The following is a 57671-nucleotide window of genomic DNA, read 5'->3' as shown; positions in this document are numbered from 1 at the left end:
AGACTCCTTGTAGAGAAGAAGGCAATAAACACAAATGCAATCAAGCCTAGCGGCAGGTTGATATAGAATACCCATTCCCATGTCGCATACTGAGTAATATAAGCACCAAGCAGTGGTCCAAAGACGCTGGACAGACCGAAGACCGCTCCAAACAATCCACCCAATTTACCACGAGATTCTGGTGCCACGACATCAAACATGATCGTAAAGGCAATCGGCACCAAGGCACCCGCACCAATACCCTGAATCGCTCTGTACATCGTCAATTCCACAATAGACGTTGCCGTTCCGCACAGCGCTGAGCCGAGCATAAACACAATAATACCAAATACAAAAAACTTCTTCCGTCCATACATATCGGATAACTTACCAAAGATCGGCATCCCTGCCATCTCAGCCACCATGTACGCGGAGGTAACCCAGACGAACTTGTCGAGCCCACCCAGCTTCCCGACAATGTCCCCCATAGCTGTTGCCACGATGGTGTTATCCATCGAAGCCATTAGTATGCTGAGCAGTAACCCTGCCAGCACTAATCCAATACTGTTTTTACGTGCAACCATTGTACTCAATCTCTCCATTCACGCTCTATTCATATGACTGCATTAGTATATCCGAAAAGAAGTTTTCGTTAATCAGTCCAAGGACCGATTGCTTTGCAGCAAAACTTCCGATTGCGGATGAATTTGCAGAGATGAACGGTATTCCACTGTACCGACCCGGCAGCCAGGACCGATTTTTATTTTATCGCCACGTACAATCTCGGCCTCGGTATTTTCTAATTCAATATTGTCACCTTCGATAATCTGTGCCTTGAGAATTGATTTATTCCCCGTAAACAAGTCATTTAACCTGCCACTCTTCACCGAGATGATGGAACCGCCCATTTCCTTGACCTCGGATGGACCCATGATTTTGAGTGTCATTTGTTCAGCGCTGAGCATCCCGGCTATTGTCAACCGTCCGTTCAGCTTGATATTTTCCGCCTGACAATCCCCTGACAGATGAAGCTCACCGACCACTTTGATATGCTCAGCTTTGGCATGCATGCCAGGTGCCTGGATTCCATCCTCAACATCGTTGCTGGCCTCTCGCTCTGTCAGAGTAAGGGTTCCGGTAATTTTAATATCTGTGGATTCAAGCGATCCGTATATGACCGATGTACCCGTACATTTGAATCGATCACAAGATAAATTGTCGTTGAAGGATGCGTCCCCTACGACCTTGACCTTGCCGTACACGCCCCCAGCAGAACTGCCATCACCAACGATGCTGATATCCACTTTTTTGTCCAAAGAACGCCCAGGATTGTTATTCATGTCGATCCCATCCCTTTCTCTCCATATCCAAAATTTAAATTCGCTGACTGCTGCCCACCTTGGCATCCTGATCTACCTCAAGTTCACCTGAATACTCGACCAGCCTGATGTTACAGCCGCGACCGATAAAAATGTTACTCCCCCGAACAATATCAGCTTCGGTATCTTCCAGCACAATCTCATCGCCCTCAATTAAGGATGTCTTAAATGATGGAGTCCCGCCCAGGCCAATACTTTTCCAGAACCCGTTTTGTTGCTCCTTGCGACGAATATCAATACGCTCTCCGCCAATCTCTTTAGCCGAAGAAGAGGTATGCAGCCTGATCTCCACTGTTCCCGCATTCAGGAAGCCGCTGATCTTGATATTTCCCTGTACGTTCAGGGACTCACATTGCACATCACCTTCAATATCGATCACACCGCCAATATCAATTCGTTCCCCATCCACTCTTCCACGTACGGTACACTTTCCGTTCACTTCAAGCTCAGGGCTATGGAGATCTCCGTTAATCGTCGTCATGCCATCCACCCGGACACGAGAACTGGTCAAAGGTCCATTCAACGTGCACATGCCGTTAATTGTTGCACTCTCAGAGGTCAAAGCGCCGTGCATCTTCAATGTCCCATTCACTTCCATAGAGGTACAGTCCAGGTTGCCGTTCACCTTAGCCATGCCATCAATAGATACACGGTAAAAATTCCCGCCTGCCGTTTGACTTATGCCCGCCACATTCAGATCATTCCGCTTATTCCGCTCTTCCATAGATGATCCTCTCCTTATCCCAATTTGAGTTTTAATTCTTCCATAAATGTTCCCATCGGCTGCCTAAGAACCACTTTCACACCATTGTCAAAATAAAACTCCGTTCCTGCTGTTACCAGCATGAATGAAGGAACACCCATCTTACGAATAAGCACGAGTTCGCTGGGTTTGCCTGTAAAACGATAATAATGTTCAGACATCACATCGATCAGCAACGCACCCTCTTGCCGAGTAATATCTCCGCTCATTAACAGCTTATCAAGGACGTAGAGCATCATAATCTGCTCCAAAGCATACAACGGTTGTTCCCGACCTGCTTCTTCCAATAGATCCAGCGAGATTTGTGAAACAATGTTTCGCTCTAACAGTTGCTCTGCAGACATCTCCACTTCACCCAACGTAGGTGAGAACACGTCTGCCAGCTCATCCAGTGATAATCCATCTTTCATATTGAGAATCTTGTCAATGCGCAGTAAAATCTGTTGTTTGGGAAAAAAGGTCTCTTGTCCGGTGTAGGACGACTTCCGAATGAACCATTCTTCCGGAATGAGATTTTTCCGCTTCCAACGGTATAACTGGCCATAGGAGATTCCTGTCAGGTCCAGCAGTTCTTTTTTGGAGATCAAATCATCCGTCATATATGGTCCCCCTTTATAGTGAAATCAGTGTAACATAACATTGTTACGTTGTAAACAACGTCGTAACAATGTTGATCTTCCCTCCATTCCACTCATCTGGCTTAGCCTGTTGAAACCTTACAATTTAGAGATACTCCTGCATGATTTTTTAATGTGCATCTTGTTATTGCATTGCACGAGCAATGCGTATAACCTGTTAAATATGGACACTTAAAAGCTATTAGGGAGCAATCCCGGCTCATCCTCTCAAGTCAAAAACACGTGGTTAACGAACTTATGAAAGGGGTTTCTTATACTCATGGCACTTATTAAATGTGATTTTTACTCCGATACGCTTGGGCTGAGTACCAGCATGCATGTCATTCTGCCGCAACAAACCCACAATCAGATCGGTATGGAGAACGTGACCGGCAAAGGTCTTCACCCAACCCTGTACCTGTTACACGGTCTATCGGATGATGATTCCATCTGGCTACGCCGCACATCAATTGAACGTTATGTAGCGAACCTTGGAATCGCCGTTGTTATGCCACAGGTACATCGCAGCTTCTATACAGATATGGTCGAAGGCGGAAAATACTGGACGTTTATCAGCGAAGAATTGCCCTCACTTGCTCGTTCTTTCTTCCCTCTGTCACCAAAGCGTGAGGATAACTTCGTTGCTGGATTATCCATGGGTGGTTATGGCGCGTTTAAGCTGGCCCTTCGTAAACCAGATCAATATGCTGCAGCTGCTAGTTTGTCTGGAGCACTCGATATGTCTGCACATATGGATAGAAACGCATCCTCAGCATTGCAACAGGCTGAGTTACAACGGATTTTTGGACCACAGGTGGCAGGCACTGAGAATGATCTGATTCATCTGTTAAAAGAGAGCCAACCTCAGCGGCCTCTGCTCTACCAATGCTGCGGAACGGAAGATTTTTTGTATGAGGATAATCAAACCTTCCGTCAAGCCTGTGAACAGACGGACTTCGAATTGACATACGAGGAAGGACCTGGCGAACATGAGTGGGGCTACTGGGATGCGAAGATTCAAGATGTATTGAAATGGTTGCCTTTGCCCAAGCGCGATTAGTAGAGCATTAGTAGCCCCTGCAGATAATGAAGACTGGCATTCCGATGACAAAACAACCTTCCGTTGCTATGGAGCTGGAATGATCCACATCATATCGCTGTAAAACACAAAAAGGCAGGCCGTTGAGAACAAAGTTCTCTGGCCTGCTTCTTTATTGTACTGGCGTATCTGTACAAATACCTATAGTAACCGTGATATTAACCGCGGTTCGTAATCCATTGCTCGGTAATCTCCAGTACCTTCTCACTGCGTCCAATGGCTTCAGCAACTTGACCCGAAGCTGTTCCTCCGTAAACATTACGAGCGTTCACTACCGCTTCCGGTTGCAGCACATCATAGATCCGGTCATCAAACAGTGGTGAGAACTGACGGAATTCATCAATCGTCAGATCCAGCAAATACTTGCTGTTCTGGATGCAGTACAGTACCGTTTTACCAATCACTTCATGCGCTTGACGGAAAGGCAAACCTTCGCCCACGAGGAAGTCAGCAATATCCGTAGCGTTGGAGAAATCCTGGTTGACCGCTTGACGCATACGATCCTTGTTCACTGTCATTGTCGCGATCATCGGAGCGAACAATTGCAGTGCGCCCTCCAGCGTCGCTACAGTATCAAACATGCCTTCTTTGTCTTCCTGCATGTCTTTGTTGTATGCCAGCGGAAGAGATTTTAGTACCGTCAGCAAACCGATCAGGTTGCCGTACACACGTCCTGTTTTACCACGAACCAGTTCAGGAACGTCCGGGTTTTTCTTCTGAGGCATAATGCTACTGCCTGTGCAGAACGCATCGTCCAGTTCAACAAAACCAAACTCCGTGCTGCTCCACAGTACCAACTCTTCGCTCAAACGGGACAAGTGAGTCATGATGAGGGAAGCTGCTGCCAGGAACTCAACAATAAAGTCACGGTCGCTTACTGCGTCCAGACTGTTCTCGTACACGCCATCAAAGCCCAGTTGTTCCGCGACAAAATGACGGTCAATCGGGAATGTTGTGCCCGCGAGCGCACCTGCACCTAGTGGCAGGATATTAATGCGTTTGTAGCTGTCCATCAGACGCTCCGCATCCCGTTGGAACATGGAGACATACGCCATCAGGTGATGGGCGAACAGAATCGGCTGTGCCCGTTGAAGATGCGTATAACCCGGTACGATGGTATCGAGGTTATCTTTCGCTTGTCCAATCAGTGCTTCCTGCAAGGAGTGCAGCATACCTACAAAGCCAACCACGCGCTCACGCAGATACAAGTGCATATCCGTTGCAACCTGGTCGTTCCGGCTACGGCCTGTATGTAATTTACCGCCTACAGGGCCAATCGTTTCGATCAGGTTTTTCTCAATGTTCATGTGGATGTCTTCGTCCGATACGGAGAATTCCACTTCGCCCGCACGGATTTTGTGCAGAACGGTGATCAGTCCTTCTTTGATCGTTTCCACATCTTCCGCCGGAAGAATACCACATTTGCCCAGCATCGTCACATGGGCCAGACTGCCCTGAATATCTTCCTCAGCCAAAGCTTTGTCAAAATTGATCGATGCCGTATATTCCTCAACCAAATGATTGGTTTGTTTTGTAAAACGTCCTCCCCACAGCTTGCTCATAGTGAGTACTCCCCTTTCGCTCATGGACAAAGCCGCTCCTGCCAGATGTGCAAGAACGGCCTGTCTTGTCATTTATATTGATATAGATCTATGATGCAGGTTGAAATTAGTTTTTGTTCTGCTCCACGCCGGAGTTTACTTTCAGACGCAGTGCATTCAGGCGGATAAAGCCTGTTGCATCGCCTTGATCGTACGCCTGTGTTGGATCAGCTTCCATCGTAGCGATGTCCGGATTGTAGAGGCTGACAGGACTTTTCACGCCTGCGCCGATGATGTTGCCTTTGTACAGTTTCACACGAACTGTACCTGTAACGTTCTTCTGGCTTTCAGTCACCAGCGCTTGCAGCGCCAGACGTTCCGGTGCGAACCAGAAACCGTTGTAAACGAGTGTGCTGTAACGTGTGATCAGGCTATCACGCAGGTTCATCACTTCACGGTCCATCGTGATGGATTCCATTTTGCGATGTGCGGTGAACAAGATTGTACCACCTGGTGTTTCGTACACGCCACGGCTCTTCATACCAACAAAACGGTTCTCAACCATATCTACACGGCCAATACCATGTTTGCCACCCAGCTCATTCAGTTGCTCCATCACTTGCAGCGGGCTCAGGCGCTCACCGTTCAGTGCAACACAGTCACCTTGTTCGAATTCAAGCTCAACATATTCCGCTTGGTCTGGTGCATCTTCAGGTGCACTGCTCAGCAGGAACATGTCTTTGTTCTCGTCCGCGCTTGGATCGAACCAAGGATCTTCAAGCACACCGCTCTCATAACTGATATGCAGCAAGTTACGGTCTGTCGAGTATGGTTTAGCCGCAGAAGCGGTTACCGGAATGCCATGTTTCTCAGCGTAAGCGATCATCTCGGCACGTCCCGGGAATTGGTTACGGAATTCTTCCAGACGCCAAGGTGCAATTACGTTAATGTCTGGTGTCAGTGCAGCCGCGTTCAGCTCAAACCGAACTTGGTCATTTCCTTTACCTGTAGCGCCGTGAGCGATGGCTGTAGCACCTTCTGCACGAGCGATGTCCACCATGCGTTTAGCGATCAGTGGACGAGCGATACTTGTACCAAGCAGGTATTGTCCTTCATAGAGGGCACCCGCCTGGAACATCGGATAGATGAAATCTTTTGCGAACTCATCGCGTAGATCGTCAATGTATACTTTGGAAGCGCCTGTTGCCAGTGCTTTTTCCTCCAAACCGTCCAGTTCATCTTTTTGTCCAATATCCGCTGTGAATGCAATAATCTCTGCATCATACGTTTCTTTCAACCATTTCAAAATTACAGATGTGTCCAACCCGCCTGAATATGCGAGTACAATTTTTTCCTTAGCCATGTTCAATGGTCCTCCCCAAGATCAGTTAAGTTAAACAGAGCCTTCATACACTGAATCCTACGAGCTTCTTATTTAATTAACTTTTTAAAGTACATTATAGATGAATCTATCATCGCGAAATCTGCGCCTAAAATCAACCCATAAAGGCAAACAGCATCTATTCGCTCATTAACGCAGCCATTAATGCCTTCTGTGCATGCAAGCGATTCTCCGCCTGATCAAAGATCAGGGAGTTGGGTCCGTCAATTACACCGGCACTCACTTCTTCGCCGCGGTGTGCTGGCAGACAATGCAAGAACATGTAGTCCGGCTTCGCGCCTTTCATCAGTTCCTCGTCCACTTGATATGCCGCAAATGCCTGCTCACGAATCTTCTGCTCTTCCTCAAAGCCCATGCTCGCCCATACATCCGTATACACGATATCTGCATCTTTCGCAGCTTCCTGTGCACTGTACGTTACAGTTACTTCAGAACCGCTCTCCTGTGCGATAATGCGCGCCTGCTCCACAACTGCGCTATCCGGCTCATAGCCTTCTGGCGTTGCTACAGCAACATGCATACCCATCTTCGCTGCTCCGAGCATCAGGGAGTGCGCCATGTTGTTGCCATCTCCGATGTAGGCCATTTTCAGACCTGCGAGCTTGCCTTTGTGCTCCAGCACCGTTTGGAAGTCTGCCAGTACCTGACAAGGATGCGCTGCATCGCTCAGGCCGTTAATGACTGGAACATCGGCATGCTCTGCCAGTTCAGTTACATTATGGTGTCCAAAGGTACGAATCATGATGCCGTCCAGGTAGCGGGACAACACTTTGGCTGTATCATGTGTTGTTTCCCCGCGACCCAGCTGGATATCATTTTTGCTCAGGAAAAGTGCGTGTCCACCCAATTGGAACATGCCCACTTCAAAGGATACACGCGTACGTGTGGATGATTTTTCAAAAATAAGTCCGATCGTTTTGCCTTTCAACGGTTGAAAAGGTACACCGCTTTTTTGCTTGCCTTTAATCTCAATCGCGAGATCAAGCAGATAACGAATCTCCTCGGCCGTATAGTCCGTGAATTCGATAAAATCCCGGCCTCTCAGATCAATCTTCTGAATCTTTTCCGTCTGTTGTGCTGTCATCTATAATGTCCTCCTTATTTCCGGTTCCCTGCACCCGCATGGGCAGAAGAGAGAGCAACGTTGACACTTTGTCTGGGTGCTTCTCAAGTTGTTTAATCATTTCCATCTTCTGCAAGTTCACCACGCGGCTACAGGGATTCATCATCTCATTCTGCTTCGAGGCCGGTAATGGCCCCGAGACAGAAAGGTTCTCATTTTTATATTAGGCTTTCGCCGCTACGTGCTCTTCGATCAATGTGGCTACCAAGGATACCGCCTCGTCGATCTCTTCTTTGCTCACATACAGGTTCGGAAGCAAACGAATCACATTCGGTCCTGCAGAGACAAACAAGATACCGCGTTTTTGTCCAGCAAGCACAATATCACCTATCGGCTCAGCGCATTCAATACCGACGAGCAATCCCATGCCACGTACTTCCTTCACAAAGGAATTGCCGGCCAAACGATTCCGCAGGGAGCTCATCAGGTATTCGCCCATCTCCGCTGCACGCTCTGGCAAGCGATCTTCAAGCATCGTTTCAATTGTTGCGATTACAACGGATGAAGCGAGCGGTGTTCCGCCAAAGGTCGTCGCATGGCTTCCTGGCGTGAAAGCATCCCGCAAGAAACCTTTACCCAACATCGCGCCAACAGGGAAACCACTACCGATACCTTTGGCAACCGTGAACACGTCTGGCTCAATGCCATAATGTTCGTGTGCAAACAGTTTCCCCGTACGTCCCATTCCTGTTTGTACTTCATCAACTATCAACAGCAACCCATGCTCGTCACACAATTTCCGTACATGTTTGACGAATTCCGGTTCAACCGGATATACACCACCTTCGGCCTGAACCATTTCCAGCATAATAGCTGCTGTGTTGGGTCCAATTGCCGCTTCAAGTGCAGGGATATCATGCAAAGGTACGGTTACAAATCCGGCTGGCAATGGTAAAAATCCTTCTTTCACCTTATCCTGTCCGGTTGCTGTCAGTGTAGCGAGTGTCCGTCCATGGAAGGACTGGGCAAATGTGATCACTTCATACCGATCTGTACCCTTCACCTTCTGGTGATAACGACGGGCTACTTTAATAGCCGCTTCGTTCGCTTCGGCACCACTGTTACAGAAGAACACTGCATCAGCGCATGTATTGGCTGTCAGCAATGCTGCTGCTTTCTCCTGGCCCGGAATCTGGAACAGGTTGGACACATGCCACAACTCATCAATCTGAGCTTTCAGCTTGGCTCCAACTTTCTCCGGTGCATGGCCCAGGCTAGTTACAGCGAGGCCGCACATGAAATCGAGATAGCGGTTGCCCTGATCATCCCACAACCAGCTGCCTTTACCTTTAACCAGACTGATTGGATAACGTGCATACGTTTGGAAAAGCGAGCTTTCCGTCTGTACCGCTGCACCTGTTGCTGTTGCGCCCGCTACCGCTGTGCCAGAACCTGGCTGTTCGTTGCCTTTTGCCATGACCATATCACTCCTATTGGTTGGTGCAACGGCAATCATATAAGAGCCCTGACTTACACTAGACCACTCCGATTGCAGAACCATCTTTTGAACACCTGCATACTCCACTTCGATGACAGAACAACCTTCCGATCGCTGTTATCCCCGGATTTTTTTGATTAATTGTTTAAAGGTGGAAATCCGGGGATAAAGGCGCACGCTTCGCTTCTTCAGGTTATTTCTGTCCTCTACGTTATGCATTTTTATTCTTCAGTTTGGTTCTGCACCCTACGTTATTGTGTGTAATATTAGATTTCTTATATAAAAAAGCCGTGCACAGATTTTTTATTTACTATCAGATCATGAAGACCCTAGCGCACTGAGAATAATTATTGCATACGGATAATTTTTGTTCCGATGATTTCTCCGCCGAGCACTCGGCTCAGGATTTGGGGTTCGCTGCCGTCTACGATGACGACTTCACGTACTTGGCCATGGATACATGCGATAGCTGCACGTACTTTGGGAATCATGCCGCCATAGATTTCTCCGGTCTGGATCATGTCCTCAATCTCTTGTACAGATACGGATGGCAGTACTTTTTTCTCGCCGCCTACGTTCTTCATGATGCCAGGAACGTCTGTCACGACAATCATCCGACTTACGCCGAGATGAGACGCCACTGCACCCGCAGCTGTATCAGCGTTGATGTTGTAGCGTTGTCCGGTGGCATCCACACCAACTGGCGCGATGACCGGCATGTAACCCATGTTCACGATGCCTTGGATAATCTCTGCGTTCACACCCGTGACATCGCCTACCCAGCCGATCTCTGCGTGATTTGTAACAGGTTTAGCCTGGATCAAGCCACCATCCACGCCAGACAAGCCTAGTGCACGACCGCCCACACGTTGGATCAGGCGCACGATCTGTTTGTTGATACTGCCTGCAAGCACCATCTCCACTACATCCAGCACAGGTTCAGTTGTTTTGCGCAGGCCATTAACGAATTCGGTTTCGATACCAAGCTTCGCCAGGTTATCCGAGATCGCAGGGCCTCCACCATGCACGATTACCGGCTGTGTGCCCTGAGATTGCAAATCACGCAGATCCGCAAAGAAGGACTCTGGCAATGCCGCCAGTGTGCTGCCTCCACATTTCATGACAAACATCTGTTTCTCTGTGCTCGCTTCCGTTGCGGTACTCTTGTTTGGCATTGTTGAATTCATGGGGGCAAGCTCCTTTCATTCAAATATTCTTAAAGGCTTAACACTTAATTGATGCGATATTCGTTGGCTGACCGTTCCGAATCCGGATCGTTCTTTTGATCGCTGTTGTCTCCAGGTTTTTTGATTCCCTTTATAAAGGGGAAACCCGGAGACAAAGGCGAACGCTTCGCTTCTACAGAATCGATTCCGTCTTCTCCACTGCCTTCGCCAGTTATCTCAAAGACCAAATAAAGTTCAATCCTTATAGATTTTCTATATATTTACGAAACAGCTTCTCATAGGGAAGCTGTTAGCTTCAATAGAATAAATGCTAAGGCGTATTACGTACGGTATGCTGCGTTAATTCGGACGTAGTCATACGTCAGGTCACAGCCCCAGGCTGTTGCTGTTCCTTCGCCGTGGTGCAGATCCACCACAATGCGAACTGTATCGGTCTGCAAATAGGCCAATGCCAATTCTTCGTCAAACACGACTGGACGGGACTGCGCGAGTACCGAAATATCTCCCAAACGAATATCCACCGTATCCGGGTTAACCGGTTGTCCTGCACGCCCCACGGCTGCAATAATCCGTCCCCAGTTGGCGTCCGCGCCAAACATGGCGGATTTCACCAGACTGGACCCGATGACAGTTTTGGCAATGGCTTGCGCGGATTCATCACTTACCGCACCTGTAACTTCTACCTCGACCAGCTTGGTTGCTCCTTCACCATCGCGAGCAATGGCTTTGGCCAGCACTTGGCATACATAGGTGAAGCCGGCTGCAAAAGCTTCCCAATCCGGGTGCTCCATCGTCAGCTCTTCATTACCTGCATATCCACTGGACATAGCTACCAGCATGTCGTTTGTACTTGTATCCCCATCGACGGTAATCATGTTGAATGTATGATTGGTTGCCTGGCGCAACAGGCGCTGCAACGCTTCTGCACCAATGACCGCGTCAGAGGTCATGAAAGCGAGCATTGTCGCCATATTCGGATGAATCATACCCGAGCCTTTAGCGGCTCCCGCAATCGTAACCGTCTTGCCGTTAACCAGAACGGAGACGCAGGCTTCCTTTTTCACCAAATCCGTTGTCAGAATCGCTTGTGAAAATTGTTCCGCCTCATTCGACTCCTTGCCCATATGCGCTGGAAGTCCGGTGATGCCTGAATGTACAGCATCCATTTTGAGCAATTCCCCAATGACACCTGTGGATGCCACAGCCACGTCCTCTTCCGCCACACCCAACTCACGCGCAGCAGCCGAACGCATCGCATAAGCATCTTCTTCCCCTTGTTGCCCTGTACATGCATTCGCATTACCACTGTTAACGATAACAGCCTGAAGGCGTCCATTACTCAAGCTTTCGCGCGTTACTTTAAGTGGTGCGGCCTGAAACACGTTCGTTGTGTACACAGCAGCAGCTGTAGCTGGTACATCACATCGAATCGCTCCGATGTCATTACGAGATGTCTTTTTTAATCCGCAGTGAAGTCCACCAGCAGTGAATCCCCCAGGGGTTACAATTGTTCCGTTCTCAACCACGGTAAAAGTCTGTTGCTCCACATTCGTTCCCATATCATATCCCCCGTATGCGTTCAGCTATATGCTGATGATCGCCTGCTTAACCTGATCCGTTCTCCCTAAGTTGACTCCGAGAAAGCACTCTACACCGAATGTTCCAGCACTCCTCCTGAATTCCAATCCCTTATGGATATACCGGTGTCATGTTCAGCCCGAGGTTCTCCTCCCATCCCATCATCAGGTTCATATTTTGAATCGCTTGCCCGGATGCACCCTTCACCAGGTTGTCGATGACCGAAATAATGGTCAAACGCCCTGTGCGAGGATCTACCGCAAATCCGATATCACAATAGTTGGATCCGTACACTTCTTTAGTAGAAGGCCAAATGCCCGGTTCACGTACACGTACGAAAGGTCTGTTCTCATAATATTTGCGGTATAAATCTACGATCTCCCGATCGCTGTGTTCCCCAACGAGTTTTGCATACATCGTACTCATGATCCCACGTGTCATAGGCACCAGATGTGTTGTAAAGGTAACCGTAACAGGCGTTCCCGTTAGATCACCAAGCACTTGCTCGATCTCGGGAATATGTTGATGTTTATTCAGTTTATAGGCTTTTAAATTCTCATTCATCTCTGCATAATGGTTTGTCAGACTTGTTCCGCGTCCTGCTCCAGATACGCCTGATTTGGCATCAATTATAATAGTAGAAGGATCAATCCAACCTGCCTCTACTGCAGGGATCAGTCCAAGAAGTGTAGCCGTTGGATAACAGCCCGGGTTGGATATAAAATTCTGTCCCTTCACTTCTTCGCCATACACCTCAGCCATGCCGTATACCGCTTGTTCCAGCAAATCAGCTGGTGGCGCCGGATGTTTGTACCACTCTTCGTACACCGCTCCATCCTTAAGTCTGAAATCGCCAGACAGGTCAATCACCTTAAGTCCTGCTGCCAGCAAGCTTGGTACGAGCTTTGCACTTACGCCGGACGGGGTCGCTGTGAATACCAGATCCGCACGACTCGCAATTTCAGCCGGATCTACACCGTCGAGTGGCCTGTGAATCACGTCCGTCAAATGCGGAAATCCATCTGCGATGGACTCACCACTGCTCGATGATGAGATCACCGATGTGATTTCAACCAACGGATGGTTCTGGAAAAAACGAATCAGCTCCACCCCGCCGTAGCCGGTGGAACCGACGATTGCTACTTTTAATTTGTTATTCACTCTCGCTCCCCCAATCTCGATGTATGCGCTACTTGTGCTATGTCCTTGCCTGAAGGATACTTGAACACAGCAATTCCGTCGCTTATATGCATATTTGTGTATTATTATACGACTCTGGTTATATAAATACAACACTCTATCATCAATTTCACATGGATTTCCATCCAATCCGAACATATCTTTTTTACTATCCGGGACGAATAGGTATACATCTGTTAAAATACGTATTAGTAGGAAACATTACAATCAGGGTCTCATTCATAACTAACCTGCTAATCAAGGACATATGAATAGATTCATGATGGTCATTATGAGACGTGGGGGACTATAGTGCATATCGAATCCATTTTACTTATTGTACTCCTGGGCCTGAATATTATTTTTGCCGCAGCAGTCGTCTTCTTCGAACGGAAGGATGCCAGCGCTTCCTGGGCTTGGCTGCTCGTCTTGAACTTTATTCCGGTGTTTGGGTTTGTACTTTATCTTTTAACCGGTCAGAATCTGACCCGATACCGGCTTTTCCAGTGGAAAGAACGTAAGAAGCTCGGGCTAGAGGAACGTATTGAAGCCCAGCTCACGCAGTTACACGATAACCGCACCCCTTTCCGCAACCAAGCAACCGAGACTAGCCAGGACATGATCTATATGAACCTGAAGCAGAACGGCGCTCTGTTAACGGAGGATAATGCGGTTGAGATCATTACGGACGGAACAGACAAGTTCCAACGGCTCTTGGACGACATCGAAGCGGCTCAGGATCACGTGCACGTACAATACTACATTTATAGAGGCGACCGTCTGGGCAAAAGAATCCGGGATGCACTCATCCGCAAAGCGCGGGAAGGCATCAAAGTCCGTTTACTGTATGACGCGCTCGGATCACGGCGGGTATCCAAACGCTTTTTCAAAGAATTGCGCGAAGCAGGCGGTTTGGTTGAAGTCTTTTTCCCATCCAAATTCAGTCTGATCAACTTGCGTATGAACTACCGGAACCACCGGAAGATTGTCATCATCGATGGTAACCTTGGGTACACGGGCGGGTTTAATGTCGGAGATGAGTATCTCGGCTTAAACTCGAAATTCGGTTACTGGCGTGACACACATCTGCGTATTCAAGGGAACGCCGTCCATGCGCTGCAGACCCGTTTTCTCCTAGATTGGAATGAAGCGTCCAAGCAACACGACACACCTTATGTTCCGGCGCATTTCCCTCATATCGAGGGCACAGGAAAGATTGCCATGCAGATTGTCTCCAGTGGACCGGATGCAGAGACCGAGCATATTAAGAACAGTTATCTTAAGATGATTAATGGAGCCAAACATTCGATTCTGATCCAAACGCCTTATTTTATCCCGGATGCCAGTGTATTCGAAGCTATTCGTCTCGCGTGTCTGTCTGGTATTGATGTACGCATTATGATCCCCAATAAACCCGACCATGCTTTCGTATATTGGGCTACGTTATCTTATATTGGTGAGTTGCTGAAGGTTGGCGCCAAAGTATTTATATATGATAATGGCTTCATTCATGCCAAAACACTTATCATTGACAGTTTGGTTGCATCCGTGGGAACCGCCAATATTGACTACCGCAGTTTCCGGTTGAACTTTGAGGTTAATGCTTTTATGTATGATGAAACGATTGCGACAGCACTTGTACAAACCTTTGAGCACGACCTGCATGTATCGCGGGAGATGACGCTCGATGAATACCAAAAACGCAGTCTGATTATCCGCTTCAAAGAAGCCATTTCCCGTCTGTTGTCTCCGATTCTGTAGCGGTGGCACTCCAATGACAGAATCGCCTTCCGAAGTAGCTTTCTTCAGAAAGCTTTTAGGCGAACGTTTCGCTTCTTCAGGCTATTTCTGTCCTCTCAGTGATCGTGTTTAGTTGAAATTATAGTAATAGTAAAAAAACAGGCATATCCTCTCCCGCCATTTCGGAGAAGGATGTGCCTGTTTTTTTCTTGTCTTGAACTTCCAAACTTTTGAGCCCTACACGTCTCACTTGCTATTTTTCACACCGTTCACACATGCTCTCCCCGCTTAAAACCTTCGCCTAGCACTTCGTGCGCGTTACTGATAATGACAAAAGCTCCCGGGTCCACAGACCGGATCAACGCTTTGAGTCTTGGTACCTCATTTTGCCCAACCACTACCATCAGTACGGTTCGTTGGTCGTCGGTGTAACCGCCTTTGGCCTCCAGCTTTGTTAATCCACGATCCAGATCATCCAGAATCACTTTGCTAATCGCTTCCGTCTGGTTGGAGATAATATACGCCACCTTGGAGAAGCCCAGCCCCATCTCAACGGCATCGATCACTTTACCGGTAACATACAACCCAATCAGCGCATAGAGGGACTGTTCCAATGACAATACAAAAGCAGCCATAATAATAACAGTGGCATCCATAATTACGACACACAGAGAATAACTCAGTCCGCTGTATTTTTGTACGATTCTGGCAAGAATGCTCATGCCACCTGTTGATCCTCTACCACGATATACAATGCCGATCCCTAGACCAACACCAATCCCGCCATACAGTGACCCTAGTAACGGATTCGTTGTTGGAATCGCCCAATCCTTCGTAAGATAGACTAGCAATGGCAGGACAATACTGCCCAATACGGAGCGAACACCATACTGCTTGCCTATGAGCAGGAAACCCGCAATCAAAAGTGGGATGTTAATTGCCCATTGGGTATATGCAGGCTCCCAATTAAGCCATTCCTTGCCCAGGATCGATAACCCCGATACCCCACCTGAAGCGATCTGATTCGGTAATAAAAATAAATTAAAGGCCACTGCAATTAAAAACGAACCTAAAATGATAGATACCGTGTCCACGACGTTTCTCCATGGACCATTGAGTGGAATGAGGCTAGTTATCCTCTTTTTGCGGCTGTTGTGAAGTTGTGATCGTTGTTGCATGTTCTCGTGCTCTCCTTTGTTGTGACTGATCAGTTGTTTGTTCATGTTCTCTATATCTTATAAAATGATTCAAAAAAAAGCTCCTGTATACACCAGCATACGCCTACACGTATGGGTCCATACAGGAACTTATTTTAATCGGTTTCTACTTTAATCTGGCTACGCAAATAACCATCGATGAATGCATCGAGGTCGCCGTCCATTACTGCTCCTGTGTTTCCTGTCTCTACACTTGTACGGTGATCCTTTACCATACTATAGGGATGGAACACATAGGAGCGAATCTGGCTACCCCATGAAATATCCGACTGATCTCCTCGGATTTCATCCAGCTGTTGTTTTTGCTCTTCAATTTTACGCTCATACAATTTCGAACGGAGCATCGTCATCGCTCGCTCACGGTTCTTGATCTGTGAACGTTCATTCTGACACGTTACAACTACACCTGTCGGAAGGTGAGTAATCCGTACGGCAGAGTCGGTGGTATTGATATGCTGTCCACCCGCGCCACTTGCCCGGTACGTATCGATCTTGAGATCCTCTGTCCGAATATCCAATTCAATCGTGTCATCAATCTCCGGTACCACATCACAGGATACAAAGGACGTATGTCTACGGCCCGATGAGTCAAAAGGAGAGATACGCACCAGTCGGTGTACACCCTTCTCGGCTTTCAGATAACCATAAGCGTTATGTCCCTTGATCGACAACGTAACACTCTTGATCCCAGCCTCATCACCTGGCAGATAATCCAATACCTCAACCTTGAAGCCACGCTTCTCGGACCAACGTGTGTACATCCGGAGCAGCATCTGTCCCCAATCCTGGGACTCGGTACCACCCGCACCCGGGTGAAGCTCCAGAATCGCATTCATCTTGTCGTACGGCTGATTCAGCAGAAGTTGAAGTTCGAACTCTGCGACTTTGTTCACGATCGCTGTAATACTGTTACCAATCTCGGTAGCGAGGTCTTCGTCGCCTTCTTCATCCGCCAGCTCTATCATCATCACCGCATCATCATAATCCTGCTGAAGTTTGGTGTATTGATCCACAGATCCCTTCACCGCATTTAGCTCAGCGATTACGGATTGCGCCTTGTCACTATCATCCCAGAAATCCGGGGCAGACATCTTCACTTCGAAGTTGCCAATCATCTCTTGCTTCAGATCTAAGTCAAAGAGACCCCCTAAGGTTTGTTAGTTTCTTGCCTATTTCACGCAGGTCATGCTTCACGTTTGGATCGATCATGTGCAATTCCTCTTTTCATTAAGATAAGCTCCCCGCATCCAGGGGATTCCTCCAGATCAAGTAAGTGATGCGCCACCCTGGTGTTGAGACTACTGTTGTATCAGTATATCTCTTCTCCATGATCATGGTCATATTATTATAACTATGCACCATTAACCGGTTTTGCATCCTTCACTTCATCCTATGGAATGCCCGGCTGCAAGGAGCCGTTCATGTCATGCTATTTAAGTTGAGCCAGCAATCTTTACACCATATCACTCCGATTGCAGTAGCATCTTCCGATCGCCTACTCTTGACCGTGGCATTGTTTGAACTTCTTACCACTACCACATGGGCATGGATCGTTACGTCCGATTTGGTCAGAAACCTTCACTGGACGTTTCTCAGCAGGTTCACCGCTTGTCGAGATCTGGCTTTCCTCAACAACCGCTTGACGCTCCTGATTGCTCTCGATCTGTGCTCTCATCACATAAGTCGCTACTTCTTCCTGAATCGAAGCGATCATCTGATGGAACATTTCGAAGCCTTCGAACTGGTACTCACGCAGTGGATCTGTACCGCCGTAGGCACGAAGGTGGATACCTTGACGCAATTGATCCATAGCATCAATATGATCCATCCACTTGCTGTCTACTGCACGAAGCACAACCACTTTCTCGAACTCACGAACCATATCTTCGCCAATTCGCTCTTCACGTGCATTGTACTTGTTCTGAACTCTCTCGAACAGATACTCGATAATCTCTTCTGCTTCCTTACCCCACAGATCATCTTTTGTTACCGAACCATCATCCAGCAATTTGCTGTTCATGTAATCGGCAACTTCCTGCAGCTCCCAGTTTTCTGGAATATCGTCACCACAATGTGCTTCAACGATACGTTCAATGGAAGGTTTGATCATATCCATAACGATTTGTTTAATATTTTCGGACTCCAGTACCTCGCGGCGCTGTTTATATATAATTTCACGTTGTTGGTTCATGACATCATCGTATTGGAGAACGACTTTACGAACGTCAAAGTTGTTACCTTCAACACGTTTCTGCGCTGATTCTACTGCACGGGTAATCATCCGGCTCTCGATCGGTTGGTCTTCTTCAAAACCAAGGCGTTCCATCATGTTCAATACATTGTCTGCACCGAAACGTCTCATCAATTCATCGCCGAGTGACAGGTAGAATTGCGTTGAACCCGGGTCACCTTGACGTCCCGCACGACCACGCAGCTGATTATCAATCCGGCGTGATTCGTGACGCTCTGTACCGATGATATGAAGGCCGCCTACTTCAGCTACACCTTCACCCAAGATAATATCCGTGCCCCGTCCAGCCATGTTGGTTGCAATCGTTACTGCACCCGCTTGACCAGCTCCTGAGATGATCTCTGCTTCTTCCGCATGGTACTTGGCATTCAATACCTGGTGTTTTACACCGCGGCGTTTGAGCATGTCAGACAGGCGCTCCGAGTTCTCGATGGATACTGTACCTACCAGAACCGGCTGGTTCTTACTGTGACGTGCAACGATCTCTTCTACAACGGCATTGAACTTGCCATCGATGCTCTTATACACGACATCTGCCATGTCATCCCGCTTGTTTGGACGGTTGGTTGGAATTTGCAGTACTTCGAGACCGTAGATTTTTTTGAACTCTTCTTCCTCGGTTTTCGCTGTACCCGTCATACCCGCAAGTTTACGGTACATCCGGAAATAGTTCTGGAAGGTAATCGTAGCAAGCGTCATGCTCTCGTTTTGTACTTCAATGCCTTCTTTGGCTTCAATCGCCTGGTGCAATCCATCACTGTAACGACGTCCAGACATCAGACGACCTGTGAATTCATCAACGATCATAACTTCCTCATCACTGACTACATAATCCACGTCACGACGCATAATTACGTTCGCCTTCAAGCCCTGTACGATGTGATGGTTGAGAGTTACATTGGCATGATCATATAAGTTCTCGATACCAAATGCTTTCTCTGCTTTTGCCACGCCCGCCTCAGTCAACGCTACGGATTTCACCTTAATGTCTACTGTAAAGTCTTCTTCCGGCACCAAACGCTTCACAAAACGATCTGCTGCATAGTACATATCCGTCGACTTCTGAGCTTGTCCGGAGATAATGAGTGGCGTACGCGCCTCATCGACCAGGATGGAGTCTACTTCATCAATGATACAGAAGAACAGTGGACGTTGTACCATTTGCTCTTTGTACAGCACCATGTTGTCACGCAGATAGTCAAAACCAAACTCGTTGTTCGTTCCGTACGTAATATCACATGCATATGCATGTTGTTTCAAAGCATGGTCCATACCGCTCAGGTTAACCCCTACCGTCATGCCCATGAATTCATAGATTTGTCCCATTTCCTGGCTATCCCGCTGTGCCAAATAGTCATTGACCGTGACCACATGTACACCTTTGGACATCAACGCGTTCAGATATACCGGAAGTGTTCCTACCAGCGTTTTACCTTCACCCGTTTTCATCTCGGAAATACGGCCTTCATGCAGAGCGATACCGCCCAGCATCTGTACATCGTAGTGACGTTTGCCCAGTACACGGCGTGATGCCTCACGTACGGTTGCAAATGCCTCTGGAAGAAGCTCATCTGTTGTTTCTCCCTTTTCAATACGAGCACGGTATTCGTCCGTTTTACCTTTCAGTTGTTCATCAGACAACGCCTGAAATTGTGGTTCCAGTTTATTGATCACATCGACCGTCTTCATCAGACGTTTAACATCACGTTCATTCATGTCGCCGAAGATCTTTTTGACAAGTCCTAGCATGGTATACCCCTTTCGTGCAAAACAGAATAGACCCCCTGTTGCCGCCACGCGACACCATCGGATGGATGTTGTGCATCCACTTGCCCGGGGGTGACAAACAATATAAAAAGTAATATGGATGAATCAACTCCAGGCTTGCCAAGGGTTCCTCATGAAGCTGATTCGGTATTCAAAAGGATTCGGTTATTAAAAATCTAGCCGAAGCCCGAGCCTTGCGAATCATGTTCATGGTGCTGTGCCTGTCATTGATTATGATTAGCGATCATTCGTTGACAATTCCTCATCAGGACAATGATTCTCTTTGCATAAATTGTAACAGTTTGTAAGGGCCGCCGCAACACGCCACGGCACACTTCTTTGAACTTCTGAGACATATCAAATGGAGTTTAAGTGCAAAAAATCATAGTCGTTAGCGGAAGCGTTCGATTGTCATGTTTCGTTTTGCAGGATAGACAGCCCTGTCAACGAATTTTGATGGTAAATTTGGATGGAAGTCTCAATATCCAGTTCTCGAATGTAGGTATACGAATATTTTCGTAAGCATCGGAATCTGGCAGTAAACTTTTACAGTTTGTGCTTCTACTTACTATTTATTAGACGCAGCAGCATAGGGAATAGTTTCACCATTTTATTTCCAAAGGTGATTTCCCAGCTCCTCTACGCACAAAAGAGCCCCATCCCCTAAGGGATGGAAGCTCTTGTTAGTCTAATCCAGGAAACTACAGTCCCTGTCTTCATTATTATTAGATATTCATACGCATGTCCGATCCGATGATCCTGTACGTTAAGATTAACCTTGTTCGATCAATCCGTACTTGCCATCGTTCCGTTTGTAAACAACGCTAACTTCTTCACTGTCAATGTTGGAGAATACGAAGAAATTGTGACCAACCATGTTCATTTGGAGGATGGCCTCTTCCACGTCCATTGGTTTCAACATAAAGCGTTTAGTCCGTACAACTTCCAGATCATCGTCATCCGTGTCCGCATCCAGTTCAGCTGTAGCTACAGTACCTGTTGGATCTTCAACGAAGAGTGTTTTCAGGCTGCCTTCCTGGCGGAACTTACGGTTAATTTTTGTTTTGTGTTTGCGGATCTGACGTTCCAGCTTGTCCACCACGGAGTCAATGGATGCGTACATATCGTCGCTCTCATCCTCAGCGCGGAGCACAATGCCTTTCAAAGGGATCGTCACCTCTACCGTATGCAAACCTCTCGTCGTGCTCAATGTAACAGCACCGTCAGAGTTAAGGGGTGCATCGAAATACTTCTCGAGTCTACTCAACTTTTTGTCGACATAATCCTTCAAAGCATCAGTAACCTCGATTTGTTGACCTCGAATACTTAAATTCATAGGGCACTCCTCCTTTTTCCTTTGCCACTTCATTATAACACGAATGTAAGCGCCATGTAAAAACTCCCGGTGACCGAATAATGACATCTGTTGAAGCCACATCTGCCAACATAGGCATAACGCCATATTTCGCGATATTTCATCATATTCAGCCATAATCGAATATTTAGTTGGTATGAATTATTAGGCGCTTGATGATGTAATTAACCGTTTTTGAGCATACTCAATCTATTATGTAAAATGAACTTCAATCTATCTCTAAAATCTATCAAATTCATTAGAATAATGTTCTTCGGATGATCTTTAAATCTCGAATCTATCAAAACAAAAAAAGACCCCGAAACGTACCGGAGTCTGATGCTAGCGATAATTCAATTTGGTAACCATCTAACCATATATGTAGGTCGGATTGTCCGGATGATTATAATTTGATTACGTTAGCTGCTTGCGGTCCACGCGCGCCTTCGACGATGTCGAATTCTACGGATTGACCTTCTTCCAAAGTTTTGAATCCTTCGGATTGAATTGCGGAGAAATGTACGAATACGTCGCCGCCATCTTCAGTCTCAATGAAACCGTAACCTTTTTCTGCGTTGAACCATTTTACTTTACCTTGCATGCACTAACATTCCCTTCGTCATCAAATGAAGTGAAGCTTTCGGCCTTAACCTTAGCTCACAATTCAGATAATACCATCCAAAGTTATCCATTGTCAATTGGAAAAGTAAATGTTTTCTTGGAATTTTTTGTAGATTAATTGGGGATTGTGTTGAAAGGTGGGATAACTTGAATATATCAGGTAATTGGAGAGTTGATAAGTCTATTTTTGATGTATTAATGATAGGTGATTGGATGGGAGTTTATTGTTCAGATAACGAGTGAATGACATAATTACAAATTCATTTATTTCAATATTTTAGCTTGTAAGCCAGAATATAATTCCTTAAGATCAATAATACATTCCTTTGGCATTTACATATTGAAAGCCTCTGAAAAGCAACAGTAGATTCCAGACAATAAATTAGTAATACTAATACATATATAAAATTTTCAAACGAAGAAGACCCGTACTGAGTACGGGTCTTCAACTTTATTTCTACTTTCGTTTATCCATAAGGTAACTTTCAGTTGCATACTTATTTTCATATATACTACGTTGTGTTTTGGCTAAATTTCGCTGCAGCAACCATTCTTGTGCTTCATTTTTAACCGATAACATACGTTCTTGTATCATGACATCATAAGTCAAAATACGTTTGAGTTCTTCTTTTTGCAAATCATCCATCTTTTGCACGTCCATAATCAGCCGTAATTGTTGAACTAAATCTTGACGCTCATTAACAAAATATTCCATATCTTCAGAAGCCTTAGTGTTCAATTCATCTGTAAAATTCAGTGTTAAATCTAATAGTTGTTGGAGAAGAATATCCAACTCTGACTGATTTTCACTACTCATTTGATATATTTCCCGCCACTTGTTTACTAGCGACAACCCATGTTTCCCGCAATTCCTGCAAGTATCCCAATACTTCTTCTCCGTATTCGGTTTCTTTTTTTACATTTGCTTGAATTAGTAAATAGTTCATATACTCATAGAGCGAGAACAAAGTTTTAGCCACAGGATAGGATTGGTTTAAGGTAGACATCAACTCACTGACAATAGTCTGAGCTTTGCCAAGGTTAACATTCGCTTTAGAGTAATCCCTTGCTTCAATGCCTTCCATACCCGTTTTCGTAAATCTAATTGCTCCATCGTACAACATGATTACCAATTGACCTGGAGTAGAGGTTTGTACTGAAGATTGCTTATATTTCTCGTAAGGAGATGATATCATACTAAATTATTCCTCCTCATTAATTATTGAAAATAGCTTGCCAAACTGGAAGACTGCGATTGAAACTGACTCATTGCTTTCTCCATAGCAGCAAACTGCTTATAATAGCGTTTTTCCCAATCTGTAACTTTTCGTTCCATCTCAGATGCTCTTTTATTATACTGCTTCAATTGCTCACCCATAATACTTTCTGTTTTCAGCGTCATACTAGCATTAGAGTCCAATTTCGATGTACCCACTTTTTTAACTAGCATGTCTAGTGTAGAATTAAGCTCTCCACGCATTTCACTAAATAGAGGTTTACTATTTACATCAGAAACTGAGCCGCGGAATATGTTTAGAACTTTGTCAGGGTTAGTCGTAAGAGCATCCTTAAGTTTACTTTCATCTATCTGCAACTTACCTTTTTCATAATATTGTCCAGTTGTAATCCCTACTTCACTTAGCATTTTCAAGTTCCCTGTAACTACCGTCCTCATTGAGTTAACAGCCGCACTAAGAATTGAATCGTTCTTCAAGAGTCCACTTTTGGCTTTTTCTTCCCAATTCTTAATGTCGTCTTCTTTCATATCTTTCTTTTGATCAGCTGTCAAAGGTTGAAAATCACGAAACTTTTGCTCTGAGATTTTTCCATTTAACAATCCCAGTAATTCATTATATGTGTCAACAAAAGATTTTATGGTGTCTACAGCCTTGGTCGGGTCAGATTGTGTTGTGATTGTGGTAGGATTAGTTGCTGTCGTTTCTTCTAAAAATGTCAAGTTAATACCATTAATTTTTAACTTATTATCATTTAGTGTATATTTCACGGTATCTGTACCATTCGTTATTGAAACTTCACCAGCAGTAGGAGGAGAAATTGTTAATCCTAAAGCTGTACTCAGTGTACTAGGTTGCTGAGTACCACCTGTCCCCGTATCTGAAATGACTTTCCCATACTCTTTTGAAGTTATTGAAAGTTTCCCGCTAATTTCATCAAAATTTGCCGTTACCGTTGGTATGCTTGAATTAATGCGTGCTATAACAACAGATAAAGAATCTGTACTCAGAAAACTAACTGACTTATCATTGATATTCAAATCATATGAAGGAGCGCTTGTCCCTGTCAAATCTGCTAAAGTTGTATCCAGCGTAACCTTGGCAGTAGGTTGATTAGCGATTTCCAGTCTAGAATTATTTTGCATTTGAGCTTGTTTGGCCAACTTAATCTCTGTAATTGAAAAAGGAACCGAGCTCGCCTCAGATGTGGCTTCTGCCCTGACTGCCGTTGTATTACCACTTACTGTTGATTTTTGAGTATTCGTAGCATCAGAAAAGCTCATTTTTTGCAGCTTATCACTCAATTGAACAATTTTGCTATTTATCTCTCGATAGCTATCACGTGTCCATTCGAGAATTTGTTTTTGCTGATTCAACTTGTCTAATGGAACTCGTTTAACTGTCATAAGAGACTTAACCATACTATCAATATCCATGCCAGAAAAACCATTAATACGCATATTCATCTAAATTAACCTCCTTATACTTTTTCATCGACTATAATCCCGGCTATTTCCATCATCTTTGCTACCAAGTCCAGTGTCTTCTCTGGAGGAATTTCACGAATCAGTTCACCCGTTTCCTTATTGAGCACTTTGACTAAAATTTGGCGGCTCTTCTCATGGACACTCATTTCCAGAGTTGTCGTAGGGCCGGCCAGAGCTTTAACAGCCCTGTCTATTGCTTTAATAAGCTGCTCGTCTCCAAATGGAATGTTAACACCTTGCAGTTCAAGCCTGGATAACTCTGTCCCGCTTCTAACAGCTTGTAACAGAGCGCTGTCTTGTTTGCCACGGGATTCACCTTGAGTGCCATTTGCAACCGATGTGCTATTGGCAACATTGGTAGAAAGTGAAAACTGTATATTCATCGTTCATCCCCCGATGGAATTATTTATTATATTTATCGGTTATCGAGGATTGAGATTGAATAGATATTTATTAGTACAATGAATGTTTCTAAAATAAACATCTAGAATGTACTACATTCAATCAGATACTGAATACGTTGGATAGATTGAGAATGATCTCGTTTATGTTGCCCTTACTATTACCAAGAATGTGTAGCCAATACACTATTACATAACGATAGGATTGTATGCATAAATTATAGACATGAATAATTCCCCAAGTCTCCTCAAAAATTTTAAGCTATATTAGAGTTTAACTTTGTGTCACACTATCTTTTTCATATTGGCTAATTTGAAACTCGCATACCTCTCTAACACTTTTCCCCACCAAGTAATCAACATACCACTGAACTGTATAATCCAGTGCTTTATCGAGAGACCACTTGGGAAACCAGTTAAGGTGCTTCAGAGCCTTCGAGCAGTCCAGTTTAAGCATGTTTGCTTCATGTTTTGAATCTTGGTTTATAATGTTGTATCCCAGATTATCGTGAGGCCATTTGCTAAGCATCTGATTAACGATCCAATCAACAGATCTAGCATCATCATGCTGAGGTCCAAAGTTCCAAGCCTCAGCATAATTAAATTCTTCAGAGTATAAATTTTGACAAAGTAGCAGATAACCCGATAAGGGTTCCAGTACATGTTGCCAAGGACGAATAGCACCGGGATTACGAATATGAATCTTCTCTCCGTTAATCAGTGATTTAACAAAATCAGGGATGAGTCGATCCTCAGCCCAATCTCCTCCACCAATTACATTGCCAGCTCTCGCAGTAGCTACATTTATCCCAGAGGATTGAAGAAAAGAACGACGATATGCCGAGGTGATGAGTTCTGAGCAAGCTTTACTACTTGAATAGGGATCATGTCCACCTAACAGATCAATTTCTCTGTATCCCCACTCCCATTCCTGATTTTCATAACATTTATCTGTAGTAACATTCAGAATTACGCGGACCGATGAACAACTACGCGCTGCTTCCATCACATTAACAGTACCCATTACATTGGTTGCGTATGTCTCAACAGGACTTTCATATGATTTTCTAACTAGAGGTTGTGCAGCCATGTGAATAATGATCTCCGGATTAGCTCTATTTATAGATTGAGTAAGATTTAATAAGTCAGTAACATTACCGTCTGTAGTGGATTCAACTAAAACCTCTTCAATATTACCTAGTTTAAATAACGAAGGACTTGAAGGAATATCCAAAGAGTACCCCGTAACTTTCGCCCCCATATTATGAAGCCAAAGAGTCAGCCAACTACCTTTGAAGCCAGTGTGTCCAGTTATAAACACATTTTTCCCTAACCAAAAGTTACGATTCACGAAGCCTGTTTTCACCATATCAACCTCTTGACTTTCATATAAATTTAAATTCCAACGAAGTTCATTTGATATAATCCATAAGTATGGTTTAGTAATGATTTCAGATATTCCGTTTCTGTTTCCTCACCATTAGCTAAAAAACTTGCTAAATTACCAACCATCTGATCACTATCAGCACTTCGTTGTGGGGCATAGTTAATTATCGAAGTTGATTCAAAACCATATATCCTTGCCTGACTGCAAATTACTTCAGGGATGTAATGCTTACGATTATGAACAGAATGAGAAGAGTTCAACATTTCGTATAGCACTTCAATACTAATTCCGTTGTTAACCATAAAAATCAACTTGCCATTGGTATTCATCTTGTCAGCAACACTACTAAAAATAGTATCCAAATCATCTGAATACAAATCCAATGGTTTTTCAATATAAACTAAGTCAACATTGACGTTTTCAACAGAATGGAGTTGAATTAAATTGTCCAGTGTAATGACTTGCTCAGAAATACTTCTAACATCCAGATCATACTTTCTCTCCGTAGAACAAACAGAAACCATTGGTTTATTCCCATAACTTGACCAAATACGATTCTTTAATTGCAGTAAAGTAGCCCCACATTTTACATCAATGCCCAGAATCGAATTAACTCCTGAAAGTAATTTTTCATCAATATCGAGATAGGCTACATTCATACGCGCATCCAACCAAGCATCCAAATCGTATCTTTCCTGGAAAGTTACTCTTCCCTCTTCCAAGGAATTTGTTTGGTGGTCAACTACTGTAGTCAAACTACCGTAGTGATGAGTCACAGTATCACCACAATATACGAGCTTATATCCCGCTCGTCTAATTCTAAAGCTTATGTCATCGTCCGAAAATTCACCACGGAAAAAGCGAGTATCATAATAACCAATACGCTCAAGGAGAGCCGTGGGACAACATAAAACATTGGGCAATAGAACAACGCGTTCTTCCCATTTTGAAGGGTCACTTACATTGAATTCTCTTGCTCTTTCCTGAAAGTCCTCTTTGGAAACAAAAGGAATCGGAATTTCCTGCATATTAGATATAAAGGTCGCCCCTGGAGACACATAACCAATGTTAGGATCTGATTCAATACAAGTAATTAAATTTTTCAACCATTTTGGTGAAAAAATGAAATCGTTACATACTGCAGCAGAAAATTCACCTTCTGCTGCCATCAAGCCCATATTAAAACCTTTCACAACATGTAGGTTATGCTTCAAATGGATAACCTTCGCGCCTGGGATGGAGTCAAAATATTCCTTTGTTCCATCAGTTGATCCATTATCCACTAAGATCAATTCGAACTCCACATCATCCGTGTTAGCTATAATACTCTCCACACAATCACGTGTATAATTTAAATTGTTGTACGCAACCAAGATGACACTTACTTTACATCTAGCAACATCCCTTTTTGCGGCAATTTCATTATGATCAACGATTCCTATTTCAGGATAAAAACGCGGGTAATCGCCTTTATTCACAAAATTTTCTACAATATAGGCGATTTCTAATTCTAAAATACGGAATAGAGAGCGAATATGAAAGCGAAAATCATATATACACATTTCTAATTCATCATTCAATACATTTTGTTTGATTTGATCAATATAAAATATTATATTAGCATTGATCTCTCTAATTCGGTGTGGTAGATCAACGTTCGATGTAGCATTTTCAAGTGCGAAAAGTAGATTAACCAAGTTATCTAATATTGTGATCTCAAAAGATCCTAGTTCGCAACGATAGATATAATCTTCCAAATAATAGATAGCCTCATGTCCAGATTCTAAAGTTTCAAGGATCTGCGTTGCTGTATAATTATTCATCTTTTGCTCCTCTCACAAAATCATTCCATCGGTGTTTATATTAAAGTCCTTCCATTGCTCATCTTTATGAGAAATAATGAGATCATTCTTAAGTGGCCATTCTATCCCAAATACTTCATCATTCCAACGAACTCCAGACTCATGAGAAGGAGTATAGTACTCACTGACCATATAATGAATGCTAGTGTTTTCTGTAAGCGTCTGATATCCATGGGCAAAACCCTTTGGTACATATAAAGATAAGCGGTTTTCCTCAGATAGAGTTAATCCAAACCAGTTCCCGAATGTGCTGCTCTCACGGTTGAGGTCAATGATAACGTCGTAGATGGCTCCTTGAAAGCAAGAAACAATCTTTTCCTCGCAGAAGGGGGGCAGTTGAAAGTGCATTCCTCTCAACGTGTTGGAATGACGGTTAAACGCAACATTTGATTGAACCATATCAAAATGAATACCATGCTCCAATAATGTCTTTTTGCAGAAGGCTCTTGCAAAATAACCCCGACTGTCCTCAATAGGCTCCATTTCCAATATCGCTGCCTGGTGCAAAGGTACAGGCTGAACTAACATTATTTATTCTCCTTAAAGTGCCATAATTTTTATTTCTGTTTTCATTCGACTAATTCATGGTCTTCATTTATTTGGTTGATGTAAATAAGTATTTTTATGTTGTAACAGTTTGGGACTAACGTCATTACATATTTTAAACAGCGTAGAGTTAAGAATTGAAGTATCTTTAACAGCAAGCATGTTAAACCCATGAGGGGGGCCTTCCAGAAACACTCTATTTGGAGGAATAATCTCAATCGGCATATCTGTCATATCAACATTTGAATTGTAATCTCTTATCGCAAAAACAGAATATCCAAAATCATTTAAGAACTGAATTATTTCACTGTTCTCAAGGCCATTACTCCAATCCACATAGCTCCTATGCACTTCAAAAATAATGATTGGTGCATCTGGAGCAGGAAGCTCCAATTGACCCTGAGCTCCTTGTAAAACAGAATACTCTAACCCCTCAATATCGAGCATAATCAGATCAAGTTTTTTTATCTCTTGTTTTTGTAAATAGTCAACTATCGATACTGTATTAAAAATATCTTCGTCATTCTTAGTAGAGTTGTGTATAACAGACTCCGCATGAGCAAATGAATCTTCACCTACGAGGCGAAAGGAATTATCACTATCTTTCCAAAGCCCCATTCTCCATGTTTTAATGTTATTAATCCCGTTGATTTCAGCATTATGATTAAGCATATTAAACTGATCAAGATTCGGTTCGAATGCATGTACAACTCCATTGTTCTTCTTAATTTCGTTAGCCAAAAGTATAGCTTGATCACCGAAATAAGCGCCACCAATTAAAATTTGCTTGAAATTTTTAGATAACAGCAATAATAATTTTGTTGTTTGAGGTTCCCAAACATGATTAGGTATTTCTGGAGTTGACATTAAAAAATCCCTAGCAATTTTAGTTCTATAGTAAAAATCAAATACCAAACCGTTAGAAAGTTGCTTTCTAAGTATAATATTCTCATTATAAATAGTATCTAAAATGGGCCCTGTTATTTCATCCCTAATACTTCCTTCAGGGTAATGAACCAATTCTTCAATTTCCTTAAGCCAGGCCAGCGTCCTGCTTTCTGTTGCATCGTTTTGTCCAATGAATAAAAGAGCTTGATGCAATTTACTTAACGATTCCATAATTACCTTCCTTTGCCTACAATGTATTATGATAGAATTATTAAATAATTCTATCATTGGAAATTCCATAATTTTTATATATAGTTTCAAAGCATCTACTGTTGGTTAAGATAGCGCTACCTCGTCTTTGCTTTCATTAATTAGGCCTATTTTATTCTAATTATGGCTTCAAACATCCCATTCACAAAATCAGCCAAACGTTCCTTAGGAGTTGTATCTGGAGAATCATATAAACTAGTAAAATCAAAAAAAGAATATTTATCACTGCCGTCTGGCTTTGTTATTTGAATTGGTATTTGAAAATTCACTTTAGCTACTTTTTTAACAATTTCGGCGTAATCTAACACACTCAATGTCTCCTTACCGTATGCATGTAATATACGCTCGATTGGTTGCTTCTCAATAATCCACACTATTTTCCTACAAAGATCAGACACACTCACGAAGTTGCGAAGTTGCCTTCCAGATGTTTGAAGTGCTATTTCACGTTTTTCAAGTGCACTTAAACAAAATGAGAAGGGAATGAGATCCCATCTTCTAAATTTGTCCATATCAGCCGGAACGCCAAATACATTAGATGGACGAACTATCCATGTCCTCACCCTATTCAATGAATCAAACATCTGTACAGTCTGTTCAGCATTCAGATGTGCATATCCGTAATTATTGCTCGGTTTTGGCAATGATTTCTCTGTTAACCTCCCATGAGGGTCACCAAAAACATGAAAACTAGATACATATATAAATGAAGGGATTCCATTCTTTTCACAAAAATTCAACGCAGCATACACACTTGAAGTATTGTCAGCATCAGTTCTTTCAGTGCAATCTGAGGAACTATTTGAAATAGGAGGAACGCAGTGTACCATAAGGTCAATACTGTTACACGTTATATTTGCAATCTCGGCTGGTTGACTAAAATCCATCATTATATCTCCATACGGATGCCTTGTAGCTTTAAGCACCTTGTAATTTAAAGCTTCAAGTAAACTCGTCAAATGAAGTCCTATATAACCATCTGCACCACTAACTAAGATTGTTCTCACTGTCAGGATTCATCTCCATGTCATAATATAGTTACATTATAAAATGTCTGTGCCCAAGGAGTGTCTGTTGATTGAATTATATGCTTACCTGTATCTATATGACGGTAGTACAATGAACCATCACTCAGATCTGTATTTCTGAGGAGTGCTTGATTCCCTATAGTGACTAAATTCCCCACATTACATTCACCAATTACTGTTGAGTTAGGAGCTAAAGCAACACCACGACCTAGTTTAGGGTATTGGCCCTCTATTGCCCCCACAGTACATCCCTGATAACATACGAAGAAGTTACTATAAGAAGCCTTGCCCAACACTACTCCGTTCCCATGCAAAACAAGAAAAATATCAGGTAAATCTGCATCATACATACACAGAAAACCGTTCAGTGCCTTGTTTAGATTAAACAACTTAGCAGCTATTTCAGCATCTTCGAATCTTCTCCATATCGTATTAGATAAAAACCATAAAAAGACGGTATATTGATCGGAGTGCAAATGAGAGAAATACGTTGTCCCATCGCGATGATACGCTGGTAGTGAAACATGCTTGAAACAAACATGCGTGCGTTCAAGCGCTTCCCTTATTGTCCCTTTGAATATATATTCTTTATTCGATAACCGGTTGTCTGGATAGAAATTATTTAATTGATGAATAACATACTTTTGTAACTCATCTTCAGTCATCGAAGTCTTAAACATATACCCTCCATTATCTGTATATATTCTAATCTGTCCAAACCTTCCAAGGTGCTTTATGTCCGTGCCAAAGCTCATCCAATATAATTTTTTCACGGAGAGTATCCATTGGCTGCCAAAACCCTTCGTGTTTATAGACATTAAGTTGTTCATCTTTTGCTAAATTTTGTAACGGTTCTTGCTCTAAAATTGTACTTTCAAAATCTTCGATATAACTAAAAACTTTTGGTTGGCAGACCATAAAACCACCATTGATCCAACCGCCATCACCCTTTACCTTCTCTGTGAAGCCAGTGACCGAATTACCGTCCAGTTCGAGTCGTCCAAACCTGCCATCTGGTTGTACGCCTGTAATCGTGGCTAGCTTCCCACTTTCCCTATGACTCTTCACCAACTGCTCAATATTAATATCAGCTAAACCATCTCCATATGTTAGCATAAATGGATGATTTCCTACATATGGTTCAATTCTCTTAATTCTGCTGCCAGTCATGGAATTTAACCCTGTATCCACCAATGTAACTTTCCAGGGTTCAACTGAATTTCGATGAACACTTACTGTGGCATCCAATCCTGAAGAGAAATCATACGTAATTGCTTCAGACATGTGTCGATAGTAATTTGCAAAGTACTCTTTAATAATGTAACCCTTGTATCCTAGACATATAATGAATTCATCATATCCGAAGGAAGAATAAGTTTTCATAATATGCCATAGTATTGGTGCATCTCCAATTTCAATCATGGGTTTAGGCTTCAAATGAGACTCTTCACTTATCCGAGTACCTCTTCCACCTGCTAAAATAACGACTTTCATTCTTCTACTTCACCTCCCGGCTACTTTATTCAACATGGCTTCCATCAAGTTCTGAATAACATTTCCAAAAGTCATTAAAACTTTCAATAACACTTGATTCTAATACCATGAGAGCTTGTGGGAAATCATTTTCATACGTAATCTGGTAATCTATCAAAGCACTTTTTAACAAATTAGCTTTAAGCTTAATACTCTTATTGTTAATTTTCCCACTAATTTCAGCCATCGTATTCTCAAGTTCTTGAGCCACCTGAACCAGATCAGTAAGAAGAATTTGGGTAGTTTCCGTTTTTTCACCCAAACTACTATTGTATATAAATTGTATGGAGTCTTTTATAGCCTTAACCAGTTCGTCCGTTCTCTGATAAGAAATACTCGATTTCTTTTCCAATTGAATTATCATATCTTTATCTTCTTGAGTTATTCTTTTGTACCAAACGAGGCTAGCATTAAAACGGCTATAATCTCGACCAAAAATATCATCCAGAGCTTTGATAACCCCTGTATGGTATCCCTCAATACCATCCAAATGCTTATTGTCTCCATGTAAAAGATGGGGAGGTAACTCATCCGCGTAGCATTCACAATCATGACCTATCAAGAGTCCGCCTACTTTAATTTTTTTGATTCCTTTAACAATATCCTGATATACATAATCGTAAGTGTGGTTAGCGTCTACAAAAATAATATCGAAGAAGTTTTCTTGTAGAATATCCATCCCTACCGTGGAGTCACACACTATTGGTTTTATACTTTCGTAGACCCCTGCATATCGCATTACACTTTTAAAATGTTCAAATGCATTTTCATAATTAGCTATGCTGTGACTCATCGTATCTGGACTACCATTCCATGTATCCATACAAAAAAGTATATTATTCTCTGAAAACGTCTTTAAACTGTTAGCGAAAAAATAGCTCGAACACCCAAACCAGCTGCCCACTTCTAACGCTCTTATATTAGTGTGTTTACCATTCATTAGTTCATTGAAAACAAGACTTGTAATTGCCACAATATCAAGCAGTGTTGTTTCACCATAAGTATATTTCTTAATAACCTCATAGTTGTTTATCATACTGGTATATTCCTGATACAATCTTTGGGAGCTTAATGCAGTGTAGTTATTATGTTTTACCCCCAAATCTAAAACAACTTCAGACTCATTGGTATATGTGTTAGTCAGTTTCACTGTATTTTCTTGCAATGATATTTCAATCACAAAAGTTCCTCCACTTAGTTCAAATGTAATAATCGATCAATCTTATTGCCAATAGTGACCCAATCAAAATTCCTTTTAGAGACTTCTTGAATCTCATAGCACACTTTTTCAATTTGTCCTGAATCTTTGCATACTTCTAATAGTGTTTCTGCTAGTTTTTCTACGTCATCAATCGGAAAAAGGCTCCCCAGTTTGCCACCGCAAGTAATGTCATAAGCCGGATCAATGTCCGTTGAAATCACATAACATCCAGCTCTAGCCGCCTCTGTAAAAACAAGAGGGAATCCTTCCCATCTCGAGGTTAAACAGAACACTTTAGCTTTTCTGTATTCCTTTTCTAGCTCAAATCTATTATTGATTGCTCCAGGTAATTCTACCTTTTTCATCAAAGTAGGATTCTCTGAAAAATAACTTTGCAAATACTCCACGAATGTTTCTTCCATGTTCCCTACAATTTTAATTCTCCAATCAGGTATTTCCTCATTCACTAACTTAAAAGCTTTCAAAAGAACATCATTTGCTTTTTGAAAAGTTCCAATTCTTCCGACTGTTAAAATCACATTTTCTTTTTCTTCAAAAGCAACATCATTACTTTCACTAAAGTTGTAATACCCGTTAGGTATTAATTCAATTTTCAATGGCCATTTTTGATTAAGATAATGATGTAATCTGCTACTCTCTACGCTAATCAAATCGCATTTATCCAATATTTCTAAAACGTCTTTCGTCATATCCATGCTGTTCATCCAATAAAGGTTTGCATCCAACTTAAGATATATTTTTCCATTCGGATTAAAAGTTTTATATACATTAATCCAGCTTAATGTAAACGAGTAGATCCCCATTAAAAACAAGATATCGATATTATTCGCATTTTTAATGAGGTACTCGTCCCCATCCCGCAAAATATCGCCTGTATTTTCAATACGTTCAACGCCCAGTCCTTTAACTTCATTATCTAAATAAGGGAACTCCTCCATTTGGTAACAGGCTATTGATGAATTATAGTCATGGTACTTATACAAAATAAACGGAATCATTCCAAGATCCTTCGTCAGATGAACATTTTCACATTCGGGCCACAGAGCTACAAGACGTGGTTTTGTTTTAGCTGATAGATTACCCATAGTCGACTCCCTTAATTTGTTAAACTCTGTTTAGGTATCACTCTCAAAAAACTAATTCCCTTACAGCTTCTTATTACATTTTAGAATCTATCTTACCCATAAACACAGTTTAAACTTCTCGCTTATTACAGTTAATAAAGCATTCGTTTCTGTCTCATCATTGGATTTAAGATATACATTATACATTCGTTCATGCGAACTGTAATTATCATATAATTCAAGTAACTCACTGTAAAAGAGCTGCGCATCCTGCAGATAATTCGATCTATAGCACACATCACCTAATAACTCTATAATATTTTTGTTTCTTGGATGAAGCTTGAACAGCTCCAGTAATAAATCAATAGCAATTTCACCGAAACCATAATCCGCCAAATGCTGACACACTTTAATCTTAATTTCAACGTGTCCATGCCACATATAGCCAAGTATAGTTTCCATTACTTCGAACTCTTGTAAACGAATCAAATGAACTAACACTCTCTCTAAAATACATTCTGTATACGTTGTTAAACTTAACTTATCGATCGCTTCATTCCTTACAACTATAGCTAAAAATTTCTTTTCTTTTTCACTTAGATTAAGTAATGGGCCAGCCTTCTTGAATAATACCTCGTCTTTAAGAAGAATTGCTAACAACAGTATATCTACTCCATTTTGCTCTTCTTGCTCGGGTAGTACTAGCCACTGCTCTCGGGCTTGGCTGTAATCCTTGGCGTATTGACTTGCAACAGCCATGACATGCTTCTGGACCGTTACCTCATACAAAGTTAGATATCTCTGTAATAGTGGATGTCTCAGTTGATAAAGTGCCTCTAGTATTTTCTCCAGCATTCTACTGTTAGTTATTGAAAATAAATCATTGGCGCTTGTAAACATCTCGTCTAGAGAAAGACCTGCTTTTTCTACAATTTCGAAATACTTTCCAATCACAGGTAAAAAACCCTCTTTAAACTTGATCGCTTCTGTAATATGTTCATACGCCTTATTATATTCATTTTGTGTTGTATGCCACTCTGCAAGCCTTAAATGTGCGATGTAAGTGCCATTACCTTCTGTGAATGAAATACCTTGGTCCCCAATCTCCAAACATCTGTTCATACACGCCAAAGCATCTCTATGATAACCAATTTCCATATAGCACAGCGCTTGCAAATGAAACAAATCAACTTCGAGCGGATAAATATCTACAGCTTGTTCCAGAACCGTAAGTGCCTCTTCATATCTATTTAGTTCGCTAAGGCTCCTGCATAAAGATGCAATCAACTCTGGGGCAATCGTAAGATTTTTACTTAATGGGTATGCCTTTTGTAAATATTTAATGGCCTTCTCATGTTCACCAAGCCACATATAGGTTCTGCCCATATTGAATAAGTTATAGACAGAGGGATTTTCCTTCACTTCTACTAACATAAGAGCCAGATTCCTCTGAGCCTTCCCTCTGCCTTCCATTATCTCGTCAATGTAACCAGTATGCATAATGGTCAGATTGGAATAACCTGCTACTAACTGATCTTCTTGTTCCCTTGTATTCAAATGTTCGTGGAGGCGATTCTGATAACACAGACCTATTTTATTCTTGAAAATACGAATAGCTAGATGATTCATTCCACGATCGCCTGACATTAAGTTAAATATTTTTGTGAAATAGTAATCTGCTCCAGATTGTAACTCCTCAGCCAAATTCGTCGTCTGTTCCAGATATTCATCTGCGTCCAGCACAAGAATGTAATCTGTGTTCGCATGACGTATGGACTCATTACGTGCTACGGAGAAATCATTAGTCCACTCCATGTGAACGATATCTTTCGTGTACTCTTTGGCGATTGAAAGTGTACTATCAGTGGAACCTGTATCGACAATGACAATCTGATCAACTTTATCTTTTACACTATCCAAACATCTTCTAAGAAATTGCTCTTCATTTTTAACAATCATGCATAACGCAATAGTTTTCGACATGTATTCCCTCTCATTTCGCATTTACGAATCAAATCCATACCTATGTATATCGGTAAAAGTATCTACAATATTTAGAATTCTTGAGGCATTATAAACAAGTAAATAATTCCTAGTATAATCCGGATAATGATCAAACAAAAAAACCACCGAGATAATCCTCGATGGCTCTTCGTGCAAAGATTAACGAAGCAATTGCAGGACAGCTTGTGGCTGTTGGTTAGCTTGTGCCAACATCGCTTGAGAAGCTTGTGCAAGGATGTTGTTTTTCGTTTGGTTCATCATTTCTTTCGCCATATCTACGTCACGAACACGGGATTCCGCAGCAGACAGGTTCTCAGAAGTCGTTCCCAAGTTGTTGATTGTGTGCTCCAAGCGATTTTGGTTTGCACCCAATTTGGAACGTTCAGCAGATACAGATGTGATTGCTGCATCCAAAGTAGCGATCGCAGCATTCGCTCCTGTTTGAGAAGCAATACTTACTGATCCTGCACCAACGCCTAGGGAACCAGCTCCCATGTTGCCAATATTCAACGTAATGCTTTGGCCTGTGTTAGCTCCGATATGGAATACTACAGCACTTGCGCCAGCACCATTCAACAACTTCTTCGTATTGAACTCAGTTGTTGTAGAAATACGATCGATCTCTGCTGTCAGTTCTGTTACTTCTTTTTGAAGTTCCACACGGTCAGCGTTAGTGTTTGTATCATTCGCAGATTGAACAGACAATTCACGCATACGTTGCAGAATGCTGTGTGTTTCGTTCAATGCACCTTCAGCTGTTTGAATCAAAGAGATACCGTCTTGTGCATTTTTAGAAGCCATATCCAAACCGCGGATTTGTCCACGCATTTTTTCGGAAATTGCCAATCCTGCAGCATCGTCACCAGCACGGTTAATACGCAGTCCGGAAGACAATTTTTCGATCGCTTTGTTTGTGTTTGTTGTGTTGGTGTTCAGTTGGCGATGAGTGTTCATCGCAGCAATATTGTGGTTGATAATCATTGAGTGTTTCCTCCCTGAAATAAGTTAGTTCCACATCCTTGTGGTAAACGTTACGACTTTAAGGCTGGCTTACCCATCAGTGCAACATCTTACTTTATATATCGACAGAAACATCAATACTGTTTATAGTAAAATGAATTTATTTTATTTTTATAATCTATAACGACTCGGGCTACTTTGAAATCCAAGATAATTGGAACAAAAAAAGAACCTTTGGAAGTCCAAAGGTTCTTCTACCGTAAAGATTAACGAAGCAATTGCAGGACAGCTTGTGGTTGTTGATTGGCTTGTGCCAACATCGCTTGAGAAGCCTGTGCAAGGATGTTGTTTTTCGTTTGGTTCATCATTTCTTTTGCCATATCTACGTCACGAACACGGGATTCCGCAGCAGACAGGTTCTCAGAAGTCGTTCCCAAGTTGTTGATTGTGTGCTCCAAACGGTTTTGGTTTGCACCCAATTTGGAACGCTCAGCAGATACAGACGCGATTGCTGTATCCAGAGTAGCGATAGCAGCATTCGCACCTGATTGAGTACCAATAGCAACTGTTGAAATACCCAGGGAAGTAGCTCCCATGTTACCAATGTTCAATGTGATGCTTTGGCCTGTGTTAGCTCCGATATGGAATACTACAGCACTTGCGCCAGCACCATCCAACAATTTTTTAGTGTTAAATTCTGTTGTAGTCGAAATACGGTTAATCTCAGCAGTCAGTTCTGTTACTTCTTTTTGAAGTTCAACACGGTCTGCATCTGTGTTCGTATCATTCGCCGATTGAACAGACAATTCACGCACACGTTGCAGAATGCTGTGTGTTTCGTTCAATGCACCTTCAGCTGTTTGAATCAAAGAGATACCGTCTTGTGCATTTTTAGAAGCCATATCCAAACCGCGGATTTGTCCGCGCATTTTTTCGGAAATTGCCAATCCTGCAGCATCGTCACCAGCGCGGTTGATACGCAGTCCGGAAGACAATTTTTCGATCGCTTTGTTCGTGTTTGTTGTGTTAGTGTTCAGTTGACGATGAGTGTTCATCGCAGCAATATTGTGGTTGATAATCATTGAGTGTTTCCTCCCTGAAATAAGTTAGTTCCACATCCTTGTGGTAAACGTTACGACTTTAAGGCTGGCTTACCCATCAGTGCAACATCTTACTTTATATATCGACAGAAACATCAATACTGTTTATAGTAAAATGAATTTATTTTATTTTTATAATCTATAAACGACTGGGGCTTTTTTTGAAATTTAAGATAATTGGAACAGAAAAAGAACCTTTGGAAGTCCAAAGGTTCTTTTTCTGTAAAGATTAACGAAGCAATTGCAGGACAGCTTGTGGCTGTTGATTGGCTTGTGCCAACATCGCTTGAGAAGCCTGTGCAAGGATGTTGTTTTTCGTTTGGTTCATCATTTCTTTTGCCATATCTACGTCACGAACACGGGATTCCGCAGCAGACAGGTTCTCAGAAGTCGTTCCCAAGTTGTTGATTGTGTGCTCCAAACGGTTTTGGTTTGCACCCAATTTGGAACGCTCAGCAGATACGGATGCGATTGCAGCGTCCAAAGTAGAGATAGCAGCATTCGCACCTGATTGAGTACCAATAGCAACTGTTGAAATACCCAGGGAAGTAGCTCCCATGTTACCAATATTCAACGTGATGCTTTGGCCTGTGTTAGCTCCGATATGGAATACTACAGCACTTGCGCCAGCACCATCCAACAATTTTTTAGTGTTAAATTCTGTTGTAGTCGAAATACGGTTAATCTCAGCAGTCAGTTCTGTTACTTCTTTTTGAAGTTCAACACGGTCTGCATCTGTGTTCGTGTCATTCGCCGATTGAACAGACAATTCACGCACACGTTGCAGAATGCTGTGTGTTTCGTTCAATGCACCTTCAGCTGTTTGAATCAAAGAGATACCGTCTTGTGCATTTTTGGAAGCCATATCCAAACCACGGATTTGTCCGCGCATTTTTTCGGAAATTGCCAATCCTGCAGCATCGTCACCAGCGCGGTTGATACGCAGTCCGGAAGACAATTTTTCGATCGCTTTGTTCGTGTTTGTTGTGTTGGTGTTCAGTTGACGATGAGTGTTCATTGCAGCAATATTGTGGTTGATAATCATTGAGTGTTTCCTCCCTGAAATAAGTTAGTTCCACATCCTTGTGGTAAACGTCGCAACATTAAGGTCGGCCGCCCTTCTGAAACAACGTCTATACTATATATCGTCAGATATTCAAAAACTATTATAGTGGAATAGAATATTCGCTAATTATCTTTCTCTTTAGTATCGCGCACAAACTGCATAAAAGCTTCTACGTCGGACACAGGCGGTGCTGTAGATTCACGATTGGCTTCCTGAATAGAAGCGTACAGTTCTTGGCGAAAGATATCCACATGGTTAGGTGCCGAGATTCCGATCCTCACGGTGTCGCCATCCACTGCAAGCACAGTCACCTCAATATTATCCTGAATAATAATTGATTCTCCTTTTTTTCGTGACAGTACTAGCATAGTTAATCTCCGCCTTTCACCGATTGCAGGGTATTGGACCAGATCCGATGTCTGGTTTCATATCCGGATTGGTGAAGCACGACTTGTTTGCCTTTTAGAGTAACGGGATTCATTACAAGCGGCGCCAACAAATTCATAGTTGATTTTACTGTTTCCGACTGAATAGTCACAATCGCATATACAGCTACCTTATCTTCAAGCTTCAGCTCATCTTTGTCCTCATTACTCAACTCAAAACTATAGTCTGTCTTGAACTCAAACGGACTAACAATTAAAAAAGAAATTTCTGATTCATTTATGGATTGAAGATAGCTGAAAGGGGTTCCCTCCCATGGAATTAATGCAAAGTCAGTTTCCCGCTCAAATCCAGGCAACCCCTTTTCAAAATGATATACATCCTCTAGAGGTACATCGATCTCACCTAACATACTGGTTCTAATTAAAATATCAAACGCCTCCTTGGCAGCAGTTCTGTACGAAAAAAAGCTATAGCGGATGTCGAACATAACCGTCTATAGCCTATTATAACCTATAACCTTCATAGTCCTATATCTATAACAGGTGGAGTGTATTGTATGGAAGCATATTGCTGCACATAAATATCCAATTTACCACGTTGATATTCAATCTCTGGCTTGTTCACAATTACATTCATCTCGGATTCCGCTGCTTCAAAGCGAATGTCCGGTGCTTGCGTAAACACACGTACATCCACATTATCAGAGGAAGCTGCCGTGCGTGTCTCCGGGAACGGCTTAGCTTGCCAATTGGTTCCTACAATATTGGCAATTGTATTGCCTGGTTTGTGGATGGCTGCCATATCATTCCCTTGTTGCACACGTTCAGCCATATTCTGCATGAATAATTGCTGAATACCCGAATATATTCGGGCATTCATATCGATCATATTCCCACCATGATAGGCAGAAAAAGCTTTGGACTGATCCACATTCAGCTCTATCGCATGGCTCTGCACCGTTAACTTACCCGGCTTGGTATGGAGCTGGACCTCCGCCTTCGGCTGACGAATCGAATACTGACCAATGTCCGCATCGATATGTAATAGCGTGGGCGTTGTGTGAATTTGTACCACTGGAAGAGTACTCATTAGATGATCTCTCCTTTATTATCTAAGAAAATCAACTAATGACTGGGATATAATTTTAGCACCAGCAGAAAGTGAAGCATTATATATATTTTCTTGAATTTTAGACTTAATTGATAATTCAGCGTAATCCGCATCCTCAACCTTTGCTTGCAGATCCGTTAAGTTCACTTCAAGATCACTTAATCGACCTTGCATAAGTTCGATGCGATTGGTTTTCGCCCCAATCTCTGCACGAATTGCGAGCATCTTGTTCGATCGAGTATCAATGTTTGTAAGCTGATTGGACAATTCTTTTTGATCCCCACTCGCAAGAGCTTGACTAATCGTATTAAAGATTACGAATAGATTATCGGCTTCCGTAGAATCACCAAATACTTCATTACCAGTTACGTTAATGGGTAATTGGATACTCTCACCCACGATAAAATTAATTTTACCGGGATCAGTAACGATGGAAGCAGCATTCGTTGTATCAAACGAACCGTCAGCACTGGTAGGAAAGTCATAAGGTTTAACATCGTAGGTTTCACCATTGAATACATACTTTCCATTCAACGTGCTGTTTGAAATATCAACAAGTTGTGCTTTTAATTGCTTCACTTCTTCATTAATACTATCTAGTGCTGATTGAGGGTTAGTTCCCGTAGCTGCCTGCACCGTCAGTTCTCTCAACCGCTGAACCACGCTGCCAGCTTGGTCCATTACTGTATCATTAAAATCCAACCATGATACCGCGCTATCCACATTTTTTTGATACTGCTCATTGGAAGACAGTTCTGCACGATAACGAAGGGAGTACGTAATCCCTACCGGATCGTCAGAAGGTTTGTTGATCTTCCGTCCTGTTGCCAATTGAGTTTGTGTACTATTCATCTGTTGTGCATTCCGGTTCAAGTTAAGAATCAATTGCGAGCTCAACATATTATTAGTAATTCTCATCGTCTGTTATGTCACTCCTTTCTATTATCTGCCTACTACGCCGGTAGAGTTAATTAATTTTTCGAGTAATTGGTCATATGTCGTCATAAAACGTGCAGAAGCACTGTAAGCATGCTGGAATTTGATCATATTAGCCATTTCTTCATCCAAAGAAACACCACTGACTGATTGACGGCGAGTGTTCACTTGTTCTACGAGGAACTCGGAATTGGACGTCTGACGTGCCGCTTCCTGAGATTGAACACCCAACTGTCCAACGATTGCACTAAACTGAGCACCAATCGTTGCATTACGCAAACCGTCAGCTGACTTCATCGGTGTATCTTTAAGATTGGCAAGCAAATTCGCCAGTGTATTATTCCCTTTGATTACGGTCTCTGCTCCTGAGGCATCAGTAGTTGTTCTTAAAGATGTTGCAATCTTATTCGGATCAGCCTGAATTGCGGCGTTCAATGAGATATTGCCAGCTGTAATTGCGGCTCCACCATCAGAGGATGTGAAGAATGGTACTCCAGGAGAAGTCGTTCCATCCATGCTATATCCAAGTTGATGTAGACCATTCAGGCCTTTCACCGTAACGGTCAGATCAGCTGACAGTGTACGTGCAGCCCCTGTGTATGTCACCCCACCCAGAACAGTATTGTCTGGCAGGACTGAGCCTGCTGGCAATGTAATCTGAATCTCTCCGTTGGCAAGTGTATTGGCCAGGTCATCCATTTGTTTCTGATAATCACTCACCAAAGTGTCTCTGGACTTGATCATCCCGTGAACCTCACCGTTGGTGAGCGTTCCTGCTGTATATGCAGCATTGAGAAAAGCAGGATCTACCGCTACTTGAACCGCCCCGCCTGTAACGAGTGCCTGTCCATTCATCTGAACCTGGTATCCTTGCGGAGAATCCGTAACGGTAACGTTCATAATTTTTGACAGCTTGTCTGTCATCAGATCACGTTGGTCACGTAAATCGTTGGCATTGTCGCCAAGAGACTCGACTTTTACAATAGCGCTATTAAGGTTCGCAATGTTACCAAGGTAGCCCTGAATTTCATTGCCTTTCACAGCGATGTTACTATCCAAATCCTGACTGAGTGCATCCAGTTGGCGGCTAATCTGGTTCATCGCATCTGTTAGCGCCAGAGTCGTTTCTTTCACGATCCGACGTGCTGTAACGTCCTCTGGGTTTTTACTTAGATCTGACCATGATTTGTAGAAGTTATCCATAACAGTTCGAAAACCAGTATTGGATGGTTCGTTTACAATAGCTTCAAGTTTCTCAAGTGTATCTCGTTGAATGGACCAACTCCCGAAGTTGGTATTTTCATTGCGATACTGGTCATCCAGAAATTTCTCACGCACACGAGTAATGGAGTCGAACTCTACCCCTGTACCGAGCTGTCCTGGTGTTGTGCTATGCAGAAATGCGAACGGCTCCATTGGAATAGATGCCTGCATGTTTACTTTTTGGCGTGAGTAGCCTTCCGTGTTGGCATTGGCTATGTTATGGCCTGTTGTGCTAAGAGCTGTCGTCTGTGTGAACAAACTGCGTTTAGCCGTTTCGATTGAATGAAATGTAGATGTCACCTGGTTTCCCCCTAATTAATCAGGCACGCGTGTCAAACAGACCGATTCGCCCTGGATTGCCGTTCTTATCAGCAGGATGCTGATATGTGGCATCCTGTTCTGGCCGAGAAGCAAAGATGTCCATGGATAAGTCAATAAACATCAGCGATTGCTCGATCAGCTTTTGATTCAGTTGATTAATTTCTTTTAATTCATGCAGTGTTCCTGCCAGCTTCTTCTGGGCTTCAAGCAATCGCAGTTTGTCAGCCGGATCAAAAATCAGCTTCGAGATCTCGGTGATATTCAGGTTCAGCATGGACTTGATGCCTCGCTCCTGTAGCAGTTCGTGAACTGCACTCTGCCGTTCGATCTCCAATGGCTCCTGTTGTTTCATGAAACGAGATTCTTTGTTGAGGAGGGCAATGAGTTCATCTACATCATTTTTGACAATGACCTGTCTCTTGACCTCACTGAGTGCCAGCATATCGCGGTGACTTTGTTCCATTTGCTGCAAAACTGCAATCAATCTGTCCAGTGCTGCCATTACGTGATCACCTATTCCTTATCAAAAGACTTAAAATACGGCAGAAGCTTGTCAGCAAGCTTGCTACTATCTACCTGATACGTTCCCGAACTCACCTGTTCTTTGAGTTCCTGTATCCGTTGTATGCGTCCTGCATCCTGTGTACGACTTTGTTCCTCAAGCATCTTCATCGCCTCCGGAGAAATGGATACTTCGTCCTTACGGCGGCTCTTCTTGGCATCAGCCTGCTGATTGGATTCAACGTTCCTTTGATATGAATTGATTGCGCCAATTCTACTCGGTTCATTGATTTTCATTTAAAATGCACTTCCTTCCATGATTAGGAGTTTATGTTGATATACGTTTTTCTTACTTTAATCTTTATGTTGTCAAAATGATTAGGATAATAAAAAAAACCGATAATCTTTAATAAGTTTATCGGTACGTTTCAAAACATTTGTTATAGCAAAACATGTATTTGAGCCCTCGCTCCTATTAATCGCGTAGTTTGTCGACAGCATTGTAGGTTCGTCCGCCTACATTGTTGTTATCCTTCTGACCTACTTCACGAGCTGCTCCTGCCAAGTCTTTCGTCAAACGATTACGGCAAGAGTCACACATATGACCTTCACGAATCAATGTTCCGCATACTTCACAAGGATACATCATATTCGGGGCATTCTCGATGGAAATTCGTCCCTCACGGATGAACTTGGTAATATTTTTAATCGAAACTTCTGTTGCATCAGATAGTTCCTGTATGTTGGTACCCTTGTTTTCCCGCAAATAATCTACACAGATCTGATATTCCTTCTCTATTTCCTTAATACAGTTTGAACATACATCTCGAAAATTCAACGCATATAATTTACCACAGCGAGGACAATTACCTAGATTCATCGCTAAAACGCCCCTCTCAAACTTCCATTTCCGAATAGATAATAACTATACATTACCTTATTTTCTCTGATGAAGCCATAGTCTATTTACAAAACAAAAGAGGGGAACAGGATGCATATATACGCAAGCCCGTTCCCCCAATTTAATTCATTAATTCAATGTTTTAATACTTAGAACAGAAGTCCATACACTTGTGTTCTGTTCATTGAATGCCCGAATACGATATTTATGCACACTGGACGGTAACAGATCAGAATGAATAAACGTTACATCACTCACCGTTGCCACAATTTGTCCATCGGCTTCAATTTCGTAAAATGAAGCTCCCACAACTGCGTCCCACGTCAGAATAACATTCGTTCTGTCGGAAGTTCCCTTCAGCACAGCTGTAGTTAATTGAGTCGTTCCCGTTATAAGCTCACTCCAAGCTCCCGCACCAGAAGCATTTTTGGCACGAATTCGAAATGTATGATCCGTATTCGGTGCAAGTCCACTCTTCGTATAAGCTACTCCACTCACGGCAACCACCGTACCATCAATCTCAAGGTCATAACCGGTAGCTCCAGTTACAGCACTCCATCTCAGCCCGATAGCCGCTGTGGTTGCAGAGTTAATACTTAAACCTGAGACACTGGCAGGTAGCGTAGTTTGCGACAATATTGCTGTCCATGCGCTCACATTGGTGTCGGTCAGGGCACGAATACGGTATTTATGAATGGTGCCACCAAGTAATCCATTGTGGACATACAAAAGATCACTTACCGTAGCAACGACTATGCCGTCTGCCTCGATCTCATATTTTGTTGCACCAGCAATTTCATTCCATGTCAGCGTAACTGCCGTTTCTTCAGGTACAGCTTTCAGCGTTGTTGGTACATTTAATTGGGTCGAGGCGGTTACGATCTCACTCCAGCTACCAATGCCAGCAGCATTTTTGGCACGAATGCGGAAGGTATGATCTGTATTGGCTAGAAGTGCTGTTTTGGTATAAGCCACAGCCGTTACAGCGACTATTTTACCATCAATTTCCAGATCATATCCTGTTGCTCCCGTAACTGCGTTCCACTTCATAGCAATGGCTACTGTTGTTGCAGAATTCATACTCAATCCGGTCACACTACCTGGCATAGTGCTTTGAGTCAAGACTGTAGACCAAGCGCTACTGTTCTTATCCGTTAATGCACGCACACGATAGGTATGCGATGTTCCTGCAAGCAAATCACTATGAACATATGAGGGACTAGTTACTGTAGAAACAATTGCCCCATCTACCTCAATTTCATAATTAGTTGCATCTTTAATATCAACCCAAGTCAAAGTAATAGCGGTTTCCTCTGATGTTGCTTTCAAAACAGGTGTGTTTAACTGGGTTGTAACATCTGTTACATCTCCCCAAGCCCCAACCCCAGCAGTATTCTTGGAACGAATACGGAATTTATGATCCGTATTGGCGATAAGTCCCGTTTTGGTGTAAACCACTCCACTAGCAGGTACCACCGTACCATCAATTTCAAGGTCATATCCTGTCGCTCCTGAGACTGCGTTCCACTTCAGAGCAACAGCTGTGCTCGTTATGCTTGTTACCGTTAACCCGGTAACAGAACCAGGCAACGTATTTTGTGTCAAGACCGCAGTCCAGGCTCCAACATTGGTTCCGGTCAGAGCGCGTACGCGGTATTTATGCGCTGTTCCAGCTATGAGATTATTGTGAGTATAAGTAGGCTCCGTAACAATACCCACTACGACTCCATCCGCTTCAATCTCATATTTAGTTGCATCTTTAACTTCAGGCCATAACAACGTGACCGCTTGTTCCTCAGAAGAAGCCTTCAGAACAGGTGTGTTCAGTAAAGTTGTGCCATCTACAATCTCACTCCATATACCTGCACCTGCTGTATTTTTAGAACGAATACGGAACGTGTGATCCGTATTTGTCACAAGACCACTCTTCGTATAAGCTACTCCCGTTACTGGTACAACTGTACCATCGATCTCAAGATCATATCCTGTTGCTCCCGTTACTGCCGTCCATTTTAAGGCAATGGCTACATTGGTAACAGAACTAATACTTAAACCAGTAACTGATGCAGGTATCGTACTTTGCGTCAGCATCGCAGTCCAGGCACCTGTATTAGAGTCCGTCAGTGCACGTACACGATATTTATGCGCCGTTCCTGGAAGCAAACTAGTTTGAACATATTTAGGTTCGCTAATTGTTCCAGTAACGACTCCATCTGCTTCAATCTCATACTTGGTTGCATCTGTTACATCTGCCCATGTCAATGTAATCGCAGTTTCTTCCGAGGAAGCTTTTAAAACAGGGGTATTCAATAACGTTGTGCCACTTACCCCGTCACTCCATGTCCCAGCACCTGCCGCATTTTTGGAGCGAACGCGGAACGTATGATCCGTATTAGCCGCAAGTCCGGTCTTGTTGTATGTTAATCCAGTAGCGGCTACTACCGTGCCATCAATTTCAAGATCATAACCTGTTGCTCCGGTTACAGCATTCCATTTCAAACCCATTGTTGTGTTCGTTACAGAGGTAATGCCCAACCCTGTTACTGAACCTGGTAGTGTATTTTGATTTAAAACAGCAGTCCATGCGCCATTGTTTGTATCTGTCAGTGCTCTTACACGATACTTATGCGCTGTTCCTGGCTGGAGACCCGAATGCACATATTTTGGCTCATTAACTGTTGCGATAGTTGATCCATCTGCTTCAATCTCATACTTGATCGCATCTGATACATCTGCCCATGTTACTGTAACAGCAGTCTCTTCCGAGGAAGCTTTTAAAACAGGGGTATTCAACAATGTTGTACCATCAATGATATCACTCCACGCTCCGGCACCTGCCGTATTTTTAGAGCGAACGCGGAACGTATGATTCGTATTGGCTGCAAGACCTGTCTTATTGTATGTTAATCCACTTACAGCTACTACCGTGCCATCAATCTCCAAGTCGTAACCCGTTGCTCCAGTTACGGCATTCCATTTAAGAGCGATAGCGACATTGGTTGCAGAGGTTACACTCAACCCTGTGACTGAACCCGGTAAAGTATTCTGAGTGAGAAGTACAGTCCACGGGCTAACGTTCAACTCCGTCAGGGCTCTTACACGATACTTATGCGTTGTTCCTGGGGTCAAATTCTCGTGCGTGTAGACTGGCGCCGTAACCGTAGCTACAACAATACCATCAGCCTCCACTTCATATTTGGTTGCATCAGTAACATCTGCCCAAGTTACTGTAATTGCATCCTCTTGGGAAGATGCTTTCAGAACAGGCGTATTAAGTTGAGTCGTACCACTTACCACGTCACTCCACACACCCACACCTGCCGTATTTTTGGAACGTATACGGAATGTATGGTCCGTATTCGCTGCAAGACCACTCTTCGTATATGTTAAACCAGTAACTGGAACTACCACTCCATCAATCTCCAAGTCATATCCAGAGCTACCGGTCACTGCACTCCATTTCAAGGAAATTGCAGCATTCGTTGTGGATGCTATATTGAGACCTGATACTATTGCAGGCAATGTACTCTGTGTCAGGACAGCTGTCCAAGCACTTGTGTTATTGTCAGTAGCTACACGAACACGATATTTATGAGAAGTACCTGGTAATATATTTTCGTGTGTGTAGTTTGATTCACTTATATTCGCAACAATTACACCATCTGCTTCAACTTCATATGCAGTAGCATCTGGTATGGATGTCCACGTCAATGTGATTGCTGTTTCCTCAGAGGATGCCTTCAATACAGGCAGATTAAATTGTGTACGACCTGTTACTATTTCGCTCCAGGCTCCTGCACCTGCAACGTTCTTCGAACGAATACGGAAAGTGTGCTCCGTGTTTCCGGCGAGTCCACTCTTCGTATAACTTGTAGCTGTCAAAGAAATCGGTGTGCCGTCAATTTCCAGATCGTAGCCTGTAGCGCCGGTAACCGCATTCCATTTTACCGTAATGGCTGCATTGGTGACTGCACTCACATTCAACCCACTGACAGAGCCAGGCAAGGTATTTTGCGTCACTACTGCTGTCCAAGCACTTGTATTCGTCTCATTGATTGCCCGCACACGATATTTATGCGCTGTGCCTGGTGTCAGATTGGTGTGGTTAAAGATTGGATCTTCTAAACCTGAAGAAACAACTCCATCTGCTTCAATCTCATACGAAGATGCACCTTCAATTGGAGCCCACACAAGCACAACTTCCTCCGCCGTGGCATTAGACTGAACTACAGGTGTGCTCAATTGAGTGGTGCCCGTTACTGGATCACTCCAACTTCCTGACCCACCAGAATTTTTGGATCTGATTCTGAAGGTATATTCTGTATTGGCTGCAAGTCCAGTCTTGTTGTATGTTGTTCCTGTTACCGCAACAACCGCCCCATTGATCTCCAGATCATATCCAGTGGCTCCCTTAACAGCAGTCCAGGATACAGACAATTTATTCAATGTAGCATCTGTAATTTTCAGGCCATCTGCACGGTTAGGTACTGTCAATTGACTTAGTGACTTACTCCATAAACTTTCATTGTCAGTTGAGAAAGCTTTCAGCACATAGGTATGTGTTGAATTGGCCTCCAAATCGTCATGCTCATATGAATTCACATTGCCCAATTCAATAGGTTCTCCTCCGTCAATTCGCAATTGATATCGATCTGCAAATTCAACGGAATTCCAATTCAATGTATTCTTCCCCTCTTCACCTTTTACGGTTAAGATCGGTTTTTCAAGCAAAGTTCTCAGAGAGAATGGATCACTCCACTCACCTGCACCTCTTTGATTAATACCACGTACTCTGTAAGTATAGTTCGTATTATTTCTATAAGGGCTACTTGTGTAGTTCAGACCATAAAACGGACCTTTAGTTACACCATTTTCTTCAATCTCATACTGAACCGCTTGTTGTGCAGCTGACCAGTTAAGGTTGATCGTCGCATCATTCGCAGTGGCTACCAGGCCAGTTGGAATAGCAGGAACCGTAGTAATTGGCTCCTTTGTTCCCGACTCCTTAACAAAGCTGAATGATTCTGCCTTGCGTGTGTAATATGGATTAAGGTTGGATACAAAATCTACCACAGCGCCCGTATCCGCACTAATCACCAAACTAAGTTGAGAGGCTTCGTAACTTTGTACATATCTGGGAGTTTCCATCCCAAATTCATCGACTCTGGAAATGTCCCAAACACCTACATTCGTACCTGATTGTCTATATTCCATGGTACTGTAATATTCCCAAACCTCGGAAAAGTCAACGATAAATGCATTAGTTACTTGCCCAGTATAGGTAGAAGTATATTTACCAAAGGTAACATTGGTCATATCTTCAACTGTTCCTCTAATAGACTGACTTCTTGAGAATGAATACCCTGTTGCTGAAAAGCTGTATGATCTGACCCAACCCAAATCAACCGGTTTCTGATTCACCATCAGATTTCCATTCTGTTCTGATAATACAAAACGATAATCATTACTGGATGCGATAATTCTATTACTCGTTGCGGCATCTGCCCGGTTCCCCCCGTACACGCCAAACTGTCCGAATACCAGCATGAATACTAGTAGACGGACGGTCCATAAGTAAAATCCATTTTTTCTTTTTCCTGCGACCACTTTTGTTCTCCCCTTCAACAGATATGTTGTGCCACTCCCTATGCTGTCACCTGTGGTGAACGGCAAAACTATCTATTCTGCGCGAGAAAACCAATTCCTCTTTTTTACATGTAAAAAATTTCTTACTACGCTTTCATTTATAATTTCATCAAACAACTATATTTCAAACGGTATAAATTTTGTAGAGACACGTATTAACCTACCTAGGATTAATAAAACAACATATTTTCCTGTCTCCTGTCTCCTTTCTACTATTTAATCAAAAGCACAGATCACCCATCTAAAGTGGCTGAAGAATACTGGGCAGTCATTCATTAATTTGGAGGTACTGCTTAGGATCTTGCAAGTGTCAGCGTGTAAACCTCGACCGGAAACTCCATGGAGAAGCTAGCATTCGAGATGGCCTGTCCGCAAGCGTCCAAGGTGCTCCCAGTTGTGTATATATCATCGATTAACAGGATCTGTATGGGTTCGGCAGGTGACATGCCCTTTTGCGTTGGTAGATGTGATCCCCTGTACAGTTCTTCAATTAACTGCATGCCATCCGGCTTGATGGAAAAAACATTCTTCATCGTTTCGATACGCTCACTGCGTGATTTGAAGCTTTGTTTGGTGGTATTGATCTGGCGCTGCAACAGATCAACGATAGGCAGGCGGCAGGCGGTGGCGAGCCCAGCAGCTAGCCGCTCCGCCTGATTGAAGCCGCGCTCGGCCAGGCGCTCACTGCTCACCGGAACATAGGTGACCGCGTCAGGCCGCCATTGCGGCTTCGTTTGTTGAACAGGCGTGGCGAGATGAGCCACGGGGGCTGGGGGTTCTTTTGCCAAAACAGAATTCTGTTCATCGCTCATCGCTCGAAAGGCTTGAATCAACAGCGCGGTTAAGAGCGGCGCGTATCGTTCATGGCCTCTGAATTTGTACATGCCAATCCATTCTTTCATAAGAGCGTTGTATTGTACGGCGCTGCGGTTGAGGATAAAAGAACGGTTTTGCTTATGTGGACGAGCACAGTCCGGGCATCCGACACCCCGACCACAACGCAGACAGCGGATGGAACGAATCCATGGAATCTGCTTCACACAACGTGGGCATATACCTGGATAGAGCGAGGAAAGGATCGCCCGAGTGCCGCATGTCAAACAAGTCGCTCCCGGTGGGGCGAGCAGATGATGAAGGCGTTCGGTAAGGTGTTGAGCGTGATCGGTCATGTTGCTGAGCCAGTTAAACATAATGGTGCAAACCTCCAATCTGGTCTGGGGAATCTAATGGTATGTAGGGAACTATACGCTGTGTGTACTTTGAAATATGGATATTAATTTATATATTTAGACAGTAACAATTAACAATTATGTCTGGGATGGCGGATGCAGGTAGCCTTTGCGACGAGCGATGGTGTTCATTTTCCGAATTTGTGCAACGGCCTTCACCTGTGAACGTGTCCGACGAGATGATGCAAAAACCACTCTACCCGCCGGGTCATCCATGGAACGCCCTGCTCTGCCCGCCATCTGAACCAGTGAAGCTTCATCAAAGAGACCGTTGTCTGCATCCAATATAAAAACATCGCTGCGCTGAATGGTCACGCCACGCTCCAGAATTGTGGTGGTTACGAGCAGACGAATTGTGCGTTCACGAAAAGCTGTAACTTTGCTAGCCCGATCGGGGTCCTGAGATGAAGTTCCTTCGATATGGATTCCGGGAAAAGTATGACGCATCAGGTTCACAAACGTCTCAATCTGGGCAATGCGTGTCACAAACACAAATACCTGGGCGTCACGCTTCAATGAAATTTGGATGTTAGTTTTCAAAGCAGAAGGAAGATTTCGTTTCCTAATACATTCAGCAACGGTAATCATCTTGATCAATCTTGGCACAGGCAAAGGATGACGGTGGAAACGTACTGGAACTTTGGCATGAGTGAGTATTCCCTGCGATGCTTCCCTCTGTAGCCGAGCTGGTGGGGTAGCAGACAAATAGACAAAATTGCCATTCGGTTTACAGGAAGATGCAGCCGCGTGAGCGAGCATGTGATCGTTATGGTACGGGAAGGCATCCAGTTCATCGATGATCACGAGGTCAAACCCCTGATAAAAACGCATCAGTTGATGTGTGGTCGCGAGCGTCAGTTGAGCGTCTTTCCAACGTTCGTCACTGCCTCCGTAAAGGGTAGCGAGCGAGGTGTCCGGAAAAGCCTTCGCCAGACGCGGAGCCAGTTCCAGCACCACATCTCTGCGAGGGGTAGCGACTAAAGCTCGTCCACCACGATCCAATGTATGTTGGAGCAAGGGGAAAATCATCTCGGTCTTGCCGGCCCCGGTCACGGCCCACAGCAAGAACCGCCCCGGCTCATCCCCTGCGGGTGGCCGGGCCAAAAACGCAAGCGCCGCGGCTGCTGCCGCGCTCTGCGCTGCGCTAAGCCCCCACCGGGCGAGCCCGCCGCCGGTGGGGGCCAAGGCCGTGCCACGCGGTACTTCGCCGCGTCGTGGCACGGCCCCTTGCGCTGCACTGCGTAGCAGCAGCGCACAAGCACGGCTGCGCCCCAGCGCGAGGCAAGCCTCGCAGTAGGCGCACGCCGCCAGGCCGCAGGCAGCGCAGGGCACGCGCTGCCTGGCTTCGCTGCCACAACGGTGGCAGCGGGGCGCGCTCCGCGCGCGTCCAAGCCACGCGCGCCGTCGGCGCGGGGCAGGCCCTTCGAGGGCGGCTGTGATACTCAGCCGCCCATGCAAGCGCGCGAGCTGCGCAGCCGCGCGCCACTCCCCTGGCGGCTGGGCGGTATCCGCCAGCAACGCCTCCACCTCGGCCGCCAATAATTGGCGGCCGCTGATCCGCTCATCCAGCAGGGCCGCGTCCCGCTCTAGCTGAGCCCACTGCACGGCGGGATACGGCTCGGGCATCCCGCCTACCTGAAAGCGACGCACAGCGGCACTATTCGCTTTGCCCGCTATGCCTTTTCTGGCCTCTGTTTCCCCCGAGGCCAGTTCATACATATCCAACTTCCGCGCAAGATAACTCTGCCATTCGCGCTCACCCCACTGATCCATACCTCGCTCCATCTCAAAATGTTCAACCAACCAGGATGCCTGACTTAACGGCAACGCCGCACCTAACAGCAACCAGCGCAGCACATGTCGCCCACTTCCTCCCTCGAGCCACCAAGCCACATCCACTCGAATGTCGAGTGATAGTACCATGCTCCACCCTTCCTCTACACGGCACGCATATAAGGCAACTTTCATTTACTCTCCTCCCCCATCGTAATTTTTCCGAACGCAAAAAAAGCACATGCCAACCCGGCTGTTCGCCGGAGCATGTGCTTCATGTCCATATTCCATCTTCTTATGATTAATCTATTTATCACTATACCAATTGAATCTCTACACCACAAGGTTAGTCACACAAGATGATTCCATCACACCAATTCTTCTAATAACCAGAATCTTTCTATAAAATTGCGAAACTTTTTCCAATCTGAATCGTCTATACTTTTAAATTAAGAGTTCTGACTTCGAAAAGCTTATTTCTGTGATCAAGAACTCTTCATATCCAGGCAATAACCATAGATTGCATAAAAACCCATTTTTAATTTAAAAGCAGACTTGGCTACAATTACAAAAAAAGACTACAGCTTCTGCTGTAATCTTTTCACTGTAGATCTGTGAAATGTTAATCCCATTTCCGTTCACATGATGATTTATTGCTCAGACTCACGCAAATCAATCAGGCGAAAAGTGTGATCGGTCTGTGCTACCCTTTCAATATCAGCAGGGACAGCAGGCAGATAAGATGTCTCCATTCCTTGCCTTTGCATAAGCTTTTCAATAATCGTAATCGTTTCCGCTTCTGTACGATCAGCAACAACGGTTAATCTGAAGCTCTTACCACGGTATAACAATTCCCGGCAAAGTTCTCTTACAATGCCTTCGATCCGCCCTGCCTGATTGGAAGGGATGAGCAGGATCTGCTCGAAACCTTCAGATTCCGGACGGGAAAGATGGCGCTGGTGCATGGCATGAACGGCCATTGCCGCCAGGAAGTATATGAGCAGAATCATAGTCAGATGAGCAACCATGGCAACTGCACCTCCTCGGAAGGTCATGCTCACCCATGGCGAACATCCCTGTATACAACAAGTATATGCTGTACTTCCTGAAGGGTTACACTTGCATTTCCTATCACTCATATTCCATTCTGATCGACACCGGACGAAGAAAGACAGGCCAGGTCATTCATTCACGCCTAAGCTTGAACATATGTTCCGCACAACCTTACACTTTGCTCATTTGCAGTGATAAAGTCCATTAACCCGCAGACCAATCCAACATTCTGGAAAGGGCGCGAGTGAACACCAATCTATACTTCGTCAAGGTCGAATCAACCAATGGACTGACTTACCGTAAGAATACTGCTTTACGAAAAACATAAGGTATTAGAGCGTAACCCAACCATACTTGATCGAATTGATAACAGCTTGTGTACGGTCGTCCACTTCCATCTTCTGCAGAATACTGCTGACATGGTTTTTTACCGTTTTTTCACTGATGAACAGGAATTCACCAATCATTTTGTTGCTCTTACCTTCTGCCATCAAACGCAATACTTCAGCCTCACGACGTGTGAGCGGGTTATTGTCGCCAGCGACAAATTTAACGCCTGCTTCCTTCGAAGCTCCTTCACTCATTGCCCCTGTTTCATTAAGATACGTCATACGACGCAGCTGCATGATCAGTTTGCCCGTTACTTTCGGATGAATGAACGCATGTCCTTCATGCACGGAACGAATCGCATTGATCAGAGACTCGGCCTCCATATCCTTCAGCAAGTATCCGTTAGCCCCTTTACGAAGCGTCTCGAACACATAACTTTCATCATCATGAATGGACAAGATAATCACTTTTACATCAGGGAACAGCTCACGCAATTTCTCCGTTGCTTCAACCCCATTTTCGATCGGCATGTTGATATCCATCAATACGATATCAGGTTTATCCTGATTGCAGAATTCGAGCACTTGAATTCCATCGCCGCATTCGCCGATGACCTCAATGTCGTCCTCCATATTTAAAATGCGTTTCAGTCCCTCACGGAACAGCTGATGATCATCAGCCAAAAGAACTTTAATCGATGCTTTACCAGTATCACGGTTTTCCATCATCCTGCTACTCCTTTCCCTTATCCACGTTTGTCGGGATATGAATCACTATTTTGGTTCCTTGATTTTCTCCGGATTCAATCTCTATTCTTCCTTCTAACAGTTCAACCCGTTCTCTCATCCCAATCAGACCGAAGTGGGTATGATCCTTGCTTTTCTTCGCAAGAAGCTCCGGTTTGAACCCAAGCCCATTGTCCTGAACGACAATTTTGACGAGCTGAGCCTGGTATGTAATTTCCACTACAACATAAGTGGGATAAGCATGCTTTGCAGCATTCGACAGACCTTCCTGCACGAGGCGGTAGATCGCTGCCTCCATCGCGGAAGATAAACGGTGTTCCTTACCTCTTGTTTCAAAAAGCGACCGGATTTTCGTTTTTACCTCAAAATCCTGCACGTACTTTCGAAGCGTTGGAATCAGTCCCAGATCATCCAGTGCCATAGGACGCAGATTGAAAATAACTTTTCTCATTTCTTCAAGACTGGAACGAACCTGGCCTTTCAAATCTACTATTTCGGCCTGGACCATCTTAAAATCCTGCTTAATGAGCATTCTTTCTACAATTTCCGTCCTAAGCACTAGATTGGCGAGCATCTGTGCAGGCCCGTCATGAATTTCACGAGCAATACGTTTCCGCTCTTCTTCCTGGGCCAAAATTATTTTCAAACCAATCATTTGTCGATTTTTGGCAGATTCGATGATCCGGGTCACTTGACCCAGTTCACCTGACAGGTACTCGAGTACAACACCCATCTGCGAACCGATGGTCTCGGCACGCTCCACAGAAGCTTCCACATTTTTGGCACGCTTTTGCAGATCATCCCGACGGGCCTTCAGATACATTTCCTTCTCACGATAAATCATCAGATCCAGCTGCAGCTGTGTTGCTTTCTCATACGCCTGCTTAATATCATGCTCGGAATAACGGACAAAGTCGCGACTAACCTCAGTCAGCCGGATCCGGGAACGGCGGTAGTTCAGCTCCAATTGATCTACTTTCTCGATCGTTTCCGCCGTTTCCTTCAGCACCGACTTTAACTCCTCGTTGAGTGTTTTCAGCTCATCGCGAGTTGCGTCCATAATTTCGAACATTTGATATTTGCTGTTTTCCATGACTTGTATGGCGTTTTTAATGACGCGGTCTATGGCATCGGCTTGTAAATCCACGTTTGTTCGACTCCATTTCTATCGTTTCCGGTATATATCA

General features: G+C 43.7%; 50 protein-coding genes and 1 pseudogene (1 of these 51 cut by a window edge). 3 read left to right on the top strand and 48 right to left on the bottom strand.

Annotated features, from left to right (window positions below):
• The 4 genes and pseudogenes from J2X75_RS24010 to J2X75_RS23995 all read right to left on the bottom strand — a co-directional run.
• Positions 1 to 563, bottom strand: a pseudogene (locus J2X75_RS24010) (MDR family MFS transporter) (it extends 993 nt beyond the left edge of the window).
• A 72-nt stretch (positions 564 to 635) separates the two neighbouring features.
• A complete protein-coding gene (locus J2X75_RS24005; protein WP_150364336.1) occupies positions 636 to 1319 on the bottom strand; it encodes a hypothetical protein in 684 nt (227 codons plus the stop codon).
• A gap of 34 nt (positions 1320 to 1353) precedes the next feature.
• A complete protein-coding gene (locus J2X75_RS24000) occupies positions 1354 to 2082 on the bottom strand; it encodes a polymer-forming cytoskeletal protein (protein WP_310340863.1) in 729 nt (242 codons plus the stop codon).
• Between the two features lie 14 nt (positions 2083 to 2096).
• On the bottom strand, positions 2097 to 2720 hold the full coding sequence (locus tag J2X75_RS23995) for a YhbD family protein (RefSeq protein WP_310340861.1): 624 nt from the start codon (positions 2718 to 2720) through the stop codon (positions 2097 to 2099).
• A 298-nt stretch (positions 2721 to 3018) separates the two neighbouring features.
• On the opposite strand from J2X75_RS23995, the gene J2X75_RS23990 reads away from it, so the two are divergent.
• Entirely contained in the window at positions 3019 to 3798 is a 780-nt protein-coding gene (locus tag J2X75_RS23990) for an alpha/beta hydrolase (RefSeq protein ID WP_310340859.1), read from the top strand.
• A gap of 197 nt (positions 3799 to 3995) precedes the next feature.
• Here J2X75_RS23990 and argH read toward each other — a convergent pair whose 3' ends face one another.
• The 8 genes from argH to argC all read right to left on the bottom strand — a co-directional run bounded on the left by argH (position 3996) and on the right by argC (position 13267).
• Positions 3996 to 5399: an argininosuccinate lyase gene (gene argH / locus J2X75_RS23985; RefSeq protein WP_036612430.1), complete on the bottom strand. Its 1404-nt coding sequence runs from the start codon at positions 5397 to 5399 to the stop codon at positions 3996 to 3998.
• A gap of 106 nt (positions 5400 to 5505) precedes the next feature.
• A complete protein-coding gene (locus J2X75_RS23980; RefSeq protein ID WP_017692004.1) occupies positions 5506 to 6741 on the bottom strand; it encodes an argininosuccinate synthase in 1236 nt (411 codons plus the stop codon).
• A gap of 157 nt (positions 6742 to 6898) precedes the next feature.
• Positions 6899 to 7864 carry an ornithine carbamoyltransferase gene (argF, locus tag J2X75_RS23975; RefSeq protein ID WP_047840650.1) on the bottom strand — a complete coding sequence of 322 codons (966 nt, stop codon included), beginning with the start codon at positions 7862 to 7864 and terminating at the stop codon, positions 6899 to 6901.
• A 202-nt stretch (positions 7865 to 8066) separates the two neighbouring features.
• Positions 8067 to 9320 (bottom strand): aspartate aminotransferase family protein, encoded by a 1254-nt coding sequence (locus J2X75_RS23970; RefSeq protein ID WP_310340957.1) that lies wholly within the window; start codon positions 9318 to 9320, stop codon positions 8067 to 8069.
• A 368-nt stretch (positions 9321 to 9688) separates the two neighbouring features.
• Entirely contained in the window at positions 9689 to 10528 is an 840-nt protein-coding gene (gene argB / locus J2X75_RS23965; protein WP_124116494.1) for an acetylglutamate kinase, read from the bottom strand.
• A gap of 44 nt (positions 10529 to 10572) precedes the next feature.
• A complete protein-coding gene (locus J2X75_RS23960) occupies positions 10573 to 10755 on the bottom strand; it encodes a hypothetical protein (protein ID WP_307541820.1) in 183 nt (60 codons plus the stop codon).
• A gap of 93 nt (positions 10756 to 10848) precedes the next feature.
• Positions 10849 to 12087, bottom strand: a complete 1239-nt coding sequence (argJ, locus tag J2X75_RS23955) for a bifunctional glutamate N-acetyltransferase/amino-acid acetyltransferase ArgJ (protein WP_310340848.1) — start codon at positions 12085 to 12087, stop codon at positions 10849 to 10851.
• A gap of 130 nt (positions 12088 to 12217) precedes the next feature.
• Complete coding sequence (gene argC / locus J2X75_RS23950) at positions 12218 to 13267, bottom strand: N-acetyl-gamma-glutamyl-phosphate reductase (RefSeq protein ID WP_310340845.1); 1050 nt, start codon at positions 13265 to 13267, stop codon at positions 12218 to 12220.
• Between the two features lie 330 nt (positions 13268 to 13597).
• Between argC and cls the strand changes: the two genes are divergently transcribed.
• Positions 13598 to 15046 carry a cardiolipin synthase gene (gene cls / locus J2X75_RS23945; protein ID WP_076209833.1) on the top strand — a complete coding sequence of 483 codons (1449 nt, stop codon included), beginning with the start codon at positions 13598 to 13600 and terminating at the stop codon, positions 15044 to 15046.
• Between the two features lie 248 nt (positions 15047 to 15294).
• On the opposite strand, the gene J2X75_RS23940 is transcribed toward cls, so the two are convergent.
• From J2X75_RS23940 to J2X75_RS23785, 32 genes are all read right to left on the bottom strand, one after another.
• Positions 15295 to 16203, bottom strand: a complete 909-nt coding sequence (locus tag J2X75_RS23940; RefSeq protein WP_091036576.1) for a YitT family protein — start codon at positions 16201 to 16203, stop codon at positions 15295 to 15297.
• 134 nt (positions 16204 to 16337) lie between these two features.
• Positions 16338 to 17451 (bottom strand): peptide chain release factor 2 gene (gene prfB / locus J2X75_RS23935; protein WP_124116498.1). Its coding sequence is split into 2 segments (ribosomal slippage): positions 16338 to 17378 and positions 17380 to 17451, totalling 1113 coding nucleotides; the frame shifts between segments, so codons are not numbered across the junction.
• A gap of 286 nt (positions 17452 to 17737) precedes the next feature.
• Positions 17738 to 20242, bottom strand: coding sequence for a preprotein translocase subunit SecA (secA, locus tag J2X75_RS23930; RefSeq protein ID WP_310340840.1), 2505 nt, complete (start codon positions 20240 to 20242; stop codon positions 17738 to 17740).
• 790 nt (positions 20243 to 21032) lie between these two features.
• A complete protein-coding gene (gene hpf / locus J2X75_RS23925) occupies positions 21033 to 21596 on the bottom strand; it encodes a ribosome hibernation-promoting factor, HPF/YfiA family (RefSeq protein WP_047840659.1) in 564 nt (187 codons plus the stop codon).
• 421 nt (positions 21597 to 22017) lie between these two features.
• The gene (locus J2X75_RS23920) at positions 22018 to 22215 is read right to left on the bottom strand and encodes a cold shock domain-containing protein (protein WP_024631599.1); all 198 of its coding nucleotides are present in this window, start codon (positions 22213 to 22215) and stop codon (positions 22018 to 22020) included.
• 477 nt (positions 22216 to 22692) lie between these two features.
• Positions 22693 to 23052, bottom strand: a complete 360-nt coding sequence (locus J2X75_RS23915) for a hypothetical protein (RefSeq protein WP_310340837.1) — start codon at positions 23050 to 23052, stop codon at positions 22693 to 22695.
• Positions 23045 to 23431: a flagellar export chaperone FliS gene (fliS, locus tag J2X75_RS23910; protein ID WP_310340834.1), complete on the bottom strand. Its 387-nt coding sequence runs from the start codon at positions 23429 to 23431 to the stop codon at positions 23045 to 23047. The genes J2X75_RS23915 and fliS overlap by 8 nt, the downstream gene beginning before the upstream one ends.
• A gap of 23 nt (positions 23432 to 23454) precedes the next feature.
• Entirely contained in the window at positions 23455 to 24936 is a 1482-nt protein-coding gene (gene fliD, locus J2X75_RS23905) for a flagellar filament capping protein FliD (RefSeq protein WP_310340832.1), read from the bottom strand.
• Between the two features lie 14 nt (positions 24937 to 24950).
• Complete coding sequence (locus J2X75_RS23900) at positions 24951 to 25340, bottom strand: flagellar protein FlaG (protein ID WP_310340830.1); 390 nt, start codon at positions 25338 to 25340, stop codon at positions 24951 to 24953.
• 292 nt (positions 25341 to 25632) lie between these two features.
• Positions 25633 to 26727: a CDP-glucose 4,6-dehydratase gene (gene rfbG, locus J2X75_RS23895; RefSeq protein ID WP_310340827.1), complete on the bottom strand. Its 1095-nt coding sequence runs from the start codon at positions 26725 to 26727 to the stop codon at positions 25633 to 25635.
• Between the two features lie 26 nt (positions 26728 to 26753).
• A complete protein-coding gene (locus J2X75_RS23890; protein WP_310340824.1) occupies positions 26754 to 28568 on the bottom strand; it encodes a glycosyltransferase family 2 protein in 1815 nt (604 codons plus the stop codon).
• A gap of 12 nt (positions 28569 to 28580) precedes the next feature.
• Entirely contained in the window at positions 28581 to 29135 is a 555-nt protein-coding gene (gene rfbC / locus J2X75_RS23885) for a dTDP-4-dehydrorhamnose 3,5-epimerase (RefSeq protein WP_310340821.1), read from the bottom strand.
• A gap of 63 nt (positions 29136 to 29198) precedes the next feature.
• Complete coding sequence (locus tag J2X75_RS23880) at positions 29199 to 30272, bottom strand: FkbM family methyltransferase (protein WP_310340819.1); 1074 nt, start codon at positions 30270 to 30272, stop codon at positions 29199 to 29201.
• A gap of 146 nt (positions 30273 to 30418) precedes the next feature.
• Positions 30419 to 31318, bottom strand: a complete 900-nt coding sequence (locus tag J2X75_RS23875; protein ID WP_310340816.1) for an NAD-dependent epimerase/dehydratase family protein — start codon at positions 31316 to 31318, stop codon at positions 30419 to 30421.
• A 20-nt stretch (positions 31319 to 31338) separates the two neighbouring features.
• The gene (locus J2X75_RS23870; protein ID WP_310340812.1) at positions 31339 to 32019 is read right to left on the bottom strand and encodes an LbetaH domain-containing protein; all 681 of its coding nucleotides are present in this window, start codon (positions 32017 to 32019) and stop codon (positions 31339 to 31341) included.
• A 25-nt stretch (positions 32020 to 32044) separates the two neighbouring features.
• Entirely contained in the window at positions 32045 to 32833 is a 789-nt protein-coding gene (rfbF, locus tag J2X75_RS23865) for a glucose-1-phosphate cytidylyltransferase (protein WP_310340809.1), read from the bottom strand.
• A 25-nt stretch (positions 32834 to 32858) separates the two neighbouring features.
• Complete coding sequence (locus J2X75_RS23860) at positions 32859 to 34052, bottom strand: class I SAM-dependent methyltransferase (RefSeq protein WP_310340806.1); 1194 nt, start codon at positions 34050 to 34052, stop codon at positions 32859 to 32861.
• A 14-nt stretch (positions 34053 to 34066) separates the two neighbouring features.
• Positions 34067 to 35179 (bottom strand): glycosyltransferase, encoded by a 1113-nt coding sequence (locus J2X75_RS23855; RefSeq protein WP_310340803.1) that lies wholly within the window; start codon positions 35177 to 35179, stop codon positions 34067 to 34069.
• Between the two features lie 87 nt (positions 35180 to 35266).
• A complete protein-coding gene (locus tag J2X75_RS23850; RefSeq protein WP_310340800.1) occupies positions 35267 to 37141 on the bottom strand; it encodes a glycosyltransferase in 1875 nt (624 codons plus the stop codon).
• A gap of 180 nt (positions 37142 to 37321) precedes the next feature.
• Positions 37322 to 38143, bottom strand: coding sequence for a flagellin Hag (gene hag / locus J2X75_RS23845; protein ID WP_310340797.1), 822 nt, complete (start codon positions 38141 to 38143; stop codon positions 37322 to 37324).
• A 245-nt stretch (positions 38144 to 38388) separates the two neighbouring features.
• Entirely contained in the window at positions 38389 to 39204 is an 816-nt protein-coding gene (locus J2X75_RS23840; protein WP_310340794.1) for a flagellin N-terminal helical domain-containing protein, read from the bottom strand.
• 247 nt (positions 39205 to 39451) lie between these two features.
• Positions 39452 to 40267: a flagellin N-terminal helical domain-containing protein gene (locus J2X75_RS23835; RefSeq protein ID WP_310340791.1), complete on the bottom strand. Its 816-nt coding sequence runs from the start codon at positions 40265 to 40267 to the stop codon at positions 39452 to 39454.
• Between the two features lie 143 nt (positions 40268 to 40410).
• Positions 40411 to 40656, bottom strand: a complete 246-nt coding sequence (csrA, locus tag J2X75_RS23830; RefSeq protein WP_221821796.1) for a carbon storage regulator CsrA — start codon at positions 40654 to 40656, stop codon at positions 40411 to 40413.
• A 2-nt stretch (positions 40657 to 40658) separates the two neighbouring features.
• A complete protein-coding gene (gene fliW, locus J2X75_RS23825; RefSeq protein WP_310340785.1) occupies positions 40659 to 41162 on the bottom strand; it encodes a flagellar assembly protein FliW in 504 nt (167 codons plus the stop codon).
• Positions 41163 to 41194: 32 nt separating this feature from the next.
• Positions 41195 to 41764, bottom strand: coding sequence for a DUF6470 family protein (locus tag J2X75_RS23820; RefSeq protein ID WP_310340782.1), 570 nt, complete (start codon positions 41762 to 41764; stop codon positions 41195 to 41197).
• A gap of 18 nt (positions 41765 to 41782) precedes the next feature.
• Complete coding sequence (gene flgL, locus J2X75_RS23815) at positions 41783 to 42703, bottom strand: flagellar hook-associated protein FlgL (RefSeq protein WP_310340780.1); 921 nt, start codon at positions 42701 to 42703, stop codon at positions 41783 to 41785.
• A gap of 24 nt (positions 42704 to 42727) precedes the next feature.
• Entirely contained in the window at positions 42728 to 44284 is a 1557-nt protein-coding gene (gene flgK / locus J2X75_RS23810) for a flagellar hook-associated protein FlgK (RefSeq protein ID WP_310340776.1), read from the bottom strand.
• Between the two features lie 19 nt (positions 44285 to 44303).
• On the bottom strand, positions 44304 to 44807 hold the full coding sequence (locus J2X75_RS23805; protein WP_310340773.1) for a flagellar protein FlgN: 504 nt from the start codon (positions 44805 to 44807) through the stop codon (positions 44304 to 44306).
• Positions 44808 to 44818: 11 nt separating this feature from the next.
• Positions 44819 to 45103, bottom strand: coding sequence for a flagellar biosynthesis anti-sigma factor FlgM (gene flgM / locus J2X75_RS23800; RefSeq protein ID WP_047840678.1), 285 nt, complete (start codon positions 45101 to 45103; stop codon positions 44819 to 44821).
• Between the two features lie 178 nt (positions 45104 to 45281).
• Positions 45282 to 45686: a TIGR03826 family flagellar region protein gene (locus tag J2X75_RS23795; protein ID WP_310340768.1), complete on the bottom strand. Its 405-nt coding sequence runs from the start codon at positions 45684 to 45686 to the stop codon at positions 45282 to 45284.
• Between the two features lie 150 nt (positions 45687 to 45836).
• The gene (locus J2X75_RS23790; RefSeq protein ID WP_310340765.1) at positions 45837 to 51314 is read right to left on the bottom strand and encodes a fibronectin type III domain-containing protein; all 5478 of its coding nucleotides are present in this window, start codon (positions 51312 to 51314) and stop codon (positions 45837 to 45839) included.
• A 332-nt stretch (positions 51315 to 51646) separates the two neighbouring features.
• Positions 51647 to 52237, bottom strand: a complete 591-nt coding sequence (locus tag J2X75_RS23785; RefSeq protein WP_310340762.1) for a ComF family protein — start codon at positions 52235 to 52237, stop codon at positions 51647 to 51649.
• Here J2X75_RS23785 and J2X75_RS23780 point away from each other — a divergent pair.
• The gene (locus tag J2X75_RS23780; protein ID WP_310340759.1) at positions 52217 to 52630 is read left to right on the top strand and encodes a hypothetical protein; all 414 of its coding nucleotides are present in this window, start codon (positions 52217 to 52219) and stop codon (positions 52628 to 52630) included. The two genes, J2X75_RS23785 and J2X75_RS23780, sit on opposite strands and share 21 nt — an antisense overlap.
• Before the next feature lie 30 nt (positions 52631 to 52660).
• Here the strand turns inward: J2X75_RS23780 and J2X75_RS23775 are convergent, their stop codons facing one another.
• The 4 genes from J2X75_RS23775 to J2X75_RS23760 form a co-directional block, all read right to left on the bottom strand.
• Positions 52661 to 54550: a helicase-related protein gene (locus J2X75_RS23775; protein ID WP_483874290.1), complete on the bottom strand. Its 1890-nt coding sequence runs from the start codon at positions 54548 to 54550 to the stop codon at positions 52661 to 52663.
• Between the two features lie 455 nt (positions 54551 to 55005).
• Positions 55006 to 55383, bottom strand: a complete 378-nt coding sequence (locus J2X75_RS23770; RefSeq protein WP_036612497.1) for a hypothetical protein — start codon at positions 55381 to 55383, stop codon at positions 55006 to 55008.
• A gap of 357 nt (positions 55384 to 55740) precedes the next feature.
• Complete coding sequence (locus J2X75_RS23765) at positions 55741 to 56463, bottom strand: response regulator transcription factor (RefSeq protein ID WP_026081439.1); 723 nt, start codon at positions 56461 to 56463, stop codon at positions 55741 to 55743.
• 7 nt (positions 56464 to 56470) lie between these two features.
• Complete coding sequence (locus tag J2X75_RS23760) at positions 56471 to 57631, bottom strand: sensor histidine kinase (RefSeq protein WP_074092506.1); 1161 nt, start codon at positions 57629 to 57631, stop codon at positions 56471 to 56473.
• Positions 57632 to 57671 lie beyond the last annotated feature (40 nt).

It is taken from the genome of Paenibacillus sp. 2003 (assembly GCF_031455635.1).
GTDB classification, from domain to species: domain Bacteria; phylum Bacillota; class Bacilli; order Paenibacillales; family Paenibacillaceae; genus Paenibacillus; species Paenibacillus amylolyticus_B.
The sequence above is the reverse complement of the archived record's forward strand: the minus strand, read 5'-3'. Positions and strand labels throughout refer to the sequence as shown.

Excerpts from the sequence above, each read along its gene's own strand:
- fliS (WP_310340834.1), bottom strand. The coding sequence starts at position 23,431 with ATGATATCATCTCCTTACGAGAAATATAAGCAATCTTCAGTACAAACC.
- argJ (WP_310340848.1), bottom strand. The coding sequence starts at position 12,087 with ATGGGAACGAATGTGGAGCAACAGACTTTTACCGTGGTTGAGAACGGA.
- J2X75_RS23770 (WP_036612497.1), bottom strand. The coding sequence starts at position 55,383 with ATGGTTGCTCATCTGACTATGATTCTGCTCATATACTTCCTGGCGGCA.
- J2X75_RS23920 (WP_024631599.1), bottom strand. The coding sequence starts at position 22,215 with ATGCAAGGTAAAGTAAAATGGTTCAACGCAGAAAAAGGTTACGGTTTC.
- J2X75_RS23890 (WP_310340824.1), bottom strand. The coding sequence starts at position 28,568 with ATGAATAATTATACAGCAACGCAGATCCTTGAAACTTTAGAATCTGGA.
- J2X75_RS23940 (WP_091036576.1), bottom strand. The coding sequence starts at position 16,203 with ATGCAACAACGATCACAACTTCACAACAGCCGCAAAAAGAGGATAACT.
- J2X75_RS23970 (WP_310340957.1), bottom strand. The coding sequence starts at position 9,320 with ATGGCAAAAGGCAACGAACAGCCAGGTTCTGGCACAGCGGTAGCGGGC.
- csrA (WP_221821796.1), bottom strand. The coding sequence starts at position 40,656 with ATGCTAGTACTGTCACGAAAAAAAGGAGAATCAATTATTATTCAGGAT.
- J2X75_RS23915 (WP_310340837.1), bottom strand. The coding sequence starts at position 23,052 with ATGAGTAGTGAAAATCAGTCAGAGTTGGATATTCTTCTCCAACAACTA.
- J2X75_RS24000 (WP_310340863.1), bottom strand. The coding sequence starts at position 2,082 with ATGGAAGAGCGGAATAAGCGGAATGATCTGAATGTGGCGGGCATAAGT.
- J2X75_RS23995 (WP_310340861.1), bottom strand. The coding sequence starts at position 2,720 with ATGACGGATGATTTGATCTCCAAAAAAGAACTGCTGGACCTGACAGGA.
- J2X75_RS23900 (WP_310340830.1), bottom strand. The coding sequence starts at position 25,340 with ATGAATATACAGTTTTCACTTTCTACCAATGTTGCCAATAGCACATCG.
- J2X75_RS23780 (WP_310340759.1), top strand. The coding sequence starts at position 52,217 with ATGGCCTCTGAATTTGTACATGCCAATCCATTCTTTCATAAGAGCGTT.
- argB (WP_124116494.1), bottom strand. The coding sequence starts at position 10,528 with ATGAATTCAACAATGCCAAACAAGAGTACCGCAACGGAAGCGAGCACA.
- J2X75_RS23880 (WP_310340819.1), bottom strand. The coding sequence starts at position 30,272 with ATGGAATCGTTAAGTAAATTGCATCAAGCTCTTTTATTCATTGGACAA.
- hpf (WP_047840659.1), bottom strand. The coding sequence starts at position 21,596 with ATGAATTTAAGTATTCGAGGTCAACAAATCGAGGTTACTGATGCTTTG.
- J2X75_RS23870 (WP_310340812.1), bottom strand. The coding sequence starts at position 32,019 with ATGTTTAAGACTTCGATGACTGAAGATGAGTTACAAAAGTATGTTATT.
- J2X75_RS23820 (WP_310340782.1), bottom strand. The coding sequence starts at position 41,764 with ATGAGTACTCTTCCAGTGGTACAAATTCACACAACGCCCACGCTATTA.
- flgL (WP_310340780.1), bottom strand. The coding sequence starts at position 42,703 with ATGAGAATTACTAATAATATGTTGAGCTCGCAATTGATTCTTAACTTG.
- flgM (WP_047840678.1), bottom strand. The coding sequence starts at position 45,103 with ATGAAAATCAATGAACCGAGTAGAATTGGCGCAATCAATTCATATCAA.
- J2X75_RS23840 (WP_310340794.1), bottom strand. The coding sequence starts at position 39,204 with ATGATTATCAACCACAATATTGCTGCGATGAACACTCATCGTCAACTG.
- rfbG (WP_310340827.1), bottom strand. The coding sequence starts at position 26,727 with ATGGTGAAAACAGGCTTCGTGAATCGTAACTTTTGGTTAGGGAAAAAT.
- J2X75_RS23805 (WP_310340773.1), bottom strand. The coding sequence starts at position 44,807 with ATGGCAGCACTGGACAGATTGATTGCAGTTTTGCAGCAAATGGAACAA.
- J2X75_RS23775 (WP_483874290.1), bottom strand. The coding sequence starts at position 54,550 with ATGAAAGTTGCCTTATATGCGTGCCGTGTAGAGGAAGGGTGGAGCATG.
- J2X75_RS23835 (WP_310340791.1), bottom strand. The coding sequence starts at position 40,267 with ATGATTATCAACCACAATATTGCTGCAATGAACACTCATCGTCAACTG.
- J2X75_RS23785 (WP_310340762.1), bottom strand. The coding sequence starts at position 52,237 with ATGTACAAATTCAGAGGCCATGAACGATACGCGCCGCTCTTAACCGCG.
- fliD (WP_310340832.1), bottom strand. The coding sequence starts at position 24,936 with ATGAATATGCGTATTAATGGTTTTTCTGGCATGGATATTGATAGTATG.
- secA (WP_310340840.1), bottom strand. The coding sequence starts at position 20,242 with ATGCTAGGACTTGTCAAAAAGATCTTCGGCGACATGAATGAACGTGAT.
- J2X75_RS23980 (WP_017692004.1), bottom strand. The coding sequence starts at position 6,741 with ATGGCTAAGGAAAAAATTGTACTCGCATATTCAGGCGGGTTGGACACA.
- J2X75_RS23795 (WP_310340768.1), bottom strand. The coding sequence starts at position 45,686 with ATGAATCTAGGTAATTGTCCTCGCTGTGGTAAATTATATGCGTTGAAT.
- fliW (WP_310340785.1), bottom strand. The coding sequence starts at position 41,162 with ATGTTCGACATCCGCTATAGCTTTTTTTCGTACAGAACTGCTGCCAAG.
- J2X75_RS23850 (WP_310340800.1), bottom strand. The coding sequence starts at position 37,141 with ATGTCGAAAACTATTGCGTTATGCATGATTGTTAAAAATGAAGAGCAA.
- J2X75_RS23990 (WP_310340859.1), top strand. The coding sequence starts at position 3,019 with ATGGCACTTATTAAATGTGATTTTTACTCCGATACGCTTGGGCTGAGT.
- hag (WP_310340797.1), bottom strand. The coding sequence starts at position 38,143 with ATGATTATCAACCACAATATTGCTGCGATGAACACTCATCGCCAACTG.
- rfbC (WP_310340821.1), bottom strand. The coding sequence starts at position 29,135 with ATGTTAGTTCAGCCTGTACCTTTGCACCAGGCAGCGATATTGGAAATG.
- argH (WP_036612430.1), bottom strand. The coding sequence starts at position 5,399 with ATGAGCAAGCTGTGGGGAGGACGTTTTACAAAACAAACCAATCATTTG.
- rfbF (WP_310340809.1), bottom strand. The coding sequence starts at position 32,833 with ATGAAAGTCGTTATTTTAGCAGGTGGAAGAGGTACTCGGATAAGTGAA.
- J2X75_RS23855 (WP_310340803.1), bottom strand. The coding sequence starts at position 35,179 with ATGGGTAATCTATCAGCTAAAACAAAACCACGTCTTGTAGCTCTGTGG.
- J2X75_RS24005 (WP_150364336.1), bottom strand. The coding sequence starts at position 1,319 with ATGAATAACAATCCTGGGCGTTCTTTGGACAAAAAAGTGGATATCAGC.
- argF (WP_047840650.1), bottom strand. The coding sequence starts at position 7,864 with ATGACAGCACAACAGACGGAAAAGATTCAGAAGATTGATCTGAGAGGC.
- J2X75_RS23765 (WP_026081439.1), bottom strand. The coding sequence starts at position 56,463 with ATGGAAAACCGTGATACTGGTAAAGCATCGATTAAAGTTCTTTTGGCT.